This is a genomic window from Hydrogenophaga sp. GW101-3F08 (assembly GCF_059424585.1).
The window spans coordinates 167724-219962 of sequence record NZ_JBWKZP010000009.1; the positions used below are offsets into that span (position 1 = coordinate 167724).

The 52239-nt window shown below is 69.5% G+C and carries 52 protein-coding genes (1 of these 52 cut by a window edge); 34 read left to right on the forward strand and 18 right to left on the reverse strand.

What is annotated here, in order from left to right; genetic code table 11:
• The 5 genes from AC07YZ_RS20630 to AC07YZ_RS20650 all read left to right on the forward strand — a co-directional run.
• Positions 1 to 2480: the 3' portion of an indolepyruvate ferredoxin oxidoreductase family protein gene (locus AC07YZ_RS20630; RefSeq protein WP_494796136.1), read on the forward strand. 1117 nt of this gene lie to the left of the window's left edge; the window shows 2480 of its 3597 coding nt (coding positions 1118-3597); the start codon falls outside the window, past its left edge; it ends in the stop codon at positions 2478 to 2480.
• Positions 2481 to 2593: 113 nt separating this feature from the next.
• On the forward strand, positions 2594 to 2914 hold the full coding sequence (gene yajC, locus AC07YZ_RS20635) for a preprotein translocase subunit YajC (protein ID WP_494796137.1): 321 nt from the start codon (positions 2594 to 2596) through the stop codon (positions 2912 to 2914).
• Positions 2915 to 3049: 135 nt separating this feature from the next.
• On the forward strand, positions 3050 to 4933 hold the full coding sequence (gene secD, locus AC07YZ_RS20640) for a protein translocase subunit SecD (protein ID WP_494796138.1): 1884 nt from the start codon (positions 3050 to 3052) through the stop codon (positions 4931 to 4933).
• Positions 4934 to 4956: 23 nt separating this feature from the next.
• Positions 4957 to 5913 (forward strand): protein translocase subunit SecF, encoded by a 957-nt coding sequence (gene secF / locus AC07YZ_RS20645; protein ID WP_226490413.1) that lies wholly within the window; start codon positions 4957 to 4959, stop codon positions 5911 to 5913.
• A gap of 84 nt (positions 5914 to 5997) precedes the next feature.
• Positions 5998 to 8370, forward strand: a complete 2373-nt coding sequence (locus AC07YZ_RS20650; protein ID WP_494796139.1) for a DUF1631 family protein — start codon at positions 5998 to 6000, stop codon at positions 8368 to 8370.
• A 140-nt stretch (positions 8371 to 8510) separates the two neighbouring features.
• On the opposite strand, the gene dprA is transcribed toward AC07YZ_RS20650, so the two are convergent.
• Together dprA and AC07YZ_RS20660 are read right to left on the reverse strand one after the other, a co-directional pair.
• The gene (gene dprA, locus AC07YZ_RS20655) at positions 8511 to 9602 is read right to left on the reverse strand and encodes a DNA-processing protein DprA (protein WP_226490411.1); all 1092 of its coding nucleotides are present in this window, start codon (positions 9600 to 9602) and stop codon (positions 8511 to 8513) included.
• 7 nt (positions 9603 to 9609) lie between these two features.
• A complete protein-coding gene (locus AC07YZ_RS20660) occupies positions 9610 to 10971 on the reverse strand; it encodes a LysM peptidoglycan-binding domain-containing protein (RefSeq protein WP_494796140.1) in 1362 nt (453 codons plus the stop codon).
• Positions 10972 to 11236: 265 nt separating this feature from the next.
• Here AC07YZ_RS20660 and def point away from each other — a divergent pair, with 265 nt between their 5' ends.
• The 8 genes from def to AC07YZ_RS20700 all read left to right on the forward strand — a co-directional run bounded on the left by def (position 11237) and on the right by AC07YZ_RS20700 (position 18314).
• The gene (gene def, locus AC07YZ_RS20665) at positions 11237 to 11758 is read left to right on the forward strand and encodes a peptide deformylase (RefSeq protein ID WP_494796141.1); all 522 of its coding nucleotides are present in this window, start codon (positions 11237 to 11239) and stop codon (positions 11756 to 11758) included.
• 13 nt (positions 11759 to 11771) lie between these two features.
• Complete coding sequence (gene fmt, locus AC07YZ_RS20670) at positions 11772 to 12782, forward strand: methionyl-tRNA formyltransferase (RefSeq protein ID WP_494796142.1); 1011 nt, start codon at positions 11772 to 11774, stop codon at positions 12780 to 12782.
• Positions 12783 to 12788: 6 nt separating this feature from the next.
• On the forward strand, positions 12789 to 13532 hold the full coding sequence (locus tag AC07YZ_RS20675; RefSeq protein WP_226490407.1) for an AzlC family ABC transporter permease: 744 nt from the start codon (positions 12789 to 12791) through the stop codon (positions 13530 to 13532).
• Positions 13525 to 13860 (forward strand): AzlD domain-containing protein, encoded by a 336-nt coding sequence (locus tag AC07YZ_RS20680; RefSeq protein WP_226490406.1) that lies wholly within the window; start codon positions 13525 to 13527, stop codon positions 13858 to 13860. Before AC07YZ_RS20675 ends, AC07YZ_RS20680 begins: the two co-directional genes overlap by 8 nt.
• A gap of 175 nt (positions 13861 to 14035) precedes the next feature.
• A complete protein-coding gene (locus AC07YZ_RS20685) occupies positions 14036 to 14827 on the forward strand; it encodes a glycosyltransferase family 2 protein (protein WP_494796143.1) in 792 nt (263 codons plus the stop codon).
• Entirely contained in the window at positions 14817 to 15557 is a 741-nt protein-coding gene (locus tag AC07YZ_RS20690; RefSeq protein ID WP_494796144.1) for a TVP38/TMEM64 family protein, read from the forward strand. The genes AC07YZ_RS20685 and AC07YZ_RS20690 overlap by 11 nt, the downstream gene beginning before the upstream one ends.
• Positions 15547 to 17304 (forward strand): ArnT family glycosyltransferase, encoded by a 1758-nt coding sequence (locus tag AC07YZ_RS20695; RefSeq protein WP_494796145.1) that lies wholly within the window; start codon positions 15547 to 15549, stop codon positions 17302 to 17304. The genes AC07YZ_RS20690 and AC07YZ_RS20695 overlap by 11 nt, the downstream gene beginning before the upstream one ends.
• Entirely contained in the window at positions 17301 to 18314 is a 1014-nt protein-coding gene (locus AC07YZ_RS20700; RefSeq protein WP_226490402.1) for an NAD-dependent epimerase/dehydratase family protein, read from the forward strand. The genes AC07YZ_RS20695 and AC07YZ_RS20700 overlap by 4 nt, the downstream gene beginning before the upstream one ends.
• Here AC07YZ_RS20700 and AC07YZ_RS20705 read toward each other — a convergent pair.
• A complete protein-coding gene (locus tag AC07YZ_RS20705) occupies positions 18290 to 19048 on the reverse strand; it encodes a phosphatase PAP2 family protein (RefSeq protein WP_494796146.1) in 759 nt (252 codons plus the stop codon). The genes AC07YZ_RS20700 and AC07YZ_RS20705 overlap by 25 nt on opposite strands.
• A 94-nt stretch (positions 19049 to 19142) precedes the next feature.
• On the opposite strand from AC07YZ_RS20705, the gene AC07YZ_RS20710 reads away from it, so the two are divergent.
• The 3 genes from AC07YZ_RS20710 to AC07YZ_RS20720 all read left to right on the forward strand — a co-directional run bounded on the left by AC07YZ_RS20710 (position 19143) and on the right by AC07YZ_RS20720 (position 23121).
• Positions 19143 to 19871, forward strand: a complete 729-nt coding sequence (locus AC07YZ_RS20710) for a response regulator (protein ID WP_226490400.1) — start codon at positions 19143 to 19145, stop codon at positions 19869 to 19871.
• Positions 19868 to 21253: a sensor histidine kinase gene (locus tag AC07YZ_RS20715; protein ID WP_494796147.1), complete on the forward strand. Its 1386-nt coding sequence runs from the start codon at positions 19868 to 19870 to the stop codon at positions 21251 to 21253. The genes AC07YZ_RS20710 and AC07YZ_RS20715 overlap by 4 nt, the downstream gene beginning before the upstream one ends.
• 170 nt (positions 21254 to 21423) lie before the next feature.
• Complete coding sequence (locus AC07YZ_RS20720) at positions 21424 to 23121, forward strand: phosphoethanolamine transferase (protein WP_494796148.1); 1698 nt, start codon at positions 21424 to 21426, stop codon at positions 23119 to 23121.
• Here AC07YZ_RS20720 and AC07YZ_RS20725 read toward each other — a convergent pair.
• From AC07YZ_RS20725 to AC07YZ_RS20735, 3 genes are read right to left on the reverse strand one after another with little or no spacing between them, the layout of a single operon-like run.
• Positions 23099 to 24496 (reverse strand): sensor histidine kinase, encoded by a 1398-nt coding sequence (locus AC07YZ_RS20725; RefSeq protein ID WP_494796149.1) that lies wholly within the window; start codon positions 24494 to 24496, stop codon positions 23099 to 23101. The two genes, AC07YZ_RS20720 and AC07YZ_RS20725, sit on opposite strands and share 23 nt — an antisense overlap.
• Positions 24493 to 25167, reverse strand: a complete 675-nt coding sequence (locus tag AC07YZ_RS20730; protein ID WP_226490396.1) for a response regulator transcription factor — start codon at positions 25165 to 25167, stop codon at positions 24493 to 24495. The genes AC07YZ_RS20725 and AC07YZ_RS20730 overlap by 4 nt, the downstream gene beginning before the upstream one ends.
• Positions 25168 to 25187: 20 nt before the next feature.
• Entirely contained in the window at positions 25188 to 25559 is a 372-nt protein-coding gene (locus tag AC07YZ_RS20735) for a PepSY domain-containing protein (protein ID WP_226490395.1), read from the reverse strand.
• 131 nt (positions 25560 to 25690) lie between these two features.
• Between AC07YZ_RS20735 and AC07YZ_RS20740 the strand changes: the two genes are divergently transcribed.
• From AC07YZ_RS20740 to AC07YZ_RS20755, 4 genes are all read left to right on the forward strand, one after another.
• On the forward strand, positions 25691 to 26110 hold the full coding sequence (locus AC07YZ_RS20740; RefSeq protein ID WP_494796150.1) for a DUF1924 domain-containing protein: 420 nt from the start codon (positions 25691 to 25693) through the stop codon (positions 26108 to 26110).
• A 32-nt stretch (positions 26111 to 26142) separates the two neighbouring features.
• On the forward strand, positions 26143 to 26658 hold the full coding sequence (locus AC07YZ_RS20745) for a diheme cytochrome c (protein ID WP_494796151.1): 516 nt from the start codon (positions 26143 to 26145) through the stop codon (positions 26656 to 26658).
• Between the two features lie 105 nt (positions 26659 to 26763).
• Positions 26764 to 27546, forward strand: a complete 783-nt coding sequence (locus AC07YZ_RS20750) for a cytochrome b/b6 domain-containing protein (RefSeq protein ID WP_494796152.1) — start codon at positions 26764 to 26766, stop codon at positions 27544 to 27546.
• A gap of 83 nt (positions 27547 to 27629) precedes the next feature.
• Entirely contained in the window at positions 27630 to 27794 is a 165-nt protein-coding gene (locus tag AC07YZ_RS20755) for a rubredoxin (protein WP_494796153.1), read from the forward strand.
• A gap of 1145 nt (positions 27795 to 28939) precedes the next feature.
• Here AC07YZ_RS20755 and AC07YZ_RS20760 read toward each other — a convergent pair.
• Entirely contained in the window at positions 28940 to 29317 is a 378-nt protein-coding gene (locus tag AC07YZ_RS20760) for a PepSY domain-containing protein (protein WP_494796154.1), read from the reverse strand.
• A 348-nt stretch (positions 29318 to 29665) separates the two neighbouring features.
• Here AC07YZ_RS20760 and AC07YZ_RS20765 point away from each other — a divergent pair, with 348 nt between their 5' ends.
• Together AC07YZ_RS20765 and AC07YZ_RS20770 are read left to right on the forward strand one after the other, a co-directional pair.
• Positions 29666 to 30241, forward strand: a complete 576-nt coding sequence (locus AC07YZ_RS20765) for a phosphatase PAP2 family protein (RefSeq protein ID WP_494796155.1) — start codon at positions 29666 to 29668, stop codon at positions 30239 to 30241.
• A gap of 114 nt (positions 30242 to 30355) precedes the next feature.
• Positions 30356 to 31549 carry a phosphoglycerate kinase gene (locus AC07YZ_RS20770; protein ID WP_494796156.1) on the forward strand — a complete coding sequence of 398 codons (1194 nt, stop codon included), beginning with the start codon at positions 30356 to 30358 and terminating at the stop codon, positions 31547 to 31549.
• A 33-nt stretch (positions 31550 to 31582) separates the two neighbouring features.
• Here AC07YZ_RS20770 and AC07YZ_RS20775 read toward each other — a convergent pair whose 3' ends face one another.
• The 8 genes from AC07YZ_RS20775 to AC07YZ_RS20810 form a co-directional block, all read right to left on the reverse strand.
• Entirely contained in the window at positions 31583 to 32266 is a 684-nt protein-coding gene (locus AC07YZ_RS20775; protein ID WP_226490384.1) for a hypothetical protein, read from the reverse strand.
• Positions 32267 to 32295: 29 nt separating this feature from the next.
• Positions 32296 to 33117: an SDR family oxidoreductase gene (locus AC07YZ_RS20780; RefSeq protein WP_226490383.1), complete on the reverse strand. Its 822-nt coding sequence runs from the start codon at positions 33115 to 33117 to the stop codon at positions 32296 to 32298.
• Positions 33114 to 33809: an iron-containing redox enzyme family protein gene (locus tag AC07YZ_RS20785; RefSeq protein WP_494796157.1), complete on the reverse strand. Its 696-nt coding sequence runs from the start codon at positions 33807 to 33809 to the stop codon at positions 33114 to 33116. The genes AC07YZ_RS20780 and AC07YZ_RS20785 overlap by 4 nt, the downstream gene beginning before the upstream one ends.
• An 18-nt stretch (positions 33810 to 33827) precedes the next feature.
• On the reverse strand, positions 33828 to 35333 hold the full coding sequence (locus AC07YZ_RS20790) for an AMP-binding protein (protein ID WP_494796158.1): 1506 nt from the start codon (positions 35331 to 35333) through the stop codon (positions 33828 to 33830).
• A complete protein-coding gene (locus AC07YZ_RS20795; protein ID WP_494796159.1) occupies positions 35330 to 36004 on the reverse strand; it encodes a thermostable hemolysin in 675 nt (224 codons plus the stop codon). Before AC07YZ_RS20795 ends, AC07YZ_RS20790 begins: the two co-directional genes overlap by 4 nt.
• Positions 36005 to 36085: 81 nt before the next feature.
• Positions 36086 to 36538 (reverse strand): YbaN family protein, encoded by a 453-nt coding sequence (locus AC07YZ_RS20800; RefSeq protein WP_494796160.1) that lies wholly within the window; start codon positions 36536 to 36538, stop codon positions 36086 to 36088.
• Positions 36535 to 36945 (reverse strand): SirB2 family protein, encoded by a 411-nt coding sequence (locus AC07YZ_RS20805; protein ID WP_494796161.1) that lies wholly within the window; start codon positions 36943 to 36945, stop codon positions 36535 to 36537. The genes AC07YZ_RS20800 and AC07YZ_RS20805 overlap by 4 nt, the downstream gene beginning before the upstream one ends.
• Before the next feature lie 84 nt (positions 36946 to 37029).
• Positions 37030 to 38133, reverse strand: coding sequence for an alkene reductase (locus tag AC07YZ_RS20810; RefSeq protein WP_494796162.1), 1104 nt, complete (start codon positions 38131 to 38133; stop codon positions 37030 to 37032).
• Positions 38134 to 38344: 211 nt separating this feature from the next.
• Here AC07YZ_RS20810 and AC07YZ_RS20815 point away from each other — a divergent pair, with 211 nt between their 5' ends.
• A complete protein-coding gene (locus tag AC07YZ_RS20815; protein ID WP_494796163.1) occupies positions 38345 to 38731 on the forward strand; it encodes a PaaI family thioesterase in 387 nt (128 codons plus the stop codon).
• 79 nt (positions 38732 to 38810) lie between these two features.
• Positions 38811 to 39857: an LLM class flavin-dependent oxidoreductase gene (locus AC07YZ_RS20820; protein WP_494796164.1), complete on the forward strand. Its 1047-nt coding sequence runs from the start codon at positions 38811 to 38813 to the stop codon at positions 39855 to 39857.
• Here the strand turns inward: AC07YZ_RS20820 and AC07YZ_RS20825 are convergent.
• Together AC07YZ_RS20825 and AC07YZ_RS20830 are read right to left on the reverse strand one after the other, a co-directional pair.
• On the reverse strand, positions 39820 to 40704 hold the full coding sequence (locus AC07YZ_RS20825; RefSeq protein WP_226490374.1) for an AraC family transcriptional regulator: 885 nt from the start codon (positions 40702 to 40704) through the stop codon (positions 39820 to 39822). The two genes, AC07YZ_RS20820 and AC07YZ_RS20825, sit on opposite strands and share 38 nt — an antisense overlap.
• Before the next feature lie 144 nt (positions 40705 to 40848).
• The gene (locus AC07YZ_RS20830) at positions 40849 to 42144 is read right to left on the reverse strand and encodes an acyl-CoA dehydrogenase family protein (RefSeq protein WP_494796165.1); all 1296 of its coding nucleotides are present in this window, start codon (positions 42142 to 42144) and stop codon (positions 40849 to 40851) included.
• 141 nt (positions 42145 to 42285) lie between these two features.
• On the opposite strand from AC07YZ_RS20830, the gene queE reads away from it, so the two are divergent.
• From queE to AC07YZ_RS20880, 10 genes are all read left to right on the forward strand, one after another.
• Entirely contained in the window at positions 42286 to 42918 is a 633-nt protein-coding gene (gene queE / locus AC07YZ_RS20835) for a 7-carboxy-7-deazaguanine synthase (protein ID WP_494796166.1), read from the forward strand.
• A gap of 222 nt (positions 42919 to 43140) precedes the next feature.
• The gene (locus AC07YZ_RS20840) at positions 43141 to 43506 is read left to right on the forward strand and encodes a 6-pyruvoyl trahydropterin synthase family protein (RefSeq protein ID WP_494796167.1); all 366 of its coding nucleotides are present in this window, start codon (positions 43141 to 43143) and stop codon (positions 43504 to 43506) included.
• Between the two features lie 187 nt (positions 43507 to 43693).
• A complete protein-coding gene (locus AC07YZ_RS20845) occupies positions 43694 to 45715 on the forward strand; it encodes a ribonucleoside triphosphate reductase (protein ID WP_494796168.1) in 2022 nt (673 codons plus the stop codon).
• Positions 45716 to 45751: 36 nt separating this feature from the next.
• A complete protein-coding gene (gene nrdD, locus AC07YZ_RS20850) occupies positions 45752 to 45937 on the forward strand; it encodes an anaerobic ribonucleoside-triphosphate reductase (protein WP_494796169.1) in 186 nt (61 codons plus the stop codon).
• Positions 45938 to 45944: 7 nt separating this feature from the next.
• Positions 45945 to 46637, forward strand: coding sequence for an anaerobic ribonucleoside-triphosphate reductase activating protein (locus tag AC07YZ_RS20855; RefSeq protein ID WP_494796170.1), 693 nt, complete (start codon positions 45945 to 45947; stop codon positions 46635 to 46637).
• 151 nt (positions 46638 to 46788) lie between these two features.
• Positions 46789 to 47376 (forward strand): PepSY domain-containing protein, encoded by a 588-nt coding sequence (locus tag AC07YZ_RS20860; protein ID WP_494796171.1) that lies wholly within the window; start codon positions 46789 to 46791, stop codon positions 47374 to 47376.
• A 162-nt stretch (positions 47377 to 47538) separates the two neighbouring features.
• The gene (locus AC07YZ_RS20865) at positions 47539 to 48078 is read left to right on the forward strand and encodes an iron transporter (protein WP_494796172.1); all 540 of its coding nucleotides are present in this window, start codon (positions 47539 to 47541) and stop codon (positions 48076 to 48078) included.
• Between the two features lie 164 nt (positions 48079 to 48242).
• Positions 48243 to 48542, forward strand: coding sequence for a cupredoxin domain-containing protein (locus tag AC07YZ_RS20870; protein ID WP_494796173.1), 300 nt, complete (start codon positions 48243 to 48245; stop codon positions 48540 to 48542).
• A 13-nt stretch (positions 48543 to 48555) separates the two neighbouring features.
• A complete protein-coding gene (locus tag AC07YZ_RS20875) occupies positions 48556 to 49395 on the forward strand; it encodes an FTR1 family iron permease (protein ID WP_494796174.1) in 840 nt (279 codons plus the stop codon).
• A gap of 81 nt (positions 49396 to 49476) precedes the next feature.
• Positions 49477 to 50862 carry a 4Fe-4S binding protein gene (locus AC07YZ_RS20880; RefSeq protein WP_494796178.1) on the forward strand — a complete coding sequence of 462 codons (1386 nt, stop codon included), beginning with the start codon at positions 49477 to 49479 and terminating at the stop codon, positions 50860 to 50862.
• A 153-nt stretch (positions 50863 to 51015) separates the two neighbouring features.
• On the opposite strand, the gene AC07YZ_RS20885 is transcribed toward AC07YZ_RS20880, so the two are convergent.
• Positions 51016 to 52239: nitric oxide reductase activation protein NorD (locus tag AC07YZ_RS20885; protein WP_494796175.1), on the reverse strand; the 1224-nt coding region annotated here is incomplete at its 5' end.

The following is a 52239-nucleotide window of genomic DNA, read 5'->3' on the forward strand; positions in this document are numbered from 1 at the left end:
CCAACGTGCTGGGCAAGTTCGACGAGGTCGAAGGCGACTTCAGCGGCGGCGAATGGAGCATGCCCAACCCGAGCGCCCACACCCTGCTGCGCGCCAACGCCGACCTGTCACCGGCCATCATCGCGCGCGCCGTGGCGCGCCGCCTGCGCAAGCTGGGCCTGCCCGAGGACGTGCAGGCGCGCATCGACGCGCAGCTCGCCATTTACACCGCGCAGGAGCAGTCCCTGCAGACCCTGCTGACCAAGGGTGTGGAAGGCGCCGAGCGCCAGCCCTGGTTCTGCTCGGGCTGCCCGCACAACACCAGCACCCGCGTGCCCGAAGGCTCGCGCGCGATGGCCGGCATCGGCTGCCATTTCATGACGATCTGGATGGACCGCGCCACCGTGGGCTTCACCCAGATGGGCGGTGAGGGTGTGCCCTGGGTCGGCCAGCAGCCGTTCGTGAACGAGCAGCACATGTTCGCCAACCTGGGCGACGGCACCTACTTCCACAGCGGCATCCTGGCGATCCGCCAGAGCATCGCCTCGGGCGTGAACATCACCTACAAGATTTTGTACAACGACGCCGTGGCCATGACCGGTGGCCAGCAGGTGGGCGAACGCCCCGAGGGCCACAGCGTGGTGCAGATCGCGCAGAGCATGCGCGCCGAGGGCGCGGCCAAGATCACCATCGTGACCGACGAGCCCGAGAAGTACGCCAGCGTGAGCGGCCTGCCCAGCGGCATCGCCATCCAGCACCGCGACTCGCTGGACGCGGTGCAGCGCGAGTTCCGCGAGATCAAGGGCACCACGGTCATCATCTACGACCAGACCTGCGCCACCGAGAAGCGCCGCCGCCGCAAGCGCGGCACCCTGGTGGACCCGGCCGAGCGCGTGGTGATCAACGAGCTGGTGTGCGAGGGCTGTGGCGACTGCAGCGTGCAGAGCAACTGCCTGTCGGTCGAGCCGCTGGAGACCGAGTTCGGTCGCAAGCGCACCATCAACCAGAGCAGCTGCAACAAGGACTTCTCCTGCGTCAAGGGCTTCTGCCCGAGCTTCATCACCGTGGAAGGCGGCCAGCTGCGCAAGAAGGACAAGAAAACCGGCGGCCTGGAGTGGACCGGCGGCGTGGTGCCGCAACCGGCCCTGCCCGCGCTCGACGCCGAGGCCTGGGGCATCATCGTCGCGGGCGTGGGCGGCACCGGGGTCATCACCATCGGCCAGTTGCTGGGCATGGCGGCGCACATCGAAGGCAAGGGCATCGTCACGCAGGACGCGGCGGGCCTGGCGCAAAAAGGCGGCGCCACCTGGAGCCACGTGCTGATCGGTGCGCACCAGGACGCGATCCGCACCACGCGCGTGTCGGCCGCCTCGGCCGACCTCGTGATCGGCTGCGACCCCATCGTCGCGGCGCACAAGGAAACCTGGCAGCGCCTGCGCGCGGGCCGCAGCCACGTGGCGCTCAACGCCCACGCCACGCCCACGGCCGCCTTTGTGACCCACCCGGACTGGCAGAACCCGGCGCAGGCCTGCGTGGACGCGCTGACCCACAGCCTGGGCGCGGACCAGGTGGGTGTGTTCGACGCCGAGACCGCGTCCACGACGCTGATGGGCGACAGCATCTACACCAACCCCATGATGCTGGGCTACGCCTGGCAGCGTGGCTGGGTGCCGCTGGGTCATGACGCGCTGATGCGCGCCATCGAGCTCAACGCGGTGCAGGTGGAGAAGAACAAGACCGCCTTCGAATGGGGCCGCCGCGCCGCGCACGATCCGAAGGCGCTGGCCGCGCTGCTGGTGCCGGCGGGCGCGGGCTCGCAGGTGATCCAGTTCAAGAAGCGCGAGACGGTGGACAGCCTGGTCGCGCGACGCGTGGCGTTCCTCACCGGCTACCAGAACGCCGCCTACGCCGCCGACTACCAGCGGTTCGTGGAGAAGGTGCGGGCGGCTGAGGCGTCGCTGGGCAACAAGACCGCGCTCACCGAGGCCGTGGCACGCCAGCTCTTCAAGCTCATGGCCTACAAGGACGAGTACGAGGTGGCCCGCCTGCACAGCGATCCGGCGTTCCACGCCCGGCTCGCCAGCCAGTTCGAGGGCGATTTCAAGCTGAAGGTGCACCTGGCGCCGCCGCTGATCGCGAAGAAGAACGACAAGGGCGAGCTGATCAAGCAGAAGTTCGGCCCGGCCATGTTCACCGTGTTCCGTGTGCTGGCGAAGTTCAAGGGCCTGCGCGGCACGGCGCTGGACATCTTCGGCCGCACCGAGGAGCGGCGCACCGAGCGGGCCCTGATCGGCGAGTACCGGGCTTGTGTGGACGAACTGCTGCAGGGCCTGACCGCCGACAACCACGCGCTGGCGCTGGAGATCGCGAACCTGCCGGAGCAGATCAAGGGCTTCGGCCATGTGAAGGAGCGCCATCTGGCGGCCGCACGCAGCCGCTGGAGCGGCCTGATGGCGCAATGGCGCCAGCCGCGCACGGCCTCTGTGGCCAAGGCCGCCTGATCGCGACCCCCGCAACATACAATCGCCGGTTGAGTTCAAAGCGCCTGGCGCCGCCCCACGGGGCCGCCGGGCCTTTGGCGCTGTTGTGCTCTTGAACCTGTTGGAGACCGTCCGTGTTCATTTCTTCCGCTTACGCCCAGGCCGCCACCGGCGGCGACACCCAATCCACCATCATGGGCATGCTGCCGCTGGTGTTGATGTTCGTGGTGCTGTATTTCGTGATGATCCGCCCCCAGATGAAGCGGCAGAAAGAGCACAAGGCCATGGTTGAGGCCCTGGCCAAGGGCGACGAGATCGTGACCGCCGGGGGCTTCCTGGGCAAGGTGTCCAAGATCGGCGAAATCTACGTGAGCGTGGAACTCGCCACTGGCGTTGAAGTCCAGATGCAACGCTCGGCCGTGACGCAGGTGCTGCCCAAGGGCACTATTAAGTAAGAAGTAAGGACCACCCCCGCGCCGCGCCGCACTCGCGGCGCGTCACCCCCTCAAGGGGGCAATGCGAGCGGCCCGGCGGAGCCGGTTCCGCCGCATTCTGGATAGAAGCCACCTCTGCCCTCAGGGCCTGTCGCCATGAACCGTTATCCGCTCTGGAAGTACCTGATCATCGCTTTTGCGTTGGTGATCGGCTTGCTGTATGCCCTGCCCAACGTCTTCGGTGAATCGCCGGCCGTCCAGGTGTCGGCGGGGCGGGCCACGGTGCGTGTGGACGCGGCCACGGTCACCCAGGTCGAGCAGGCGCTGGCTGCCCAGGGACTCACGCCGTCGCTGATCCAGCTGGATGGCAACTCGGTCAAGGCCCGCTTCGAGTCCACCGACGACCAGATCAAGGCGCGCGATGCGCTGGAGCGTGCGCTCAACCCCGATCCGACCAGCCCGAGCCACGTGGTCGCGCTCAACCTGCTGCCGCGCACCCCCGCCTGGCTGGCTGGCCTGAACGCTGTACCCATGTACCTGGGCCTGGATCTGCGCGGCGGTGTGCATTTCATGCTGCAGGTGGACATGCCCGCGGCCCTGCAGCGGCGCGCCGACGTGCTGGCCGCCGACCTGCGCTCCGCGCTGCGCGAAAAGGGCGTGCGCCACGGTGGCGTCAACCGCAATGGCCAGACCATCGAGCTGCGCGCACGCGATGAAGCCACGGCGCAGGCGGTGCAGAACGTGATCCAGGACCAGTTTCCCGACCTGCAGCTGGTGCAGCTGCCTGAGGGCGGTGAGCTCCGTCTGGTGGCGACCCTCAAGCCGGCGACGGCGCTGCTGGTGCAGGATCAGGCGCTCAAGCAGAACATCACCACCCTGCACAACCGCATCAACGAACTGGCCGTGTCCGAGCCGGTGATCCAGCAGCAAGGGGCCGACCGCATCGTGGTGCAACTGCCCGGCGTGCAGGACACCGCCAAGGCCAAGGACATCCTGGGCCGCACCGCCACCCTGGAGGTGCGTCTGGTCGACGAAAGCGCCGAAGGCCTGGCCGCCGAGCGTGGCACAGGCGCGGTGCCGTTCGGCTCCGAGCGTTACCCCGAGCGCAGCGGCCGGGCCGTGATCGTGAAACGCGAGGTGCTGCTCAGCGGCGAAAACCTCACCGACGCGCAGGCCGGCTTCGACAGCCAGACCCAGGAGGCCGCGGTGCACCTGACGCTCGACGCCAAGGGTTCGCGCATCTTCCGCGACGTCACGCGCGACAACGTGGGCAAGCGCATGGCCATCATCCTGTTCGAAAAGGGCAAGGGCGAGGTGGTGACGGCGCCGGTGATCCGCACCGAAATCGGCGGCGGCCGGGTGCAGATTTCGGGCGCGATGACCACGGTGGAGGCCAGCGACACCGCGCTGCTGCTGCGCGCCGGCTCACTGGCCGCCCCCATGGAGATCATCGAGGAGCGCACCATCGGCCCGAGCCTGGGCGCCGAAAACATCGCCAAGGGCTTCAACAGCGTGATGTGGGGCTTCGCGGTGATCGTGGTCTTCATGTGCGTCTACTACATGCTGTTCGGCGTCTTCTCCAGCTTGGCGCTGGCGTTCAACCTGGTGCTGCTGGTGGCGGTGTTGTCCATGCTGCAGGCCACACTGACGCTGCCGGGCATCGCGGCCATGGCGCTCGCGCTGGGCATGGCGATCGACTCCAACGTGCTGATCAACGAGCGGGTGCGCGAAGAGCTGCGCAACGGCTCATCGCCGCAGTCGGCCATCAACGCCGGCTACGAACACGCCTGGGGCACGATCCTGGACTCCAACGTCACCACCTTGATCGCGGGCGTGGCCCTGCTGATCTTCGGCTCCGGCCCGGTGCGCGGCTTTGCGGTGGTGCACTGCATCGGCATTCTCACCAGCATGTTCTCGTCGGTGTTCTTCTCGCGCGGCCTGGTCAACCTCTGGTATGGCCGCCAGAAAAAGCTCAAGACCGTGTCCATCGGCACCGTCTGGCGCCCCGATGGCGCCAACGCCGTCGCCAAGGCCGATTGAAGACTTGTTGAAGGTAAAGCACCATGGAACTCTTCCGCATCCGCCGCGACATTCCGTTCATGAAGCACGCCATCGTGCTCAACGCGATCTCGGCCATCACCTTCGTCGCTGCCGTCATCTTCCTGGTGACCCGGGGCCTGAACCTGTCGGTGGAATTCACCGGGGGTACCGTCATGGAAGTGGCCTACGAGCAGCCCGCCGACCTCGCCGCCGTGCGCCAGGTGGTGGAGTCGCTCGGTTATGCCGAGGTGCCGGTGCAGAACTTCGGCTCCGCCCGTGACGTGCTGCTGCGCCTGCCGGTGCAGGCGGGCAAGAGCTCAGGGCAGCAGAGCGAGGCCGTGCTGGCCGCCCTGAAGGCGCAGAACCCGGCGGTGGCGTTGCGTCGCTCCGAGTTCGTGGGGCCACAGGTGGGGCAGGAACTGGTGGAGGACGGGCTCAAGGCGCTCGGCATGGTGATCGTCGGGATCATGATCTACCTGGCGTTCCGCTTCGAGTGGAAATACGCCGTGTCGGCCATCATCGCCAACCTGCACGACGTGGTCATCATCCTGGGCTTCTTTGCCTTTTTCCAGTGGGAGTTCTCGCTGGCGGTGCTGGCGGCGGTGCTGGCGGTGCTGGGTTATTCCGTCAACGAATCCGTGGTGATCTTCGACCGCATCCGCGAGAGCTTTCGCCGCCACCGCAAGAAGACGACGCCCCAGATCATCGACCACGCCATCACCTCCACCATCAGCCGCACGATCATCACGCACGGTTCCACCCAGATCATGGTGCTGTCGATGTTGCTGTTCGGTGGCCCGACGCTGCACTACTTTGCGATGGCGCTGACCATCGGCATTCTCTTTGGTATCTACTCCTCGGTGTTCGTGGCGGCCGCCATCGCGATGTGGCTGGGCATCAAGCGCGAGGACCTGATCAAGGGCGGTGGCACCCGCAAGGAAGGCGATCCCGATGATCCCAACGCCGGTGCTGTCGTATAAGCGCGAACAGGCCCCGGGGTTGCGGGTATGTGCTGGCCCGCAGGGCTGAGCGGCAGAGTGCTTTCGTGTCATACTGAAACCATTGTGTCGTCACCCGATCAGAACGTCTCGTCCCTAGCCAAACAGGCGCGTGAACTCTTCGTGGTTCAGGTGGGCCGCGCCCTTCCCGAACTGGTCAAGGCCTGCGACACCCGACTCACCACCATCCTCGATCAGGCCGGTCCCGCGCGCGAAATGCAGGAGCGCCGCGACGCCTGGACCGCTTTCCAGAAGAACCAGACCGCCTGGCTCAACCAGAGCCGCAAGGCGTTGCAGCGCACCCTGCTGCCCCGCTTCAGCCAGTCGGGCCACGAGGTCAGCACACCGGGCCGGCTCGAGTTGATGGCCGAAGGGGTCATGGACGACCAGATCATGGCTTCGCGGCTGGCCATGCGGGTGCTGGACCTCGCTTCCACCGAACTCAACGAATTGCGCCTGCGGATCCAGCATCTGGAAAAGCGCCAGGAGTTGCCGCGTGGCGACGTGCTGCTGCCCGACGTCACGGCCCGCATCTTGGTGGACCAATGGCTCGACGTGCACATGACCCGGGAAAGCTGGGCCCTGGTGCAGGACGCGCTGGCGCCGCTGATGGCCAAGAAGCTGCTCGAAGCCTACAAGGCCACCAACGAGTTCCTGGTCTCCAGCGGGGTCATGAAAGAGATTGACCTGCAGGCGCTGGTCAAACGCACGCCGGGCAGCCGAACGGCTGCCCCGTCCCAAACCAGGAGCGCCGCAAGTGCCGGTACCCCAGACACGCAGGGGCGTGCCACAGGCCAGGGGCCGGGTTCGGCGTCGGCCTCGCGCTCCGATTCAGGCCGCAGTGGCCCATCGAGCTCCTCACACGGAAGCATGTCGTCGTCCAGCATGGGGGTTCACGACGAAACCCGCATGATGACCGGTGCGTCGCCACTGGCCCGAGCCCGCATGCGGGCCCAAGGGGTGATGGGCCGGCTCAAGCGCATGCTGATGGACAAGGTGGGGGGCGACTTCGAAGCCACGCAGCTGGTGCCTCCGTCACCGGCGCTGCAGCAGGCCATGCAGCAGCCCCTGCCGATGATCAGTGTCAATGCCGGGTTGCCCAACATGGGGGACGGCGGCGGGGGTGTGGCCTATATGGACGCCACCCACGTGGAACAGGCCGCCCGGGTGCTGCGCCAGCGCACGACCGAGCTCAAGGAGGCGGCTTCCACACCGACCGAAAAGGCCACCATCGAGGTGGTGGCGCTGATGTTCCAGAGCATCCTGGCCGAGGAACGCATTCCGCCGAGCGTGCGGGTCTGGTTTGCGCGGCTGCAGATCCCGGTGTTGCGCGTGGCGCTGGCCGAACCCGAGTTCTTCAGCGCCCTGCAGCACCCCGCGCGGCGCCTGATCGACCGCATGGGTTCCTGTGTGCTGGGTTTTGAGTCCAACGTCGGCTCGGCCGCCCTGGAGGCCGAGATCAAACGTGTGGTGCAGGTGATCGAGCAGTACCCCGAAACCGGTCGGCGGGTGTTCCAGCTGGTGCTCGACGAATTCCAGAAGTTCCTTTCCACCTACCTCAGCGAAAACGGCAGCGCCAGCCGTTTTGTCAGCGTCGCGCAGCAGGTGGAGCAGAAGGAAACCCTGTCGGTCCAGTACACCATCGAGCTGCGCAAGCTGCTCGATGAGGTGCCGGTGCGCGACGAGGTGCGGGACTTCCTGTTCAAGGTCTGGGTGGACGTGCTGGCGGTGGCCAGCGTCAAGTACGGCCTCAAGCACGAGGAAACCACCTCGCTCAAGCAGGTCGCGACCGATCTGCTGTGGGCGGCCAGCGCCAAGCCCAACCGCAACGACCGCGCCCGCGTGATCCAGCAGCTGCCGGGCCTGCTGCAGCGCCTGCGCCAGGGCATGGGGCTGCTCGGGTACCCGCCCGGGCTGCAGGACCAGCACATCAAGTCCGTCAGCGACACCCTGGCCGATGCGTTCATGTCGCGCACCGAACCGATCTCCCAGGAAAGCCTGGACCACCTGTCCGACCGGTTGGCGAACCTGGAAGACTACATCCCCGAGAACGGCATGGGGGATCTGGATCTGGACAACGAGAGCATCGAGATGATCACCGGCGTGGACGCCAGCAACATCGAGGTGATCAGCCAGGGCGGCAGCCAGCCCACCGAAGCCATGCGCGCCTGGGCGGTGGAGCTGCAGATCGGTTCCTGGTTCGCGCTGGACCACAACGGCAAGCTCCACAATGTGCAGCTGGCCTGGCGCAGCGAGCGCGGTCAGCTGTTCATGTTCGTCACCAACGGCGGACGCTGTTTCCTGATCCAGTCCAACCGGGTCGCGGCCTATCTGCAGGCCGGCCTGCTGGTGCCCAGCGAGGAAGAAGCGCTCACGGTGCGGGCCACGCGCGACGCGCTGGCCAAGCTCGACGCGAATCCCGAGCGGCTGCTCGGGTGATCCCCCCCCCCCCCCCCCGCGCCGCACCTGCGGTGCGTCACCCCCCAGGGGGCAACGCTGGCGGCCCGGCAAAGCCGGTTCCGCGGCGTTCTGGCTTGAAGACACCTCGCCCCGGAGGCGGTTGGGTGCTCCGGCAGGCTTTAGCTCTGGCCTGTTCGCTGCAGCAGGCCGCCGGGCATCCGGCTCACATCGCCATCCAGTTCCAGCTCCAGCAAACGGGCCTGCAAGGTGGCGGTGTCCAGTCCGGTGCGGGCCTGCAAGGCGTCGAAGCTCACCGGGTCGTACCCCATGGCATCGAGCAGGCTGTCTGGTCGCGTCGGGGTGTCGGGCGCCGTGGCCGCCGGTGCTTCGGCCATGCGCAGATCTTCCAGAATGTCCTGCGCCGACTCCACCAGCTTGGCGCCCTGGCGGATCAGCGCATGGCAGCCGCGCGACTGCGGCGCATGGATGGACCCGGGAATGGCGAACACCTCGCGCCCCTGCTCGGCCGCCAGCCGCGCGGTGATCAGGGAGCCCGACTGCACCGCCGCTTCCACCACCAGCGTGCCTTGTGAGAGGCCGGCGATGATGCGGTTGCGCATCGGGAAGTGGGCCGGCAACGGCGGTGTGCCCAGGGGAAACTCGCTGACGATGGCGCCCTGCGCGGCGATGCGGTGGGCCAATGCGAGGTGGCGTTTGGGGTAGACCCGGTCCAGGCCGGTGCCGACCACGGCCACCGTGGGCGCTCCGGCGTCCAGGGCGCCGGTGTGCGCGGCCCCGTCCACCCCCAGCGCCAGGCCGGACACCACGCACACGCCGGCCTGGCCCAGCGCAAACGCGAACTGGCGCGCGTTGGTTTCGCCCTGCGGCGTCGGATTGCGGCTGCCCACGATGGCCAGCCGACGCGGGTGGCTCAGCGCCTCGGGGAGGCCCTGCACGTACAGCAACAAGGGCGGGTCCGCCATTTGCAGCAGGTCGGGTGGAAAGCGCGGATCGGCCAGCGTGAGCACGTGGCGATCCGGCGATGCGGCCAGCCAGGCCATGAGGCGCTCCAGCTGGGGCTCCAGGTCGTCGGGCGGCGTCTGCAGGGATTGCGCGATCCGGCCCGACACCACCGCCGACAGCGCGTCAATGGATTGCTCGAACACCGCCTCGGGCAGGCCGAAGGCGCTCAGCAGTCTGCGCGCATGTTCCGGGCCCACGCCGGGCGTGAGCAGCAGCCGCAACCAAGCGGCCAGCTCGTCCCTGCTCATGGAGGGATCAGGGGTTGGTGAAGCGGTCGCCCACCTTCACGCCATCGGCGATCTGCAGCACCAGCGCGTAGGACACCTTGTCGAAGGTGCGGAACACCATCATCAGGCCGTTGCGCTCGCCGGGCAGGCGCAGCGTCGGCCGGCTGTCGTCCGTCTTGTCGGTCAGGGTGTTGCTGTCGCTCAGCAAGGCCAGCACATGGCCGCGTTCGATGCCGTGCTCACGGCCCCGGTTGATGGCCACCACCTGGTTCTGTCCCGCGAACGTCACCGCGTTGCCATAGACCGAAACGATCTGGCCGGTCTGGGCGCTGCTCGGTGCGGTCGGCACATAGTGCGGGAACTCGCGCGGCGGCTCGGGCAGCATGCGGTCGCCCACGCGCATTTCTTCCTTGGCCGAGATGATGTCGATCGTCGCCGGAATGATTTCGCCCGCAGGGGCCTTGGCTGGGGCGGCGGCGCTGGCGGGCTTGTCCCGCTCGACGTTGGCCGCGGTGCGCTCGAACTGCGGGGTGTAGACATCCTGGGTCGCGGGCTGGGTGGGCTGGGCTTTGGCCGGTGCCACCACAGCCGCCTTGCGCGATTCGTCCCGGACGATGAGGGCCTTGCCGACGTACTGCGCCTCGTAGGCGAGAACCTCACCCGTGCTGGGGTCCTTGAGCGGCACCGCGTTGCGGAAGACCCGGTAGTCCCTCGGTTTGCCCGCTGCGGTGCTCAAGGGCTCGACCTCGGTCTGGGCGTTGTCGCCGTAGAACGAGCGCGCATAGGCGCGGTCTCCACGGCTGAGCAGCACGCGGCTGTCTCTGGTGGCCACGATCCGGGGCGCCTTGGCGAACGTGGCCTCGTCCACGATCAGGGGTTCGGTGAGGAAGGCCTCAATGGCCTGCAGCGAGATCGGGGGAATGGCCGAGTCGGACAGACTTTCGTAACGCGTGCGCGGCGACACGCGCACGGTCTGCGGCGCGCCGTTGTCGCCGGGGCGGCGCGTGCTCAGGCGGGCACGGCCACCCGACTTGTCGAGGTACAGCACCTGGCCCGGGTAGATCAGGTGCGGGTTGCGGATGTCCTGCAGGTTCATGCCCCAAAGCTCGGGCCAGCGCCAGGGGCTCTGGAGGAAGATGCTGGAAATGCCCCACAGGGTGTCGCCGCGTTTGACGGTGTGGCTGTCGGGCGCATTGGGCGCCAGCTCGTGCAGTGGCACGCCGGACTCGGCCACCAGGGTGGCGGTGGCGCGCTGGTCTTGCGTGATCGGGTAGTTCTGGGCCCAGGCCGTTGCGCTGGCCAGCGTGGCGAGCACGGCGACGGCGCAGGCCAGCGGGCGCAGGGTTTGGATCGGACGGAAATCGGCGGACGCGCAGGTTTTCAATGGCATGTGTGGGCCCTGTGGCAGTCGCCACCGCGGCCCGAACCTTGCCCGCAAAGGGGGTGGCGGCACCAGCGCGGTCGCGCTTTTGACTTGACAATTCGCATTTGATTTTGCGCCCAAGCCCTTGATTAGGCAATGTTTATGGCGTTCGGGCCCCACGCCCCGGTTCAAAAGTGGCGAAAATAGCGACAAACCACAACCCGCTCACTGCGCCGCACCGGCGGCCCGCCGGGTTGGCCCCATTTCCGATCCTCAGTGGCCGCGACCGACCATGACTTCGCCGACTTTGCTCAACATCCTGCGCTACCCCGATCCGCGACTGCACACCGTGGCCAAACCCGTCCAGGCGGTGGACGACCGCATCCGGGGGCTGATCAGCCTGATGTTCGCCACCATGTACGAAGCCAGTGGCATCGGCCTGGCCGCCACCCAGGTGGACGTGCATGAGCGCCTGGTCGTGATCGACGTCAGCGAAACGCGCGACCAGCCACTGGTGCTGATCAACCCCGAGATCGAATGGGCCAGCCCGGAAACCCGCAAGGGCGAAGAAGGCTGCCTCTCGGTGCCCGGCATCTACGACGGTGTGGAGCGTTCGGTGGCGGTGCGGGTGCGCGCCCTGAACGGCGAGGGCGTGGCGCGCACCATCGAGGCCGAAGGCATGCTGGCCGTGTGCATCCAGCACGAAATGGACCATCTGATGGGCAAGGTGTTCGTGGAATACCTGTCGCCGCTCAAGCGCAACCGCATCAAGAGCAAGCTGGTCAAGGCGCAGCGTGACATGGAGCGGTCGTGACGACCGTGAACCCATGAGGATCATTTTCGCGGGCACACCGGATTTCGCCCGGGTGGCGCTGGAGCGCCTGCACGCGGCGGGTTTCGAGATCGCCCTGGTGATGACCCAGCCCGACCGGCCGGCCGGTCGCGGCATGAAGCTGCAGGCCTCGGCGGTGAAGCAGTTCGCCCTGGCACACGGCATGCCCGTGGCCCAGCCGCGCAGCCTGCGGCTGGACGGCAAGTACCCCGAGGATGCGGCCGCGGCGCGCGAAGCCATCGCCGCCGCCCGGGCCGACGCCATGGTGGTGGCCGCCTACGGCCTGATCCTGCCGCAGTGGGTGCTGGATGCCATGGGGGCTGCCAGCGCCTCAGGTCTGGGGCTGGGCTGCCTCAACATCCATGCCTCGCTGCTGCCGCGCTGGCGCGGCGCCGCGCCGATCCACCGGGCCATCGAAGCGGGTGACGCGGCCACCGGCGTGACCATCATGCAGATGGACGCCGGGCTGGACACCGGCGACATGCTGCTGGTGGAGCGCTTGCCCATCGGCGAAGCCGAAACCACGGGCGACCTGCACGACCGCCTGGCCGAACTGGGCGGGCGGCTGATCGTCGAGGCGCTGGAACTGGCCGCCTGCGGTGGCCTGCGCCCGGTGCCCCAGCCGGCCGAGGGCGTGAGCTACGCGCACAAGATCGAAAAAACCGAGGCCAGCATCGACTGGTCGCTCCCTGCGGCGGCCATCGCGCGGCGGGTACGGGCCTTCAACCCGTTCCCGGGGGCCTCCTTCGCCCTGGCGGGCGAGCCGGTGAAGCTGTGGGCGGCCCATGCCGAAGCGGCCCCGGTGCCGACCGCGGGCGTGCCCGGGCAGGTGCTGGCCGTGGGGCCCGAAGGCATCCGGGTCATGACCGGCGAGGGTGTGCTGGTGCTCACCGAGCTGCAGCGCGCGGGCGGCAAGCGCCTGGGCGTGGCCGACTTCCTGCGCGGCTTTTCCCTCGAAGCCGGGCAGGTCCTGGACGGTGTGGCCCCGCAGGTCGTGGCGGGCTGATCCGGCGTGTTCTACCTGCGCGAGCACCGCCAGCGCGCGGAATTCCGGGAGGGTGTGCGCGATCAGGCCACGGTGGCCATGGGCATCGCCGCCTGGGGCCTGATGACCGGCGTGGCCATGGTCAAGTCCGGGCTGTCGGCGCTGGAGGCGCTGCTCATGACGCTCATCGTCTACGCCGGCAGCGCCCAGCTCGCGGCCGTGCCCATGATCGCCGCGGGCGCGCCGCTGTGGGTGATCCTGGCCGCGGCGTTCTGCGTCAACCTGCGCTTCATGGTGTTCTCGGCGCATCTGCGGCCCTACCTGATGCACCTGCCGCGCTGGCAGCGGCTGGTGTCGGGCTACGTCACCGGCGATCTGAGCTACGTGTTTTTTGCCCGCCGTTTCCCCAAGCCGGGCCAGACACCGCAAGAGCTGGCGCGCCAGCAGGCCTATCTGATGGGCAATTGCGCGGTGAACTACGTGGCCTGGATGCTCTCCAGCGTGGTGGGGGTGCTGTTGGCCAACGCCATCCCGACCGCGTGGGGCCTGGGCTTCGCCGGCATCCTGGCTTTGCTGGGGGTGCTGAGTTCGCTGGCGAGCTCACCGCTGCGCATCGTCTCGGCCGGCGTGGCCGGCGCTGCGGCGGTGGCGGCCTGGGCCCTGCCGCTCAAGCTCAACATCCTGGTGGCGATCGCCAGCGCGGTGGCCATCTGCCTGGTCATCGAAAGCCGGGCATCGGGGGGCGCCGCGCCAGGGGGGCGGCATGTTTGACCTCAACCCCTGGACCCTGCTCACCATCGTGGCGATGGGCGTCGTCACGGTGATCACCCGTGGCTTCTTCCTCATCTCCAGCAAGCCCTGGACCTTGCCGCACTGGGCGCAGCGCGGCCTGCAATACGCGCCTATCGCCGCCCTGTCGGCGGTGGTGATCCCGGAGATCGTGATGACGCAGGGCCAGCTCATCCACACCTGGCAGGATGCGCGCCTGTTCGCCGCCGCGGCCGGCGTGGCCTGGTTCGTCTGGCAGCGCGGCGTGCTGGGCACCATCGTGGCCGGCATGCTGGTGTACCTGCCGCTGAAGATCGGGCTAGGCTGGTAGGTCGCGCGCTGCCGGAAACCGGACCCGGTGAGCGAGAATGGGCGAGTGGCGGACTTTTCTTAAGAGAGGCTTAAGAAAGCTTGCCGATAATCGGGAGGCGTCAGGGTTTTCCCTTGGGCGCCGTTGTTGCTGACCGGCAGCAGACCCAGATGATTCGTGAATGGTGACCCAGAACATGTCAGCTCCCAGCCCGGCGGCGAGCCTTGCGGTGCCCCCCAGCGCCACCCCCCTGATCTCCGTGTTGATCCCGGCCAAGGACGAGGCCGGCAACATCGGCCAGCTCGTGACCGAGGTGGTGGACGCCCTGCGGCCCGTGTGCGGGTTCGAGATCGTGCTGGTGGACGATGGCAGTGGCGATGCCACGGCGGCCGAGTTCGCGCAGCGCTGCACCGCGCTGGGCGCCGCCGCCCAGCTGATCCGGCACCAGGCCAGCGTGGGGCAGAGCACGGCGCTGTCCACCGCCGCCCAGCATGCCCGGGGGCGCTACCTGGTCACCATCGACGGCGACGGCCAGAACGATCCGGCCGACATCCCGGCCCTGCTGCGCCAGGCGCAGGCGATGGAGGCGGGGGGCGCGCATTTCTGCATCGCGGGCTTTCGCCACCAACGCAAGGACACCGAGTGGAAGAAGATCCAGTCGAAGATCGCCAACGCCGTGCGTCGCCAGATCCTGGACGACGGCGTGCCCGACACGGGCTGCGGCCTCAAGCTGATCCCGCGCGCGACCTGGCTGCGGCTGCCCTACTTTGACCACATGCACCGCTACATTCCCGCGCTGGTGCGCCGCCTGGGCGGCCGCATCGCGGTGGTGCCGGTGAACCACCGCCACCGCACGGCCGGTGTGTCCAAGTACACCGCCTGGAACCGCGTGTGGGTGGGCATCGTCGACATGTTCGGCGTGCGCTGGCTGACCCGGCGCAGCAAGCAACCGGTGGTCGCACAGGTGGAAACCATCGGTGAAATCTAGCGCCAAACTGCTCGTCAAGCCGCTGGGGCTGACGGCTGTGCTGACGCTGGCCTTTGCCTCCCTGCACTACGGCTGGTGGGGATCGTTCACCGAAGAAGACCTGTTGCGCCAGCTGTTCCAGCAGCACTGGGCCGTGGCCTGGCCGGTGTTCGCCCTCGGCGGCATCCTCTACACCGCGGCGGGTGGCCCGCGCCAGGTGCTGGCCTTCAGCTGCGGGTATCTGCTCGGGGGTTTTGCGGGCGGGCTGGTGAGCGCTGCGCTCACCGGGTTCGGCGCGCTGCTGACCATGGCGGTGGTGCGCCAGATGGGCCTGGACTGGATGCGCCAGCGCCATCGCGAGCGCATCGAACTCTTGCGCCGGGTGTTGGCCGAAGACACCTGGCTCTGGATCTGCATCATCCGGCTCATGCCGGTGGGCAGCAATCTGCTGACCAACGTCGCCGCCGCCTTGGCGGGCCTGAGCCGGCGCGGGGTGTTCCTGGGCAGCCTGCCGGGTTATCTGCCGCAGTCCCTGCTGTTCAGCTACGCCGGCCGTGGCGTGGCCCTTCAGGACAGCTCCAAGATCTGGATGAGTTTTGCCCTGCTGGTGGGCTCCAGCGTGCTGGCCTGGTACCTGTACCACCACGGTTTCAAGCAGCGGCTGGAAGCATTCAAGGCCACCCCCGCGCCGCAGCTGCCTCGGGCCGTTGGCGCTGCGGACCTGATGGAGCGCAAACCCCATGACCTCTGACGCCACCGTGCGCCGCCAGACGCTGTTCTGGCTGGCGGCCACGGCCCTCGTGTTGCTGGCCGGCATCGGCCTGCGCTACCCCTGGCCGGCCGACGAGCCCCGCTTCGCCCAGATCGCCCGCGAGATGGTCGAGGGCGGCCAGTGGCTGTTTCCCACCCGGGGCGGCGAGTACTACCCGGACAAACCGCCGGTGTTCATCTGGTTCAGCGCCTTGTGCTACGGGCTGCTGGGCGACCTCAAGCTGTCGTTCCTGCTGCCCAGCGCGCTGGCCTCGATCGGTACCCTGTGGCTGGTGCACGACCTGGGCCGGCGCCTGTGGAATGCGCCAACCGCCCTGTTCGCCGTGCTGGTGCTGGTCTTCACGCCGCAGTTCCTGCTGCAGGGCAAGGCCGCGCAGATGGACGCGCTGGTCACGTTCTGGATCACGCTGGGCTGTTATGGCCTGCTGCGCCATTTCCTGACCGGGCCGCACTGGCGCTGGTACTTCCTGAGCTGGGTGGCCATGGGCCTGGGCATCATGACCAAGGGTGTCGGCTTCCTGCCGCTGCTGATGCTGCTGCCGCTGGCGCTGTGGAGCCATGCCCCTCCCTGCGCCCCCCCCGGGGGGACCGCACCTGCGGCCCGGCAAAGCCGGTTCCGTGGTGCGTGCTGGAGCTGGCGCCTGCTGCTGGGTTTTCCGGTGATGCTGGCGGTGATCGCGCTCTGGCTGGGGCCGATGCTCTGGCAGGTGCACAGCGTCGGCACCGACACCATGGTGGCCTACCGCAACGACCTGCTGTTCCGCCAGACCGGTGAACGTTTCGTGAACGCCTGGCACCACGTCAAGCCCTGGCACTATTTCTTCTCCCAGGCGATTCCGACCGTGTGGTTCCCGCTGCCGCTGCTGATGCTGGTGTTCTGGCGGCCGCTGGCGGGCCTGCTGCGGGAGGACCCGAAGCTGCGCGTGCTGCTGGCCTGGGTCGGGCTGGTGCTGCTGTTCTTCTCGCTCAGCTCGGGCAAACGCGAGGTCTACATCTTGCCGGCGCTGCCCATGTTGTCGCTGGTGGTGGCGGTGCTGTGGGGGCGGGTGCGCGAACGCGCGCTGGCCTTGAAGATCGGCACCGTCCTGCAGGGGCTGCTGATGGCGCTGGCCGTGCTGCTCGCCGGCCTGGGCCTGGCCCTGCTGCTGGCGCCGCACCGCCTGCCGGCGCGGCTGCAGGACTACAGCGAGCTGCTCGGCGCGGTGGCCTACCCGCTGATCGGGCTCGGGCTGGCGTGGCTGGCCCTGCTGCTGTGGCTGCGCCGCGCCGACCTGTTCGTGCGGCTGGCGGCCAGCAGCCTGGCGGTCTGGCTGTTCGTCTCGCTGCTGGTCTGGCCGCTGGTGGACCCGTACCGCACCCCGCAGCGCCTGATGCAGCAGGTCGAGCAGCGGCTGCCCGCCAATGCCGAGCTGGGCCTGCTCTATTTCAAGGAGCAGTTCCTGCTCTTCGCCGAGCGTCCGCTGACCCACTTCAGCTACCTGGCGCCGCTGGCGGAGCAGGAGAAAAACGCCTGGATCTGGATGCGCGAGGCGCCCCAGCGCCACCTGCTCGTGCCCACCGACGCCGAGCTGGGCTGTTTCGACGTGACCCGTGCCGTCTCGCTGGGCGAGGCGCACCGCCGAGAATGGGTGCTGCTCGGGCCCGACACCCTGGCGAGCGCCTGTGGCAGCCCGCGCAAGGCCCAACGTTTCGTCTACCGCCCCGTGACGCGCGGGGTCCTGCCATGACCGCTTTGACCTCCCACGCCGTTGGCCCCGTGCTCGTCACCGGTGCCGCCGGTTTCATCGGCTTTCACCTGAGCCAGCGCCTGCTGGGCCTGGGGCTGCAGGTGCACGGTCTGGACAACCTGAACGCCTACTACGAACCCAGCCTGAAGCAGGCCCGCCTGCGGCAGCTGCAGGCCCGGCCGGGCTTTGTGTTCCACGCGCTGGACCTGGCCGACCGCGACGCCATGGCCCGGCTGTTTGCCACGCACCGCTTCGAGCGCGTGGTGCACCTGGCGGCCCAGGCCGGCGTGCGCTACTCGGTGGACCACCCCATGGCCTACCTGGACAGCAACCTGGCCGGCATGCTCACCGTGCTCGAAGGCTGCCGCCACAGCGCCGTGCCGCACCTGGTCTACGCCTCGTCGAGCTCGATCTACGGCGCCTCGCGCCAGATGCCGCTGCGCGAAGACCAGGTCACCGACCAGCCGATCTCGCTCTACGCCGCGAGCAAGAAGGCCAACGAGCTGATGGCCTACAGCTACAGCCACCTCTACCAGATCCCGGCCACGGCGCTGCGGCTGTTCACGGTGTACGGCCCCTGGGGCCGGCCCGACATGGCGATCTTCAAGTTCGTGCGCGCCATCCTGGCGCACCAGCCGATCGACGTCTACAACAACGGCCAGATGCGCCGCGACTTCACCTATGTGGACGACGTGATCGACGCGGTGGTCCAGGTGATGGCCGTGCCCCCGGTGGCCAGCGCGGGCGCGGCGGCGCACCGCGTGCTCAACGTGGGCAACAGCGCGCCGGTGAGCCTGCTGGACTTCATCGGCTGCATCGAAAAGGCCACCGGCATCGAGGCCATCAAGCGTTTCCTGCCCATGCAGCAGGGCGACGTGCCCGAAACCTGGGCCGACACCACCGCGCTCGAACAGGGTTTCGGCGTGCGGCCCCACACCGAACTGCAGCTGGGCGTGCAGCGTTTCGTGGACTGGTACCGCGGCTACTACGGCGACGGCCCCACCGTCTGACGCCGGCCCGCCGCCATCCAGGGCCGTGCCGCGTGCCAGCCCGCCAGGCTGACGCCAGCGCAGATCAGCAGCGTCCACAGCGTGTGGCTGGGGTGGTGGGCCCCGCGCAGGGTTTGTGTGGCGCCCGCCACCAGCCCCACCAGCAGCACGGCGGCCAGCACGCCCCAGCCCCGCCGTGCCGAGCGGGCCGTGGTGTGCGGCGGTGCCAGCCAGGGCAGGCACAGCGCCAGGAAGGCGAAGGCGCTGGAGGCGTGGCCACCCGGGAAGCAGCGGCCACCGCCGCCGTCCCCGGCCCAGAGGTTCCAGTGAGACACATAGCTGGCCTGGCCGCCGAACAGCTGCAGCTCCCAGGGGCAACTGGTGCGGCTGCTGGATTTCACCAGGTTCACCGCCAGCAGCGACAGCAGCACCAGCAGCACCACCACCCCCCGCTCGCGCCGCGCCACTCCTGGCCAGATGCCCCCTGGCCCGGCGGGCCAGAGCGCCCAGAGCCCGAGCAGCGCCAAAAAACCGAACGCCACGCGGCGCAGGCCGTCGTGCAACACCGCCTCCAGCAGCCAGTGGTGGCGCCAGGCAAACCCGCCGGGGTGGCCGATGGCCTGCATGATGGCGAGGTCGGCGCCCGAGAAATCCCACCACAGGGTCAGCACCAGCAAGGTGGCCCAGGCCTGGAGCAGGCGGGTGTGGGTCGGCGGAACCGCCGCCAGGGTGGGGTTGTGGGTCGGGGCGTGCATGGGGCACCATCATCGGTGGGCCGCTTTAAGGGGTGCTTAAGCGCGCTTCGGATAATGGTTTCTTTTTCACCGGGGCCCAGAGCCCTCTCATGACATGCGCGCACTTGTGGTGGAAGACGATACCGGCATCGCCAGCGGCCTGACCGTGTCGCTGCGTCAGGCCGGTTACGCGGTGGACGTGTGCCAGACCCTGGACGCGGCCTGGGCGGCGCTTTCGGTGGAGCCGTTCGACGTCATGCTGCTCGACCTGGGCCTGCCCGATGGCGACGGGCTGGACCTGCTCGCGCGCCTGCGCCGCCAGCGCGAACCCGCCGCCGGACACGACGCCCTGCCCCACAGCGACATGCCGGTGCTGATCATGACCGCGCGCGACGGCGTGAGCGACCGCATCAGCGGGCTGGACAGCGGCGCCGACGACTACATCGTCAAACCCTTCGACGCCAACGAGCTGCTGGCCCGGCTGCGCGCCATGCTGCGCCGCGCCAGCGGGCGCAGCAAGCCGGTGATCGAGCACGGCGACCTGGTGCTCGACCCGGCCAACCGCACCGTCGAACGCGCGGGCCAGCCGGTGGCCCTGGGCGGACGCGAGTTCGCGCTGCTGCTCACCCTGCTGCAGGCGCGCCCGCAGGTCCTTTCAAAATCGCGGCTGGAGTCGGCGCTGTACGGCTTTGGCGAATCGCTGGAGAGCAACGCGATCGAGGTGCACGTGCACCACCTGCGCCGCAAGCTGGGCGACGCGCTGATCAAGACCGTGCGCGGCGTGGGCTACTTCATCCCGCGCGAGGACGCCCCCCCGGCGCCGGGCAAGGCGGACGCGGCGTGAACCTCGCCTCGACGCCGCGGCCCGCGCGCCAGCCCGTGCTGCGCCGCTACATCCTGAGCTGGACGCTGGGCGCCCTGCTGGTGGTGTGGCTCACGCTGATCGCCGTGGCCGCGGCCACCGGGTTTCGCGAAACCCGCAAGTTCTCGGACGGGCAACTGGTGGCGATGGCCCGCTTGTGGCTCGAAGCGGCGCCCACCGGGACCACCCGCAACAGCATCCCCGAATCGGCCGGGGTGGATCACGAGTACATGCAGGACGTGGCCGTGCTGGCCTGGGAGAACGGCCGCCTGGTGGCCGACACCCACCGCATGGCGCCGGGCCTGAACCTGAGCCGTTTGCCCTTGCACGGGTTTTCCACCGTGACGCTCCAGACCGAACACGGCGTGGGGGAATGGCGCTCCTACGGTGTGCAGCTCAACGTGGGCGGGCGCCAGCGCCGCGTGCTGGCGCTGATGGACATGGACAAGCGCTTCGAGCTCGGCAAGGACATCGCCAAACACGTGGCGCAGCCCGCGATCCTGGTGCTGCCGCTGGTGGCCCTGGTGCTGTGGTGGACCATCCGGCGCGGCCTGCGCCCGCTCGACCGCCTCTCCAGCGAGGTCGAGGCGCTGGACGGTTTTGCCGGCCAGCGGCTGGACACGCAGCACCGCTTCCGCGAGTTCTTCAGCACCGTGGCGGCGATCAACACCCTGGTGGACACGCTGCAGACCCGGGCCCAGCGCGAGCGCGAGTTCGCCTCCGACGTGGCCCACGAGCTGCGCACCCCGCTGTCGGCCATCGCGCTGCAGGCCAGCGCGGCCCAGCACGGCGCCTCGCGCGAGCAACTGGCCCAGCTGGAGCAGGAGGCCCTGCGCGCCGGGCGCATCCTGTCCCAGCTGCTGGACCTGGCCCGGGCGCAACGCACCGGCGCCGACGGCCCGGGCGGCGTCGTGGCGCAAAGCGTGGCCCTGGGCGCCGTCGCCAGCGACCTGATCTCCCGCCACGCGCAACTGGGCTACGAGACCGACCACGAGTTGTCGCTGGTGCAGCCCGCGACCGCGGTGGAAGTCGTGGTGCCGCCCATGCTGCTGGAGCTGGCCTTGCGCAACCTGATCGAGAACGCCTTGCGCCACACCCCGCGCGGCACCCAGGTGTGTGTCGAGGTCTGGCAAACGCCGCAGGCGGTGGGGGTTTCGGTCAGCGACGACGGCCAGCGCGGCGGCCCGCCACCGCTGGACACCAGCCCGCCCGGTGGTGCCCGACTGGCGCCCGCCGACACCTCCGGCCTGGGGCTGGGCCTGCGCCTGGTCGAGCGCATCGCCGAACAGATGGGCGCGGGTTTCGAGCGCGATGCGGGCCAGCCACCCATGACCACGCGCTTTACCCTGCGCTGGAAAAGGTAGGGAAACACCCCCGCCGCGCTGCGGTGAAAGGGCGGCGCCGCGCTCGATAAGGTGGGCTTAATTTCGCCCCTCCAACATGGCAAGGCCAGCATGTGCTGGTGCTTTCGGTCTTGTCCATGCAGGTCACACGGCCCCTTCTTTTTGTCAGCTTCCGCCCGAGCGCGCGCGGCGTGGACACGTCCGTCCCGCCGGCGGACCGGTGGCCGGCGGCTGTGGTCTGGCCGCTGGCGCTCTGGCTTGCCGTGCCGGGCAACCTGCCCTTGTGGCAGCGCATCGCCGGCATGGATGGCAGCCCGGCGCATCGCGTGTGGCTGTTCGCCGGCTTTGCGCTGTTGTTGACCGGCGCCATCGCCGCGCTGCTGTCGCTGCTGGCCTGGCCGCGCCTGTTCCGGCCCGCGGCCAGCGGGTTGCTGCTGGTGGCGGCCTTCAACACCCACTTCATGTGGCAGTACGGCGTCGTGATCGACCCGACCATGTTCGCCAACGTGGTGCAGACCGACGTGCGCGAGGTGCGCGACCTGCTCTCGCTGTCGCTGCTCGCCACCGTGCTGCTGGTGGCGGCGCCGCCGCTGTGGTGGTTGTGGCAGCGCCCGCTGCGCGCGTGCGGCCCGTGGCAACAGACCGCGCGCAACACCGCCGGCGCGCTGGCGGGCCTGGGGCTGGCGCTGCTGATGGCGCTGCTGAGCTACCAGGACCTGGCCTCGCTCATGCGCAACCAGAAGGCGCTGCGCTATATGGCCAACCCGCTCAACACTGTGTACGCCGCCACCCGGCTCGCGGCCGACCAGTGGCCGCGGCAGGCGCACGCGCTGCAGCCCGTGGGCGAAGACGCGCGCCTGGGCGCGAGCTACGCGCAACAGCCGCGCCCGCCCCTGCTGGTGCTGGTGGTCGGCGAGACCGCGCGCGCCGACAACTTCATGCTCGACGGCTACGCGCGCCCCACCACCCCGGCGCTGGCGCGCTGGCAGGCCCAGGGTGATCTGGTGAACTTCAGCCAGGTGCATTCCTGCGGCACCAACACCCAGGTCTCCGTGCCCTGCCTGTTTTCACCGCTCACGCGCCAGCAGGGTGGCGACCGGACCGCCGAGCACGAAAACCTGCTCGACGTGCTGCAGCGCGCGGGCCTGGCCGTGCTCTGGCTGGACAACCAGTCGGGCTGCAAGGGGGTGTGTGACCGCGTGCCACACGCCAGCACCCTGGCGCTCCAGGTGCCCGGGCTGTGCGAAGACGGCGAGTGTTTCGACGACGTGATGCTGCAGGGGCTGGACGAACGCATCGCCGCGCTCGACCCGCAGCGCCGCGCGCGCGGCGTGGTGGTGGTGCTGCACCAGATGGGCAGCCACGGCCCCGCGTATTTCAAGCGCACGCCCGCCAGCCACAAACCGTTCCAGCCCGAGTGCCGCAGCAACACGCTCTCGGACTGCCCGGCGGAGCAACTGATCAACGCCTACGACAACACCGTGGCCTACACCGACCACTTTCTGGACCAGACCCTGCAATGGCTGCAGACCCAGGCCCAGAGCGGGCGCCACGACACCGGCCTGATCTACCTGTCGGACCACGGCGAGTCGCTGGGCGAAAACGGGCTGTACCTGCACGGCGTGCCCTACAGCTTCGCGCCCGAACAGCAGACCCATGTGCCCATGGTGGCCTGGCTCTCGCCGGGGCTGCGCGAGCGCTCAGGTCTTTCGCTGGACTGCCTGCGCGGCCACGCTGCCGACCCGATCTCGCACGACCACTTCTTCCATTCGGTGCTGGGCCTGATGGACGTGCACACCCAGGCCTACCGGCCGACGCTCGACGCCCTGGCGCCCTGCGTGGCGCCGCACGTGCAGGCCGTCGAGGTCAAGCCGCCATCGGCAGGCTGAGCGTCACCCGCAGCCCGCCCAGCGTGGAGCGCTGCAGCCGCAGCTGGCCGCCGTAGAGCTGCGCCAGCTCGTCCACGATGGCCAGACCCAGGCCGGAGCCGGGCACGGTTTCGTCCATGCGCACCCCGCGCGCGAGCACCGCGGCGCGGGCGGCTTCGGCGATGCCCGGCCCGTCGTCTTCCACCGCCACGCACAGCCCGTCGACCGTGGCCGTGGCGCTGATCCGCACCGTGGCGCGCGCCCACTTGCAGGCGTTGTCGAGCAGGTTGCCCAGCATCTCCTGCAGGTCCTGCTCTTCGCCCGCGAAGGCCAGCGCGTCGGGCACGCCCGTGGTGTCGATCCGCAGCCCGCGCGTGGCGTGCACCCGCCGCATCACGCGCACCAGCCCGGCGGCCACCGGCGCCAGCGGCGTGCGCAGGCCGGGCAGGCGCTGCGCGGCCGCGGCGCGCGAGCGCGCGAGGTGCCAGTCGATGTGGCGGCGCGCGGTGGCCACCTGTTCCTGCACCAGCCGCGCCAGCGCCGCGTCGCCCGGGCTGGCCTGCAGCGACTGCGCGGCCGCTTGCCCCAGCACCGCCAGCGGGGTCTTGATGGCGTGCGCCAGATTGCCGGCGTGGGTGCGCGCGCGCGCCACCACCTCGGCGTTGCGCTCCAGCACGCCGTTGAAATCGTCGATCAGCGGCTGCACCTCGGCCGGAAAGCGGCCCTGCAACCGCGCCGCCTGCCCCTCGCGCACCTGGGCCAGCGCGCGCTGCAGGGCGCGCAGCGGCGACAGCCCCACCGCCACCTGCGCCAGCGCGGCCAGCACCAGCAGCAGGCCCAGCACCAGCAAGGACGTGGCGAGCACGCCGTTGAAACGCGCCACGGCCTGCAGGCTGTCCTGCGTGTTGGCCGCCACCACCAGCCGCCAGCGCGCCTCGGGCCGCTCGTCCGGGCGCACCGTGCGCTCCAGCATCAGCACCGCCGCGCCTTGGGGCCCAGTGCCTTCGTGCGCGTGCAGCGCGCCGTCGGCCAGATCGTCGGGGTGCAGTTCCAGCCGGGTGTCCCACAGCGAGCGCGAGCGCAGCACGCTGCTGCGCGCCTGGCCGTTGGTGCTCATCTGGTCGATCTGCCAGTACAGCCCCGAATACGGCTTGTGCCAGCGCGGGTCCGACAGCGTCCGCGGGTCGATCAGCGGTTGCCCGGCGGCGTCGAACTCCAGCCGCGCGGTGAGCTGGTCGAGCTGCTGGGTCAGGCTGGCCTCGAACTGGCGCATCACGTGCTGGCGGAACAGGCCCGCGAGCCCCCAGCCGGCGAGCAGCAGGGCCAGCGCCAGCGCCACCAGCGTGGCCGCGAGCAGGCGGAAACGCAGGGAGCGGGTCCAGCGCACGCGGTTCATGGTGGCGGGGGTGGGGGCGGGACCAGCCGGTAGCCCAGCCCGCGCACGGTCTCGATGCAGGCCTGGGGCAGCTTCTTGCGCAGCCGGCCCACGAACACCTCGATGGTGTTGGAGTCGCGGTCGAAGTCCTGGGCGTAGATGTGTTCGACCAGTTCGCTGCGCGAGACCACCGTGCCCGGGCGGTGCATCAGGTAGGCCAGCACCTTGTACTCATGGCTGGTCAGGGTCACGGGCTGGCCGTCCAGCGTGACGCGGCCGCTGCGCGTGTCCAGCGCCAGCGCGCCGCACTGCAGCACCGGCGAGGCCTGCCCGCTGGCGCGGCGGATCAGCGCGCGCAGGCGCGCCAGCAGCTCTTCCAGGTGGAAGGGCTTGGTCAGGTAGTCGTCGGCGCCGGCGTCGATGCCGGCCACCTTCTCGTGCCAGTTGTCGCGCGCGGTCAGGATCAGCACCGGCATCGTGCGTCCCGCGTCGCGCCAGCGCTTGAGCACCGACAGCCCGTCGAGCACCGGCAGGCCCAGGTCGAGCACCACCGCGTCAAACGCCTGCGTGTCGCCCAGGTAGTGGGCCTCGCGCCCGTTGTCGGCCTCGTCCACCGCGTAGCCCGCGTCCACCAGGCCCGTGCGCAGCTGCGCACGCAGGGTGGGTTCGTCTTCGACCAGCAGGATGCGCATGGGGTGGGGCAGGGTGGTTCTCAGCGGGGCGGGCGATGTCCGTCAATGCCATTGTGATCGCGGCGCTTGCTGCGCAGCACGTCGGCGGTCCGCGCGTCGAGCAGCAGCTTGAGCAGCCGCCCGTCCGCTTGCAGCAGTTTGATTTCGTAGAGCCAGCGCTCGCCGTCGTGCTCCAGCTCCACTTCCAGCACCTGGCCCGGGTGTTCGCGCTCCAGCCGCTCCAGCACCGTGCGCAGGGGCAGCACCTGCCCGGCCTGCACCGCCTGCCGCGCGCGCTCGTGGTCGTCCTCGCCGCGCGCCCAGGCGGCGGTGCCGCCCGCCCACAGCGCGGCCACGGCCACGGCGCAGGCCACGAAGCGGCGGGTGCGGGGAGCGGTGGGGTTCGAGGGCATGGCGCGATTGTCGGGCCGGCATTCTGAACGGCAAATGAACACGCTCTTCAGACAGGGTTCAAGCGGCCTTTCCAACAATGCCACCCATCGCGATCCCGTTCCCCAACCCCTCTTCGGAAAGCCCCCCAACCATGACCCCGATCCGTCCCTCCTTCATCCGCACCGGCCTCACGGCCATCGCCCTGGGCAGCGCCTTGTTGTCCCCCGTTGCCCAGGCCGCCGACACCTCGGCCGCCGAGCAGCTGCAGCGCTGGAGCGCGCAGGCCGGCAGCCCCGGCAACGCCGGCAAGGGCCAGGTCTTTTTCAACAACCGCCAGGGCGGCGAGTGGTCCTGCGCGTCCTGCCACGGCACGCCGCCCACCACCCAGGGCAAACACGCCAACACCGGCAAGGTGATCGCGCCGCTCGCGCCGGCCTTCAACCCCAAGGCGTTCACCGACATGGCGAAAGTCGACAAGTGGTTCAAGCGCAACTGCAACGACGTGCTCAGCCGCGAATGCAGCGCCGGCGAAAAGGCCGACGTGCTGGCCTACCTGAACAGCCTGAAATGACCGCCGGTCCACCCCGGCCTCTGGAGAACCCCATGAACACCCATCGCAACCTCCGATCCCTGCTCCTGACCGCTGGCCTGGGTCTGGTCGCGCTGTCGGCCGCGCACGCCGACAGCGGCCGCCTGCTGCCGCGCAACGTGCCGCAGGCCTACACACAGGAATGCGCCGCCTGCCACACCGGCTACGCCCCGGGCATGCTGCCCGCCCGTTCGTGGCAACGCATCATGAGCGGGCTCGACCGGCACTACGGCACCGACGCCTCGCTCGACGCCGCCACCGTGCAGCAGCTGACCACCTGGCTGGTGGTCAACGCCGGCACCTACAAGCGCGTGGCCGAGGCACCGCCCGAAGACCGCATCACCCGCTCGGCCTGGTTCGAGCGCAAGCACGACGACATCGCCCCGTCCGTCTGGAAGCTCGCCAGCGTGAAGAGCGCGGCCAACTGCGCGGCCTGCCACACCGGCGCGGACAAGGGCGACTACGACGACGACAACCTGCAGTTCCCGGCCGGGCTCGACGCCCGTTCGCGCCGGGCCTGGAACGACTGAGCCACGGAGCAACACCATGTCCCCCCACGTTCGACACCTCATGTCATCACCGCCCCCCAAGGGGGCACAAGCCGCCTTGGAGGCGGCTCGCCAGGAGGCCTGATCATGCAAGTCAACCCCCCTTTCCATGCCGCTTCCAGCCCGCCACGCGCCACCACCGCGTCGCGCCGCCTGGTCACCGATGCGCCCACGCGCATGTTCCACGGGCTGTTCGCCCTGAGCTTTCTGGGCGCCTACCTCACCGCCGACGGTGAACACTGGCGGTTGCTGCACGTCACCCTGGGCTACACCATGGCCGGCCTGCTGGTGTTTCGCGTGCTCTACGGCCTGTTCGGCCCGCGCCAGGCGGGGCTGGGCCTGCTGTGGCGCAAGCTCGGCGCCGCGCCGGCCTGGCTGCGCTCGATCCGCGCGGCCGTGCCCCGGCGCTCGTTGGCCGGCGTCAACGGGCGCCAGGGCCAGAACCTGCTGATGGCGCTGGCCGTGGTGGCCCTGCTGGCGCTGGTGGTGCCAATCACCCTCAGCGGCTACGGCACCTACAACGACTGGGGCGACGTGCTCGGCGGCGACTGGCTCGAAGAGCTGCACGAATTCTTCGGCGAAGCCATGCTGTTCGTGGTGCTGGCCCACCTGGCGCTGATCGGGGTCCTGAGCCTGCTGCGCCGCAAGAACCAGGCCCTGCCCATGCTGAGCGGCCGCGTCGAAGGCCCGGGGCCCAGCCTCGTGCAACACAACCGCCGCTGGCTCGCAGCCCTGCTGCTGATCGCGGTGCTGGCCTACGGCGCCTGGGAATGGCAGCAGTCGCCCAAGGGGCTGGTGTCCGCCCAGGCCATGAGCAGCCTCACAGCGGGCGACAACCGGGGAGGCGGCGGCCATGACGACGACGATTGACCTTGAGGTCCGTTCGATTCCGCGCCATCCGATCCCCCTCTTTCCACCCCCTGTTTGAAGAAATCTGAAGAAAGGCATCCCCCATGAACTGCTATCTCTGCGTGGTCTGCGGCTTTTTCTACGACGAGGCCGCCGGCCGGCCCGAGGACGGCATCCCGCCCGGCACCCGCTGGGTCGACGTGCCGGAAGACTGGCGCTGCCCCGAGTGCTCGGTGGGCAAGGCCGATTTCGTGGTCAGTGCGGTTTGACGTTCGAAGGGTGGCCAGGAGCGATAGCTCTTGGACGTCTCCCTCGAGGGGGGTTACGCCTCGCCTCGGGGGTGCTTGAAGCCAAGTGCGGCCGCGATAGCGCTAAAGACTGGGGATAGGACGCAGGCCAGTCCGAACGCGGCCATGTCCGGCAGATCGCAAGCCGGACGATCTGCGGGGCAGGTGAATAGATGAGACAAAAGCGAGAAGACAGCTACACCAAATACTGGCAGGCCGAGAACAAAGATGAAGGCTGAAGTAAGAGTGCGACGGAGATTCGACGTTTTCGGCGTCGCTTTCCGCGCGGAACCACTTCTTTGAGCTTGATCTTGCTTCATATCGCAGTGACAACCTCTATTTCTTCCGGTCTAAGACAGAACCACTTGCCTTGACGATTTGCGCCAAACCACAGATATCCAAACTGATCGATTTCGAGGCGGCGAAACACGGGGGTGAAGCCGATTGGCCAAACACGACGGCTACTTCCCTGTGACGGAACGCGCACCGCATTTGATTCGACAGGCGCTGGACCTACCTCAGGCATTGGTGTTTCGGCGCCGTAGAAGCCAAGTCGCTGCGGCAGAGTAGGAGACACACGCAAGCAAGAAGCTTGCGCAGAACGCGACGAAGTTGAGCGGTGTTCCTTCGTAGATGGGGGCCTCACTGGTTCCGATGTTGTGCTTTGGAACCATTCCCTGAAGCAGGGTGTTTGGCCAGTAGATGACTGCGGCTGCGGATTCGTACCCTGCATTCGCCAAGACTGCGGCCAATACAGACGTCGCGAGCGTCAAGACCGCGCCGGTAGAAGCGGCTATCCATAAGGTACTTCGGGGGTGAGTCATGATGCCCAATTTTGATGTCGTTCGTGTTTTAACGAATACCCACACTCACGCAAAACAACATGGTGAGGCACCTTTCCAAACATGTCTGCATTCATACAGTTGCCCCAGCATGCTGCATGTCTGATCAGGCATAACGGATCGGGCAAAGTTCGTGCCTGTGTTGCTGCGCCTTTGGTGTCCAAACGCTTATTGGACCAAGTGCGAGAGCGCATCCGCGATGGGCACTATAGCCCTTAGACCGTCAAGAGCGGCCTGAATGGGCGCGGGGTTTGCACTGTGCCCGACCCAGCCAGCCCAACAAGGCTACCGGCCCGTGGGCAGTGTCCCCGACGCCTCGGGCTGTCCCGTCGGCTGCGGGCCCACCGGCGTGGGCGGGGGCACGCGGGTCAGGCGCACGGTTTCTCCGGTGACGGGGTGCCGGTAGGCCTCCACCACGGTGCCGTCTTTTTCCACCGCGTAGAACTCGTGGCAGTTGCCGCGGGAGATCTTGAAGCGCACCAGCAGGTACCGGGGCGCGTCGAACGCGGCCCGGGCCTGCTGCTCCGACATCCATTGCGAGCGCGGCAGCTGGGTGCAGACCACCTTTTCGGCGGGGGTGCTGGCCATGGCGTGGCCGCCCCAGGCGGCCGCGAGGGCGATGAGCCAGGCCGTTGTGGCGCGAAGGGGTGTTGTGTTGATCATGTCCAGGGTCTCCTGTCCGTAGAGCAAAAAAAGGGATGAATCCGGCGTGGCTGCTCAGCCGCGCGAGGGGTTTCGCGCGGATCGCGGCCCTTGGGGAACCTCCTGAAAAGGATGAAAAACAAAGACAAATTCACAAAGTCCGATGGGCCGGGGCCGATGGTGAGTTGTTAAAATTTGTGCCTGCTTAAGTCCAGGGGATTTCCTGGGGTGTGGCCCGCGATAAGCGCCGCATAAGCTGGACCGCATAAGGTCCTGATGGCGCATCAACCCGGTTGGAGACCTTCACCCCATGCAGCGAACCCCCCAGCAAGCTCCCTGCGAGCGCACCGGCCACCGGGAAGCGCGACCATGAGCGAGCTTCACCAATCGCTTTTTCTCTGGTTGAACCTGTCGCCGCTGACGAGCCCTTGGGCCCTGTCGCTGGCGCGTTTCGCCTCGGTCCAACTGCCCGCTTTTGCGCTCGTGTTCGCGCTCAGCGTGGCCGTGGTGGGCGAGTCCCGCTGGCGCACCACGGCGCGCCAGATGCTGCTGGCCATGGCCCTGGCCTGGCTGGTGGCGCGCTGCATCCAGTGGGCGCTGCCGATGCCGCGGCCCTTCGTTCTGGGCCTGGGGCACCGCTGGCTGGAGCACTCCCCCACCCCGAGCTTCCCGAGCAGCCACGCCAGCGTGGCCATGGCCCTGGGCGTGGTGGGCTGGTTGTCGGCGCCGCACGGCATCGGGCGCGTGCTGTTGCTGACGACGGGCGTGCTGGTCGCCTGGAGCCGGGTCGCGCTGGGCCTGCATTTCCCGGTCGATGTGCTGGCCGGGGGCCTGCTGGCCTCGGTGCTGGCCTGGATCGTGGTGCACCGCTGGAGCCAGGGCCGGGCGTGGCTCGCCGGCGTCAGGGCCGAGGCCCCCGAAGCCCTGCCCCAGCGCCTGGACTGAGGGCGCGCCTCCGCCGCGGCCACCGGCGGCGGCAGTGCCTACAATTTGCGCTGCGCGTTTCGCACCCGCGCTCCCGCATCCCCGCAGCACCGCTGCCCGCTCAAGGCACCACCCATGCAATTCATCCGCTTTTCCGACCTCTGTTCCAGCGGCCAGGCCGCTGGCCGACGCGTCTTCATCCGCGCCGACCTCAACGTGCCCCAGGACGACGACGGCAAGATCACCGAAGACACCCGCATCCGCGCCAGCATCCCCGCCATCCAGATGGCGCTGGACGCCGGTGCCGCCGTCATGGTGACCAGCCACCTGGGCCGCCCCACCGAAGGCGAGTTCAAACCCGAAGACTCCCTGGCCCCCGTGGCCGCGCGCATGGGTGAACTCATGGGCCGCAGCATCCGCGTGGTGAGCGACTGGGTCGATGGCGACTTCTCCGTCGCCCCGGGCGAGCTCGTGATGCTGGAGAACTGCCGCCTCAACGTCGGCGAGAAAAAGAACAAACCCGAACTCGCGGCCAAGCTCGGCAAACTCTGCGACATCTTCGTGCACGACGCCTTCGGCACCGCGCACCGCGCCGAAGGCACGACCTACGGCATCGCCGAGACCGCCCCCATCGCCTGCGCCGGCCCGCTGCTGGCGGCCGAGATGGACGCCATCGGCAAGGCCCTGGCCAACCCGAAGCGCCCGCTGATCGCCATCGTCGCCGGCAGCAAGGTCAGCACCAAGCTCACCATCCTGCAGGCCCTGGCCAAGAACGTGGACGGCCTGATCGTCGGCGGCGGCATCGCCAACACCTTCATGCTCGCCGCCGGCCTGAAGATCGGCAAGAGCCTGGCCGAGCCGGACCTGCTGGGCGAAGCCACGGCGGTGATCAACGCCATGAAGGCGCGCGGCGCCGCGGTACCGATCCCGACCGACGTGGTCTGCGCCAAGAGCTTCAGCCCCGACGCCGTGGCCACCGTGAAAGCCGCCACCGACGTGGCCGACGACGACCTGATCCTGGACATCGGCCCGCAGACCGCGCAGCTGCTGGCCGAACAGCTCAAGCAGGCCGGCACCATCGTCTGGAACGGCCCGGTGGGTGTGTTCGAGTTCGCGGCGTTCGAGAACGGCACCAAGACCATCGCGCACGCGATTGCCGAATCCAGCGCCTTCAGCATCGCGGGCGGTGGCGACACCCTGGCCGCGATCGCCAAGTACGGCATCGAGAAGGACGTGGGCTACATCTCCACCGGGGGTGGGGCCTTCCTGGAAGTGCTGGAGGGCAAGACCTTGCCGGCGTTCGAGGTGCTGGCGCGGCGCGCGGCCTGACGCCTGGGCCGGCGGGCGGCCCCCACCCCGGCCTCAGTGCCCCTTCACCTTCTCCAGCAACTGGCGCACCTCTTCGCGGCGGCCACTGTCGGCGATCTGGCGGCCGGCGCGGGCGGGGGCTTGCAGCGCACGCTCCAGGTAGGGCGTGGCTTCTTCCGGGTGGCCGGTTTCCACCAGGTATTCCGCGAAGAAGTAGTTGGGGTCGATGCCCTGGGCGTTGATGCTCAGGGCCTTTTGCAGCAGCTCGCGCGCCTTGTCCTTGTCGCCAAAACCGATGGGCCAGCCCGGCACCTTGTAATACAGCACGCCCAGGCTGTTGTAGGCCGAGCCGTCGAGCACGTTGCCGTCGATGTGGATGGCGGCCTCGTACAGGCGCTTGGCCTGTTTCACCAGCGGCAGTGCGCCCAGCCCGCCTTTTTCGCCGGCCCATGAGCTGACGATGATGCCTTCCCACACCAGCGGTTCGGCGCGGCCGACGAAGCCTTCGCTGATCTTGCGGGCCTTGGCCGCCAGCGCCTCGAAGCGCTTCTCGCGTTCGCTGGGTACGGTCTGGTAGCGCGTCACTTCCCAGTCGTGCTGCAGTTCTTTGACGGCGTCTTCCACGCCCGCGGCGTGGCCGGCGAAGGGCAGGGCCAGGGCGGCGCTGGCCAGCAGGGCGGTGATCCAGTGGCGGCGCGTGGCGGGCACGGCGGTGCCCAGGGGGGTGTGGTGGTTCATGGGGACAAGCTCCAGGGAGACAACGGGGTTCACGAAGGAAGGGCGCCAGCGGTCAACGCGGGCGCGGGCGGCAGGCTGTGGCGGTGCTTGCGGAAGCTGCCGTCGAGCCAGGTGGGCAGCACGCCGTTGAGGCGCACCGCGATTTTTTCGGGGAAGCCCAGAAAGCGTTCGGCGCTGCCGTCTTCCAGCAGGCGCAGGATTTCGCGGGCCACGTCCGCGGGCGGGTCCATGGCGGTGCCGGTGGCCTGGTTGTAGGCCGCCACGTCGGCGTTGTTGAAGCCGGTTTCGGTGCTGCGCGGCCCGATGTACTGCACGCGCACCGGGGTTTCGGCCAGCTCGCGGCGCAGGGCCTCGGCGAAGCCGTGCAGCCCGAACTTGCTGGCGCTGTACACGCTGAAACCGGGCAGGCCGATGCGGCCCAGCGCGGAGCCCACGCAGATCACCTGCGCGGCGGGTTGCTGGAGCAGGTGCCCGAGCAGCGCGCGGGTGAGCAGCATGGGCGCGAGCAGGTTGGTCTGCAGCACCGCCTGCATGTCGGCGGCGCTTTGCGACTGCAGGCGGCCGAAGGCGGGCAGGCCGGCGCCGTGCAGCACCACGTTGCAGCCCCAGATGGCGGCCTCGGCGGCGAGCCGGTCGATGTCGGCGGCGCTGGTCAGGTCGCAGGCGCGCCAGCCGATGTGCGCGGTGGGGGCGCCCGCGGCCACCAGTTCGCGCGCCTGGCTCTCCAGGCGCTCGGGCGAGCGGCCCACCAGCAGCAGCGATGCGCCTGCGCAGGCCAGGGTGCTGGCCGTGGCGCGGCCAATGCCGCCGCCAGCACCGGTGAGCACGATGCGGGCCTGGGCGGCCCTCATGCCAGGGCTCCGGCCCGCTCGGGCATGGCTTCTGCAGGCGCCTGCGGCAGCGGCAGGCCACGGAACACGTCGCCATAGAGGCGGAAGAAGGCGCGCGCGCCGTGCACGATGGCGACCTGGTCCTGCGGGTCGTCGATGCGGTCCATCAGCAGGGCGAAGTGGGCCGTGTGCTCTTGGTCCAGCGTGCCGTGCGAGCGCAGGTAGCTGAAGGCGGCGTCGGGCAGGTTCAGCGGTTTCTGGATCTGGTCGGCGGCCAGCAGGGCGAGCGAGACGCTGGTGCCTTCGAGCACGTGCACCATGCCGAAGAAGCCCAGCGGGTTGCGCCGCGCGATGGTGTCATAGGCGTAGGCCACCATCACCTCGGTGGCGTGGGCGGGCTGGCCGTGGCGCACCGCTTCGGCGTCGCCGCCGCAGGCGCGGATGTCGTCCAGGATCCACTCGTCGTGGCCGCGCTCTTCTTCCACGTATTCGTCCATGGCGTCGTTCAGCCAGGCGTGGTGCGGCGGCAGCGCGGCCTTGCAGGCCTGCAGCAGCGGCACCGTGTGGCTCACGTGGTGGTAGGCCTCGCGCAGAAAGGCCTGGTAACTCGGCAGCGAGACCACGCCTTGCAGGCAGCCCTGGATGATGGGCGCGCTCAGCAGGCCCATGCGGGCCAGTTCGGTTTGTTGCTGCAGTTGGGCGAAGAAACTCATGGTTCGGGTCCTTGGAATTCAGGGGGTTTCACACGCCGCGGCGGCCAGCGCGTCGGCGTGTTGGGCCAGGATGGCCGGGCGTTGCGGGCGGCCGTTGGCGGTGGCCAGACCGGTCTCGACCGTGAAGGCCGCGCCAGCGCGCACCCAGTGCCCCACGCGGGCGTAGTCGGGCAGGGTCTGGTTGGCCGCGTCCACGGCGGCCTGCAGCTCGGCGTCGCTCGTGGCGGGGTGCATGGGCCAGAGCACGGCGCTGAGCGCGGCCTGCGCTTCGCCGAACACCACCGCCTGTGCGATGGCGCTTTCGCTGCGCAGGGCGGTCTCCACCCATTCGGGCGAGACGTTGCGGCCGTAGGCCGTGATCAGCACGTGTTTCTTGCGGCCGCGCACGTGGACAAAACCCTCGGCGTCGATCTCGCCCAGGTCGCCGCTGGGCCACCACGCGGGCACCGGGGATGGGTCGCCGAGGTAGCCCGCGAACAGGCTGCCGCGGATCTCGATTTCGCCGTCCGCCGCCAGGCGCAGCTGCGCGTGGGGCAGCGCCCGGCCGACGCTGCCGGGGCGGTCGGCGCCGGGCAGGTTCAGCGTCTGCACCGAGGCGCCTTCGGACAGGCCGTAGCCTTCGTGCGCGGGGATGCCCACCGCGCGCGCCGCCTGGATCAGCGCCGCGCCCACCGACGCGCCGCCCACCGCGACCATCCGCAGCGAAGCGGGGGCGCGCTGCTGGTGGTGCCGCAGCCAGCCGGCCCAGGCGCGCAGCATCTGCGGCAGCAGGATCAGGCTGTGTGGCTGGTGCCGCTCCACCGCGGCCTGCAGGCAGGCCGCGTCGAAACGGGACGAGCCTTGCAGGCCCACCTCGGCCAGCGGCAACACGATGCATTCGGCACCCTGCGACAGCGGCGCCATCAGGCCGGCGATGTTTTCCAGCAGCACCGCGAAGGGCAGCGCGCACAGGTGGCGCGTGATGCCTAGCGGCTGCAGCGCCTGCGCCAGGCCGTCGGCCACGCGGCGCATCGCCGGGCCGCTCAGGCACACGCCCTTGGGGGTGCCGGTGGTGCCGGAGGTGAAGGTGATCTTGGCCGTGCCGGCGGGCAGGGGCACCGCCGTGGCGGGCAGCCGCAGCAGCGTCAGCGGCTGGCCCGCCACCTCGCAGGGCAGGGGCGTCGCCCGCGGCCAGAGCGCCGCCAGGGGGGCGCCGGTGAGCACGCCGTTCACGCCGGCGGCGCGGGTGGCGTGCGCCATCTGCGCCGGGGTGAAGAACACTGGCAGTGGCACGTGCACCAGGCCGGCCTGCGCGGCGGCCAGATCGGCCACCACCCAGGCGGGGCTGTTGTCCATGACGGTGGCCAGCACCCGGGTGCCCTGGTCGCGCAGGGTCCGGGCCAGCGCGGCCACCTGGGCCTGGAGCGCGGCGTGGTCGATGCGGCGTTGCCCGTCGTTGAGCGAGGCGCCTGCGGCCAGTGCGTTCATCGGGGAAGCGTCGTCTTGTGGGGAGGGGTGGGGGCTGCTCACAGGATCACCCTTCATGCCAGCTTCTCTTGCGCGTTGCGCAGCCCTTCAGCGGGCCGGGCGTTCTCGCGGCGCTGCAGCAGGCGCAGCGCCTGCTGCATCTGCCCGGCCAGCACCACGGGGTGGTGGTCGTAGTAGCTGCCCCACTGCCGCGCGTCGTCGCCAAGCGCGGCCGGGTCGGCGCGGCCCAGGGCCTGCGGCGTGATGCCCAGCCGCACGAACAGATGGCGCAGCTCTTCGGTGAGCGTGCCCACCACCCACTGCGCGCCTTCGGCCGCCAGGTGATGGCCCAGCAGGAAGATCAGGCGCCGGCCCTCGCCCGCGCGCTGCGCGGCCAGGTGGCCGACTTCAACGATGCCCGCGCGCTCGGGCGGGGTGTGGCCCGGCGTGGCCAGCAGCGACTCGATCGGAGCCTGCAGGTAACGCTCCAGAAACAGGGTGGCATGCCGCGCTGGCCGGTAGCCCGCGGCGGCCACGATGCCGCCGTCCAGCGGGTCGCGCAGGCTCACCAGCGTGGGCGCGAAGTGGGTGACCTGGGCGCCGAAGCGGCGCGCATACACCTGCGCGATGAAAGCCTCCACCTGCGGGCGCAGCGGGTCGCCCAGGCCGTGCGCCGTCAGGCGGGGCGCGCGCGCGGGCGGGTTGGCGGGGCTTGGCAACCCGAGGTTGCGCACGGACGAAAACAACACGGGACACACTCCTTGAGACCAGCCCGCGTGGATTCGCGGGCTGTCTGGGGGGCATGGTGGTGGCGCTGGATTAAGTCCAGCTTATCGGGGTGTTTTCCCGACGGACGGCGCCATGGTGGGGGGCCGGCGGGTGGGGATGCGCAGCACCACCCAGGCGCCCACGGCCGCGGTGGCCGCCAGCACCAGCTGCAGCGCCAGCCGGCCGCGAAAGCTCCAGATCGAGACGCTCACCATCACCGCCATGGACACCAGGGCCACGGTCTTGCTGCGCCGGGTCAGGCTGCGGTCGCGCTCCCAGTCGCGCAGCATGGGCCCCATCCAGCGGTGGTTGAGCAGCCAGCGGTGCAGGCGCGGCGAGGCCTTGGCGTAACAGGCCGCGGCCAGCAGCACGAAGGGCGTGGTGGGCAGGCCGGGCAGCAGCACCCCGAGCAGGCCCAGCGCCAGCGAGACCGAGCCCGCCAGCCAGAGCAGCCAGCGCACCGCGCGCGAGGCGTGCGGCGTGGGTGGCGGGTTGGTGTCGGGGCTGGCGTTCATGGTGCCCACCAGCCCAGCGGGTGGTGGTTCAGGGCGATCGAGGCCATGAACGACACGCACAGCAGCGCGGCCGCGAAACACAGGGCCCGCGCGCCGCGTGTGGGCGCGCGCTGGAGCGCCAGCGTGCCCAGCACGATGTACACCACGAGCAGCATCAGCTTGACGAGCAGCCAGTGGTTTTGCAGGGGGTTCAACTGCAGCAGCCACCACAGTGTGCCGCCCGCGAGCAGCAGCAACGAGTCGACGACCGGGGCCAGGCCGCGCGCCCAGTCCGCCATGGGCCAGCCCCGGCCCGCCAGCACACCCAGGCCGCGCGCCGTGAACAGCGCCACGCTGGTGCTCACCAGGCCGATGTGGACCGGCAGCAGCCAGGGGTAGATCGCGGCGGTGAGTTCGGGCGAAGGCATGGGTCAGGCAGGGGCGCAAAAGCCCGGCCATCATAGGCGCCCGAACGGCTGGCGCGGGATGGAACCCCCAACGGTGTCAGGCCCTCAGCCGGCGAGCGGGGGGTAGTCGGTGTAGCCTTCTTCGCCACCGCCGTAGAAGGTGCTGCGGTCCGGTTCGTTGAACGGGCCGCCCGCGCGCAGGCGCGCCACCAGGTCCGGGTTGGCGATGAAGGCCTTGCCAAAGGCCACCAGGTCGGCGCCGTCGGCCAGCGCCTGCTGGGCCAGCGGCAGGTCGTAGCCGTTGTTCACCATCCAGGCGCCCTGGCCGCCGGCCGCGCGGTAGACGGCCTTGAGCTCGGCGTAGTCGAACGGGCGCTCGGGCAGATCGCGTGGGCCGCCGGTGGCGCCCTCGATCAGGTGCAGGTAGGCCAGGTTCAGCGGCGCGAGCTTGCGCGCCACGTGGTCGAACAGCGACTGCGGATCGGCGTCGGTCACATCGTTCGCCGGCGTCACTGGCGAGAGCCGGATGCCGGTGCGCCCGCCCCCGATGGCCTCGGTCACGGCGCGGGCCACTTCGAGCAGGAAGCGCGCGCGGTTGGCGATGCTGCCGCCGTAGTCGTCCCGGCGGTGGTTGCTGCCGGTTTTCAGGAACTGGTCGATCAGGTAGCCGTTGGCGGCGTGGATCTCCACCCCGTCGAAACCGGCGGCGATGGCGTTGAGCGCCGCGTGGCGGTAGTCCATCACGATGCCGGGAATCTCCTCGGGGTCGAGCGCGCGCGGATCGGAGGTTTCCACGAAGGTCGGCACACCGTCCTTGATCAGCACGGTTTTGGTGTGGGCGCGGATGGCCGAGGGCGCGACGGGCTTGGCAAAGTGCGGTTGCAGATCGGTGTGCGAGACGCGGCCCACGTGCCAGAGCTGCACCACGATCTTGCCCCCGGCGTCGTGCACCGCCTGCGTCACGCGCTTCCAGCCGTCGAGCTGCTCGATGCCGTACAGACCGGGCACGTCGGCATAGCCCTGGCCCTGCTGGGTGATGGCGGTGGCCTCGGTGATCAGCAGGCCCGCGCTGGCGCGCTGGGCGTAGTACTCGGCCATCAGCGGCGTGGGGATGGCGTCGGGCGCGCGGTTGCGCGTGAGCGGCGCCATGACGATGCGGTTGGCGAGCCGGAGATCGCCAACGGTGGTGGGGTCGAAGAGGGTGGTCATGGCGGGGGGAGGCAGGAATGGAGGTGCGGCCCAGTCTACGCCTCACAGCCCGTGCGGGCGGTCGCCGACGGACGGTGACCCCACGGAGGGTGTTTCATAAAGTGATGTCAACGTTGGCGCTGTGCAAAATGACGATCACGTTGCCCCGCCAGTTCCGGTCGGATCTTGGGGTTTTGCACGGCGTCGTTGGTTTGCCAGAAAGGTGCGGGTGATGGAGCTTCCCTTTGTCAATCACGTTGGCGTTCGCATCGAGCAGCAGGATGGCGGGCGCAGCCGATGCACGCTGCTGGTCGAGGGCCATCACTTCAACTCGGCAGGCATCGTCCATGGCGGTGCGCTCTTCACCCTCGCCGACACAGCGATGGGCGCCGCGCTCTACCCGACGCTCGCTCTTGGCGAGGGCTGCGCGACGATCGAGATCAAGATCAGCTACTTCAAGCCCGTGCTGGCCGGCGCCCTGGTCTGTACCGGCGAGATCGTCAACCGGAGCAGGACGGTCGCCAGTCTTGAGGCCTGCATACAGGCCGGCGAGGTGCTGGTCGCCAAGGCGAGCGGTACCTTTGCCGTCTTCCTGCGCAAGGGCGAACCCGCAAGTTGACACCCCATCAGGGAAGCGGTGAAGTGGTCTTTCGCCGAGCCGCAGGCCGGCTGGGTGCAAAGCTCTGACAATCCAGCCCATGAACCCATTGCCCAAGCCCCTGCACCAGATCCACCTGTCCCTGCTCGACCTCGTGGCGGTGCGCGAAGGGGGCACGGTGGCCGATGCGTTGGCGATTGCGCGGCGCACCGCGCAGCATGCCGAAGCGCTGGGTTTCACGCGTTACTGGCTGGCCGAACACCACAACATGAGCGGCATCGCCAGCTCGGCCACGGCGGTGCTGGTGGGCCACATCGCCGGCGCGACCGAGCGCATGCGTGTGGGCTCGGGCGGCGTGATGCTGCCCAACCACGCGCCGCTGGTGGTGGCCGAGGCCTTTGGCACGCTGGCCGAGCTCTACCCCGGGCGCATCGACCTTGGCCTGGGCCGCGCGCCCGGCACCGACCCGCTGACCATGCGCGCGCTGCGCCGCGACCGCCGCGAGACCGAAGACGATTTCCCGCGCGACGTGGCCGAGCTGCAGCGCCTGCTGGGCGATCCGCAGCCGGGCCAGCGGCTCATCGCCATGCCCGGCGCGGGCACCCATGTGCCGATCTGGCTGCTGGGATCGAGCCTGTTTTCGGCCCAGCTCGCGGCCGAGCGCGGCCTGCCGTATGCGTTCGCCTCGCACTTCGCGCCGCGCTACCTGCTGCAGGCGCTGGACATGTACCGCCACAACTTCAAACCGTCGGCCGTGCTCGACAAGCCCTACGCCATCGTGGGCGTGCCGCTGGTGGCTGCGCCCACCGACGAGGAGGCGCAGTACCTGGCCAGCAGCACCTACCAGCGCGTGCTGGGCATCCTCACCGGCCAGCGCGGCCAACTGCCCGCGCCGGTGGCCGGTTTCATGGAGCACCTGGACGCGCAGGCCCGCGCGGCGATCGCCGACTTCCTGGCCTGCGCGGTGGTCGGTGGGCCGGAGACGGTGCGCGCCGGTTTGCAGCAACTCGCCAACGCCACCCAGGCCGACGAGTTCATGCTGGTCAGCGACCTGTTCGACCCGGCGCTGCGGCTGCGCTCGCTGGACATCGCGGCGCAGGCGATGGGGCTCAGCGCGCCGGTGGTGCCGGCGGCAACGATCCCTTGAGCCATTCGCGCGGTGAACGCCCGGTCTTGGCGGCGAAGGCGCGGCTCAGGGCCGAGGGGTTGGCGTAGCCCAGTTCGCTGGCCAGCAGCTTGATGGAGCTGCCCCGCGCCAGGCCCGTCTGGGCCAGCCCGATGCGCCAGTCGCTCAGGTAGTCCGCCGGCGTCTGGCCCACCAGTTGCCGGAACAGGCTGGTGAAGCTGGTGCGCGACATGCCGGCCGCAGCCGCCAGCTGCTCGACGCTCCAGGGCTCGCCGGGTGCATCGTGCATCGCCCCGATGGCCCGCGCCAGCCGAAGGTCCGACAGGCCCGTGACCAGTCCGGGCGGCACACCGGCCTCGTGCGGGTGGTCGAGCAGCCAGCGCAGGGTCTGGATCAGCACCACCTCGAACAGCCGGTCGGCCAGCAGGCGGTGGCCGCAGCGCACGCGGCCGGTCTCGGCGAACAGCAGGTCCAGAGAAGCCCCCAACCCCTCGACCTCGTTCAGCGACAGCACGATGGCGCCGGGCAGGGTGCGCACCAGCGGGTGCGCCTGGCCACCCTCGAACCACAGCTGCGCACAGGTGAAGTCCGAGCCCTCGATCGGCGGGTTGTGGAAGTGGTGGGCGATGGCGCGCGGGTAGAACAGCAGTGCGGGCGCGCTGAGGTGCAGGCGCAGCGGCACGGCCTGCCGCGGCGGGTGCGTGACATCGAGCGTGCCCCGGCGCAGCAGGTGGAGGTAACCCATGCCCGGCGGCGGCGTGAAGCTTTGCACGCCACAGAGCGTGCCGGTGAAGGACAGCTCGGCGCGCACGGGAAAACGCTCCAGCAGGCCGGACAGGCGGTCGATGGGCGGGGGCGGAGAGGTCATGCCGATGGTTGGACGAAAGGATATGAATTTTGTACGAAATGATCCTATTCGAACAGTCCGCGACCAGACACTGGGTGCCACGGATCGCTGCCAGGATCGCTCGACCGATGAAGAGCGACCCGCGCAGCGGCGGAGCGTGGGGGCTCAGTGCAATCGCGGTGGCGCCCGCATCTGCTCCGGTGTCGTGAAGTAAGCGGAAGAAGACCCCATGCGCCCCCGCGCCCGGTCCAACTCGTGGCGCGCCACGCTGCGCAGGTGCACCTCGTCGGGCCCGTCGAGCAGGTGCAGGGCGCGGCCCCAGGTCCAGAACTGCGCCAGCGGGGTGTCGGGCGACAGGCCCATGGCGCCGAAGATCTGCATGGCGCGGTCCACCACGCGGGTCTGCAGGCCCGCGGCCACCACCTTGATCGCGGCCACCTGCGCGCGCAGGGCCGCGGGTTCGACGCGCTCCGGGTGGTCGAGCAGCCAGGCGCAGCGCAACACCAGCAGGCGCGCCTGGTCGATCTCGATGCGCGACATCGCGATCCACTCCTGCACGTTGGCGTAGTCGGCCAGCGTCTTGCCAAAGCTGCGGCGCTCCAGCGCGCGTTCGGTGGCGAGTTCCAGCGCCAGTTCGCACTGGCCGATGGTGCGCATGCAGTGGTGCACCCGGCCCGGCCCCAGGCGCGCCTGCGCCATCGCAAAGCCCTCGCCCCAGCCGCCGAGCAGCTGGTTGGCCGGCACGCGCACCTGGCGAAAGACGATCTCGCAATGCCCCTCGGGCGCGTGGTGGTGCACCACGCTGATGTTGCGCACCACCTCCACACCCGGCGTGTCCAGCGGCACCAGCACCATGCTGTGCTGGTGGTGTTTCGTCTCGGGCGTGGCGGTGTCGTCGGGCGCGTTGCGCGCCATCACGATCAGCAGCCTGCAGTTCGGATGCGCCGCGCCGGTGATGAACCACTTGCGGCCGTTCAACACCAGCTCGTCGCCCTCGCGCCGCACCGTGGTCTGCAGGTTGGTCGGGTCGGACGAGGCCACGTCGGGCTCGGACATGGCGAAGGCCGAGCGGATCGTGCCGTCCAGCAGCGGCGTGAGCCAGCGCGTGCGCTGCGCGGGTGTGGCGAAGCGGTGCAACAACTCCATGTTGCCGGTGTCGGGCGCACTGCAGTTGAACACCTCGGGCGCCCAGTGCAGCCGGCCCATGGTTTCGGCCAGCGGCGCGTAGTCCAGGTTGTCCAGGCGGGTGCCGGGCTCGCCGTCGCGCAGGCTGGGCAGGAACAGGTTCCACAGGCCTTCTTCGCGCGCCAGGGTCTTCAGGTCGTCCAGGAACGGCGGCGGGTATTGCCCCAGTTGCACCGCCTGGTGCCAGGCCGCGTTGTGGGGCAGCAGGTAACGCTGCATGAAGTTCTCCAGCTGCTGCTGGAGCGCCTGCGCCCGGGGGCTGTGCTCAAAGTCCATGCGGGCATTGTGTGGAGCGCCGGGCCGCTTGTCAGCGCCCACGCGACAGCGGCCCGGCCGTGGGCCCCGGTGGCGGACAATATCGGCCTCTTCGATACAACCCCGGGCGCCGCCTGTTTCGCGGCCAACCCGGCTCTCACCATGACCTACAGCGTCAAGGAAATCTTCTACACCCTGCAGGGCGAGGGTGCCAACGCCGGCCGCGCGGCGGTGTTCTGCCGCTTTGCCGGCTGCAACCTCTGGAGCGGGCGCGAGGCCGATCGCGCCAGCGCGGTCTGCACCTTCTGCGACACCGACTTCGTGGGCACCGACGGCACGCTGGGCGGCAAGTTCACCACCGCCGAGGCCCTGGCCGACACCATCGCCGGGCAGTGGCCCGCCGGCGCGGCCCCCGGCCTGGTGGTGCTGACCGGGGGCGAGCCGCTGCTGCAGGTGGACGAGGCCCTGACCGGCGCGCTGCACGCGCGCGGCTTCACCATCGCGGTGGAAACCAATGGCACGCTCGCGCCACCCGCCGGGCTGGACTGGGTGTGCGTGAGCCCCAAGGCCGGCGCTCCGCTGCTGCTCACCCGCGGGCAGGAGTTGAAGGTGGTGGTGCCGCAGGACGGGTTGGACCTGGCGGCGCTGGCCGAGCTGCCGTTCGACCACCATTTCCTGCAGGCCATGGACGGCCCGCTGGCGCGCCGCAACACCGAGCTGGCCACCGCGCTGTGCCTGGCCGACCCGCGCTGGCGGCTCTCGGTGCAGACGCACAAGGTGTTGGGGATCCGATGACCCCCCTGCGCCGCTTCGCGGCGTCCCCCCGGAGGGGGCGCACCCTGTGGCCTGGCAAAGCCAGTTCCACGGGTGCCCTGGGCGAGGCACGCCCTCCGGCCGCGGGTTTGGCTCCCTCTCCCCGCTGGGGAGAGGGTTGGGGTGAGGGGCCGGCGCGCCCAGGTTTCATGCGGTGTGGGAACTGCCGTGGCATGTGAATTGAGTTGATAGAGATGGATTGAGATGAGATACGAACTGAGTCAGAGCTTTTATTTCGAGGCCGCCCACACCTTGCGCCGCAAGATCGATGTCGAGCCCAGCCTGCGCATCCACGGCCACACCTACATCGCCGAGGTCACGCTGGCGGGCGAGCCCGACCCGGAGAGCGGCATGCTGGTCGATCTGGCCCACCTGCGCGGCCACATCGAGACCCTGCGCCAGGCGCTGGACCACCGCTTCCTCGACGAGGTGGCCGACCTCGGCCCGGCCACGCTGGAAAACCTCTGCACCTTCATCTGGCGCGCGATGGAAGCGCGCTACGCGCAGCAGCTGGACTGCGTGGAGGTGCGCCGCCAGGCCAGCGGCGACGCCTGCCGGCTGCGCCGCTAGGCGCTTTCCCTCCCCCGGCGGCAGGGCCGGGGCCAGGGCGCCGGCTTGATGCGCATCAAGCCGGTCTTTGGGCGTTTTCGGGCCTCCGGGGCGTGCGATTTCTTGTCGCACATCAAACTACATATAGCGTGTCATGGGTATCGTGCACACCATAGGTAGTGTTTTAACCCCGAATGAGGAGAACCCGATGGAGGACGCCATGGTGGTCAGTTTGCCCCGCGAGGTGGTCAAGCGAGGTGGTCAGCGCGAGCCGTTCAATGCCCACAAGATCGGTGCGGCGCTGGCCCGCGCCGGGGCCGCCAGCGGCGAGTTCGACGAGCCGGAGGCCGCGCTGCTGTGCGCGCAGGTGGTCAAGGTGCTGATCCACCGGTTCCGCGGCGAGGCGCCGCACATCGAACAGGTGCAGGACGTGGTCGAGCAGACGCTGATCGCGGCCAACCACTTCAAGACGGCGCGCGCCTACATCGTCTACCGCGAGCAGCACGCCACGCTGCGCGCTGACAAACAAACGCTGGTGGATGTGGAAAGTTCCATCAACGAGTACCTCACGCGCGCCGACTGGCGCGTCAACGCCAACGCCAACCAGGGCTACTCGCTGGGCGGCCTGATCCTCAACGTGGCCGGCAAGGTCACGGCCAACTACTGGCTCTCGCACGTCTACACGCCCGAGATCGGCGCAGCCCACCGCGAGGGCGACATCCACATCCACGACCTCGACATGCTCAGCGGCTACTGCGCGGGCTGGTCGCTGCGCACCCTGCTCAACGAGGGCCTCAACGGCGTGCCGGGCAAGGTGGAGTCGGGGCCGCCGAAACACATGTCTTCGGCCGTGGGGCAGATCGTCAACTTCCTGGGCACGCTGCAGAACGAGTGGGCCGGCGCGCAGGCCTTCTCGTCCTTTGACACCTACATGGCGCCCTATGTGCGCCAGGACGGCATGGATTACGCCGCCGTGCGCCAGTGCATCCAGGAGCTGATCTACAACCTCAACGTGCCCTCGCGCTGGGGCACGCAGACGCCCTTCACCAACCTCACCTTTGACTGGGTCTGCCCCGAAGACCTGCGTGAGCAGGTGCCGGTGATCGCGGGCCGCGAGATGCCGTTCTGCTACGGCGATCTGCAGGCCGAGATGGACCTGATCAACCGCGCCTACATCGAGGTGATGACCGAAGGCGACGCCAAGGGCCGGGTCTTCACCTTCCCCATCCCCACCTACAACATCACGCCCGACTTCCCCTGGGAGAGCGAGAACGCGCGGCGCCTGTTCGACATGACGGCCAAGTACGGCCTGCCGTACTTCCAGAACTTCATCAACTCGGAGCTGCAGCCGAACATGGTGCGCTCCATGTGCTGCCGCCTGCAGCTCGATCTGCGCGAGCTGCTCAAGCGCGGCAACGGCTTGTTCGGCAGCGCCGAGCAGACCGGCAGCCTGGGCGTGGTCACGGTCAACTGCGCCCGCCTGGGCCACCTGCACGCGGGCGACGAAGCCGGCCTGCTGGCCGCGCTGGACCGCCTGCTGGAGTTGGGCAAGCAGAGCCTGGAGACCAAACGCAAGCTGATCCAGCGGCTCATGGACCAGGGCCTGTTCCCCTACACCAAGCGTTACCTGGGCACGCTGCGCAACCACTTCAGCACCCTGGGCGTGAACGGCATCAACGAGATGGTGCGCAACTTCAGCGGCGACGCGCACGACATCGGCACCGACGAGGGCCACGCCTTCGCGCTGCGCTTCCTCGACCACGTGCGCGAGCGCATCGTGGCCTTTCAGGAGGAGACCGGGCACCTGTACAACTTGGAGGCCACGCCGGCCGAAGGCACCACCTACCGCTTCGCGCGCGAAGACCGCAAGCGCTGGCCCACGATCCTGCAGGCCGGCACACCCGAGCAGCCCTATTACACCAACTCCTCGCAGCTGCCCGTGGGTTTCACCGACGATCCGTTCGAGGCGCTGGAGCGCCAGGCCCCGCTGCAGCGCAAGTACACCGGCGGCACCGTGCTGCACCTGTACATGGGCGAGCGCCTGACCAGCGGCGAGGCCTGCCGCGCGCTGGTGCAGCGCGCGCTGACCAACTACCGCCTGCCCTACATCACCGTCACGCCCACCTTCTCCATCTGCCCGACCCACGGCTACCTCGCTGGCGAGCACCCGTTCTGCCCCGTGTGCGATGCGGAAAAACTGGCCGCCAAACGCCAGTTGCAAGCCGCTTGATACCCCGTCTTTCAACCACCCCAAAAGGAAACACCCATGAACGCATCGACCCCATCTGCCGTCAAGTCAACGGCTGCCGATATCAACCTGCGCGACGACGAGCGCCAACCCTGCGAGGTCTGGACCCGCGTCATGGGCTACCACCGCCCCGTGAGCAGCTTCAACCGGGGCAAGCAGGGCGAACACGCCGAACGGCGCTTCTTTGCCGAACCGAGGAAGTGAAGGACCTGTGCCTGCCACGCGACCGGCCGTGACGGCTGAGGGCCTGCGCATCGGCGGCCTGACCCGGCTCACCGGCATCGACTTCCCCGGCCGGCTGGCGGCCGTGGTGTTCTGCCAGGGCTGCCCCTGGCGCTGCGGCTATTGCCACAACCCGGCCCTGCTGGACGCGGCGGCCCCCGGCGCGCTGGCCTGGTCGGACGTGCGGGCGTTTCTGCAGCAGCGCCGCGGGCTGCTCGACGGCGTGGTGTTCTCGGGCGGCGAGCCCACGCTGCAGGCCGCGCTGGTGCCGGCCTTGACCGAGGTGCGGGCGCTGGGCTTTGTCACCGGCCTGCACACCGGTGGCATGTACCCGGAACGCCTGGCGCAGGCCCTGCCCTGGCTGGACTGGGTGGGCCTGGACGTCAAGGCGCCGGCGCACCGTTACGACGCCATCACCCGCACGCCGGGCAGCGGCGCGCGGGCCGCGCAGAGCCTGGGCCTGCTGCTGGACCGGGGCCTGGCCCTGGAATGCCGCACCACCTGGCACGCCGGGCTGTTCAGCCGCGACGATCTGTTCCGGCTGGCCGACGCGCTGGCGGCGCAGCTGGTGCCGCACTGGGTGCTGCAGACCTGCAGCGAGCCGGGCGCGCCGCTGGACGGCCTGTCGGCGAGCGATCTGGCGGAGCTGGGCGCTCGGTTTCAGCGCTTTGAATGCCGGTAGGTCGGTGCCGGCGCCAACAACAACGGCGCCTGGGGGGAGGCGGGTGTTTTTTTGGGCATAATTTGTAATGCGAATGAATTGCATTTGCATCAAAAAACACAATTGCACCATGAAAAACACCTCCGCCGCAGGGAAGCGTCACCCGGATTCGATGGCCCGCTTCGCCAAGTTCTCCCGCTTCACGCACAAATGGATGTCCCTGTTTCTGGGATTGGTCTTCCTGGTCATTGTGTTGTCGGGCCTGTTTCTCGCCTTCAAGAAAGACCTCGAATACCTGCAGCCGTCCTCGCGCAAAGGTGAGAAGGGCGAGTTCAGCCAGTTCCTGCCGGTGCAGCGCATCGCGGAGATCGTGCTGGAGATGGACCTGCCGGGGGCCAAGTCCCTGGACGACATCAACCGGATCGAGCTGCGCCCGGGCAAACGCATGTGGAAGGTTCGTCTGGAAGCGAGCTCCGGTTTCAGCTCACCCCGGGAAATCCAGATCGACGCGATCAGCGGAAAGGTGCTCAACGTTGGGCTGCGCGGCGATCAGCTGTGGATGGATGTGCACTCCTTCCTGGTGTTCGGCGATGTCGCCAAGTACGCCGCCATGATCTTGAGCGGCATCACCCTGTTCTGGCTGATCCTGACCGGCTACTACCTGTTCTTCTATCCCTATTGGGTCAAGGGCAGGAAGGCGCGGCGGGCACTGGAGAGCGCCGCTGCCGAGCCAGGGCTGGCCGTGGATCAGGCTGGCTGAGTGTCTTTCGGTCCCGCCTGGATGCGGCCGAAAAAACGTTCAACCTCAGATCCATCCGGCGTGCCCGAAGCTTGATCTTCGTCAAGTAAACAAGAGTGATTCTTGTTTAGTATCCGATTCGGACCGTGCAACCTGCCCGTCCCGAGATACCAAGGATCACTCATGAAATACACGTCTTTCATCGCCACGCTCGCGGCCAGCGCCGCCTTGTCCTTTGCCGCGCACGCCAAGGAATTCCCGATCGGCACGCCGCACAAGCTGGCCGGCATGGAGATCGCCGCGGTGTACCTGGCACCGATCAAGATGGAGCCCGAGGGCATGATGCGCAAGGCCGAGGAATCGGACATCCACCTGGAAGCCGACATCCACGCGCTCAAGGACCACCCGAACGGCTTCGAGGAAGGGGCCTGGATGCCCCACCTCAGCATCGACTTCGAACTGGTCAAGCTGGGCACGACCGAGAAGGTCAGCGGCCACTTCATGCCCATGGTGGCCTCCGACGGCCCGCACTACGGCGACAACGTCAAGCTGATGGGCCCCGGCAAATACAAGCTGACCCTGCGCATCAGCCCGCCCAGCGGCCACGCAGCGCATTTTGGCCGCCACACCGACAAGGAAACCGGCGTCGGCCCGTGGTTCAAGCCCTTCGACGTGAGCTACGAATTCACCTTTGCGGGCACGGGCAAGAAGGGTGGGTATTGATGGCCCACCCCTGCCGCGCTGCGCGCGACCCCCTCAAGGGGGCGACACCTACCGTCCGGCAAAGCCGGCCCGGCGGTGTCCTGGGCTGGGGTGCCTTGCGCTCCGGGAATACCCGTCGTGCCCGGCTGCTGGCCTGGTGCGTTTGGCCGGTGGCGGTGTTGCTGATGGGGTCGGCCCTGGGCTTGGCTCAGGCGGATGACATGCCGACCTACCGGCTCACGGCGCGTGAGGGGCGGTTCGAGCCGGTGGAGCTGGTGGTGCCGCAGGGGGTGAAGTTCCGGCTGGAGATCACCAACGCGGGGCGCGATCCGGTGGAGTTCGAGAGCCTGGAGCTGCGCAAGGAAAAGGTGCTGGCGCCGGGCGTGACTTCGTCGCTGGTGTTCCGGCCGCTGGATGCCGGGCGCTACCGGTTCTTTGACGATTTTCACCAGACCACGGGGCAAGGCGCCATCGTGGCGCGTTGAGCGGGAGCACGGCATGGGCGAAGTGGTCTTCATCACCTGGCGCGAAAGCGTGGAGGCGCTGCTGGTGGTCGGCATCCTGCGCGCCTGGCTCAGTGAGCGCCCCGACCGGGCCTGGGGCCTGCGCTGGCTCTGGGGTGGCGTGGCGCTGGGCCTGGCCGCCGCGCTCGGGCTGGCGCTGCTCATGCTGGGCGCGGCCAGCGTGCTCGACGGCGAGGCCGGCGAGTGGTTCCAGGCCGCGATGGTGCTGAGCGCCGCGGCGCTGATCTTGCAGATGGTGTGGTGGATGCGCCGCCATGGCCGCGCCCTGCGGCAGGACCTCGAACACCAGGCCGCCGGCCAGCTCGCCCGCGCCAGCGGCTGGGGCATCGCGCTGCTGGTGGCGTTGGCCATCGCGCGCGAGGGCAGCGAAACCGTGATCTTTCTCTACGGCGTGGCCGGCCGCCACGCGGGCGCCGGCCAACTGGGCTTCGCGGCCTCGGCGCTGCTGGGCCTGGGGCTGGCGCTGGCGAGCTTCTGGCTGCTGCAGTCGGGCCGGCGCTGGCTGTCGTGGCGCAGCTTCTTCCGCATCAGCGAGGCCCTGCTGCTGCTGCTCGCCGCGTCCCTGTGGGTCAACGCGGTGGACCGGCTGATCTCGCTGGACGTGTTGCCCACGCTGGTGGACCCGCTCTGGAACAGCGCCGACTGGCTGGACGACAGCGGCGCCGTGGGCGGCCTGCTCGCGGCGCTGACCGGCTACCGGGCGCAGCCCGCGCTGATCACCGTGCTGGCCTACGCGGGCTTCTGGCTCGGCGTGGCGGGCCTGTTGCGCGCCGGTGCGCCGGCGCGAGTGGTCCCCGTGCGCGCTGATCGCTGATTGGTGAGACTGCCCATGCCCACCTCCTGCGCCGTGGACCCCGCGATGGGCGCGACCACGACCGCGCCGCACGTGGCGGCCATGCCACTGCGCTTCGTGCCGCGCCGCCCGGTGGGGGTGCTGCCGGCGCTGGGCGACGCCATGCGCCGCCACGGCCGCCTGATCCGGGGCGTGCAGTGGGTCATCGTGCTGGCCTACGCCGTGCTGGTGGTGCTGCCGGCGTTTCTGCCGCTGCCCGACGATGAGGCGCGCATCCTGGACCACCTGGGCCTGTTCGCGCAGTTCCTGTTCTGGGGCATCTGGTGGCCCTTCGTGCTGCTGAGCATGGTCCTGCTGGGCCGCGTCTGGTGCGGGGTGTTCTGCCCCGAGGGGGCGCTGAGCGAGGCGGTGAGCCGGCACGGGCGCGGGCGCGGCATCCCGCGCTGGATGCGCTGGGGCGGCTGGCCGGCCGTGGCCTTCGTCATCACCACCATCTATGGCCAGCTGGTGAGCGTGTACCAGTACCCGCAGGCCGCCTTGTTGGTGCTGGGCGGCTCCACCGTGGCGGCCGTGCTGGTGGGCGTGTTGTACGGGCGTGGCAAGCGGGTGTGGTGCCGCCACCTGTGCCCGGTGGGCGGCGTGTTCGGCCTGCTGGCGCGGCTCGCGCCGCTGCACTTCCAGGTGGACCGGGCGCGCTGGGAGGCGCGCACCGGCGGCATCACCCGCCTGCCCAACTGCGCGCCCTTGATCGACATCCGCCGCATGGACAGCGCCTCGGCCTGCCACATGTGCGGCCGCTGCAGCGGCCAGCGCGACGCGGTGACGCTGGTCGCGCGGGTGCCCGGCTCGGAGATCGTGCGCCACGGCGCGCACACGGCCAGCGGCTGGGACACGGCCCTGCTGCTGTTCGGGCTCATCGGCGTGGCGATGGGCGCGTTTCACTGGGGCGCCAGCCCGGTCTTCGTGGCGTGGCGCGTGGCGCTGGTGGACGGGGCGGCCGAGCGGGGCTGGTGGTGGCTGCTGTCGGACAACGCGCCCTGGTGGCTGCTCACGCACTACCCGCAGAACCAGGACGTGTTCGTCTGGCTCGACGGCCTGCTGATCGTGGCCTACATCCTGGCCACCGGGCTGGCGGTGGGGGCCGCGCTGTACGGGTTGTGCCTGGCCGCCGCGCGCGCGCTGACGAGCCCGGGCGCGCAGCACCACCTGGCCCTGGCCTATGTGCCGCTGGGCGGCTGCGGGGCGTTCCTGGGGCTGTCCATGACCACCGTGACCATGCTGCGCCACGAAGGCCTCGCCGTGCCCTGGGTGGACGGCACCCGCGCCCTGCTGCTCGCAGGCGCGGCCCTGTGGGGCCTGTGGCTGGCCTGGCGCTCCAGCGCCGCCCACAGCCAGGACACGGGGCGCCGTGCGCTTGCCACCGGCCTGATCGCCGTCGGCGCCGGCTTGGTGGTGGCCGGCTGGTCGGCGCTGTTTTTCTGGTGGTGAGAGCCTGCGCGTGTCACGGGTATCGCTTTCACGACGCCGGAGCACGACCCGCAACGCCAGAAGCGACGCAAAGCCAAGGGCACCGCCGGGCCGGCTTTGCCGGACGGCCAGTGCCGCCCCCTGGGGGGGAGCGCGAAGCGCTGTGGGGGGCTCCTATCTCACCAGGGTTGTCCAGGCCTGCGTCAGGCGGTGCGCCAGGTCTTCTGGGCGGTGCACCAGGGCGTAACCCTGGCGGCCGAACAGCATCGGCAGGTAGTCGTGGCCCGCGCTGTCGATGGTGACGCAGAACGGAATCAGCCCGGCCGCGCGGGCCTCGCGGATCGCATGGCGCGTGTCTTCCAGGCCGTAGCGGCCTTCGTACTGGTCGAGGTCGTTGGGCTTGCCGTCGGTCAGCAGCATCAGCAGCCGGCAGCGCTGCGGGCACTGGCGCAGGTGTTCGGTGGCGTGGCGGATCGCCGCGCCCATGCGGGTGTAGTAGCCGGGCCGGATCGCGCCCACGCGGGCTCGGGCGGCGTCGTTCCACGCTTCGTCCAGCCCCTTGATGCACTGCATGCGCACGTGTTGCCGGCGCACCGAGCTGAAGCCCCAGACGGCGAACGGGTCGCCCACCGCGTTCAGGGCCTCGCCGAACACGTACAAGGCGTCGCGGATCACGTCGATCACACGCGCGTGGTCGTTCGCGTGGGCGTCGGTGGACTGCGAGAGATCGGCCAGCAGCCAGGTGGCCAGGCTGCGCTCGCCGCGGGTTTGCCGGGTGTAGACCGCGGGCGTGTCGCTGCGCCGGGCGCTGGCGCCGAGGCTGTCGGCCTGCAGGCGGATCCAGGCGTCCAGGTCGATGTCGTCGCCCTGTTCCTGGCCGCGCTGCAGGCGCGGCGCGTGGCGCAGCACCTCCATGCGCCGGCGCACCTGGCGGGCCGTGGCGCGCAGGCCGGCGCCGGGCACGAAGGGCGCGCCCTGGCGGGCCCGCAGGTCCTGCACCAGGCAGTGGTCGGGCACCAGCACGCCGCGCCGGTGGTCCCACTCGGGGAACTTGCGGCCCGGGCCGAGCGGGGTGTCGTCGGCGCTGCTGCTGGGCAGGTCCAGGTCGAACTTCACGCGCGCGGCCAGGGTCTGGCCCTGCTGCGCCACCGACAAGACCTCCATGTCGTTGGCGGCCTTGAGCGCGTTGCCGTCGTCTTCGTCGTCGCTGCTGCGGTTCACGCGCACCAGCTCGCTCCACGACATCAGCGCCTCGGCGCGGAACGGCAGCACCATGGCGTGGCGCTCCTGCGTGTGGGTCGTGGCCTGGGCGCGCCGGCGCTGGGCGTCGGCGGCGGCCGGTGCGCGGTTCGTGGGGGGCGGTGCGGCCGCCGCACCGGCGGCGGGCCAGGCGGGCGC

What these genes read in the sequence shown, in the direction of transcription:
- queE (WP_494796166.1), top strand. Translation starts at nt 42,286, where the DNA reads ATGACCTACAGCGTCAAGGAAATCTTCTACACCCTGCAGGGCGAGGGT.
- AC07YZ_RS20780 (WP_226490383.1), bottom strand. Translation starts at nt 33,117, where the DNA reads ATGAGGGCCGCCCAGGCCCGCATCGTGCTCACCGGTGCTGGCGGCGGC.
- AC07YZ_RS20685 (WP_494796143.1), top strand. Translation starts at nt 14,036, where the DNA reads ATGTCAGCTCCCAGCCCGGCGGCGAGCCTTGCGGTGCCCCCCAGCGCC.
- AC07YZ_RS20765 (WP_494796155.1), top strand. Translation starts at nt 29,666, where the DNA reads ATGAGCGAGCTTCACCAATCGCTTTTTCTCTGGTTGAACCTGTCGCCG.
- AC07YZ_RS20700 (WP_226490402.1), top strand. Translation starts at nt 17,301, where the DNA reads ATGACCGCTTTGACCTCCCACGCCGTTGGCCCCGTGCTCGTCACCGGT.
- AC07YZ_RS20865 (WP_494796172.1), top strand. Translation starts at nt 47,539, where the DNA reads ATGAAATACACGTCTTTCATCGCCACGCTCGCGGCCAGCGCCGCCTTG.
- AC07YZ_RS20710 (WP_226490400.1), top strand. Translation starts at nt 19,143, where the DNA reads ATGCGCGCACTTGTGGTGGAAGACGATACCGGCATCGCCAGCGGCCTG.
- AC07YZ_RS20770 (WP_494796156.1), top strand. Translation starts at nt 30,356, where the DNA reads ATGCAATTCATCCGCTTTTCCGACCTCTGTTCCAGCGGCCAGGCCGCT.
- AC07YZ_RS20755 (WP_494796153.1), top strand. Translation starts at nt 27,630, where the DNA reads ATGAACTGCTATCTCTGCGTGGTCTGCGGCTTTTTCTACGACGAGGCC.
- AC07YZ_RS20845 (WP_494796168.1), top strand. Translation starts at nt 43,694, where the DNA reads ATGGAGGACGCCATGGTGGTCAGTTTGCCCCGCGAGGTGGTCAAGCGA.
- AC07YZ_RS20695 (WP_494796145.1), top strand. Translation starts at nt 15,547, where the DNA reads ATGACCTCTGACGCCACCGTGCGCCGCCAGACGCTGTTCTGGCTGGCG.
- fmt (WP_494796142.1), top strand. Translation starts at nt 11,772, where the DNA reads ATGAGGATCATTTTCGCGGGCACACCGGATTTCGCCCGGGTGGCGCTG.
- AC07YZ_RS20810 (WP_494796162.1), bottom strand. Translation starts at nt 38,133, where the DNA reads ATGACCACCCTCTTCGACCCCACCACCGTTGGCGATCTCCGGCTCGCC.
- AC07YZ_RS20775 (WP_226490384.1), bottom strand. Translation starts at nt 32,266, where the DNA reads ATGAACCACCACACCCCCCTGGGCACCGCCGTGCCCGCCACGCGCCGC.
- def (WP_494796141.1), top strand. Translation starts at nt 11,237, where the DNA reads ATGACTTCGCCGACTTTGCTCAACATCCTGCGCTACCCCGATCCGCGA.
- secD (WP_494796138.1), top strand. Translation starts at nt 3,050, where the DNA reads ATGAACCGTTATCCGCTCTGGAAGTACCTGATCATCGCTTTTGCGTTG.
- AC07YZ_RS20805 (WP_494796161.1), bottom strand. Translation starts at nt 36,945, where the DNA reads ATGCCTTCGCCCGAACTCACCGCCGCGATCTACCCCTGGCTGCTGCCG.
- AC07YZ_RS20745 (WP_494796151.1), top strand. Translation starts at nt 26,143, where the DNA reads ATGAACACCCATCGCAACCTCCGATCCCTGCTCCTGACCGCTGGCCTG.
- AC07YZ_RS20825 (WP_226490374.1), bottom strand. Translation starts at nt 40,704, where the DNA reads ATGACCTCTCCGCCCCCGCCCATCGACCGCCTGTCCGGCCTGCTGGAG.
- AC07YZ_RS20875 (WP_494796174.1), top strand. Translation starts at nt 48,556, where the DNA reads ATGGGCGAAGTGGTCTTCATCACCTGGCGCGAAAGCGTGGAGGCGCTG.
- AC07YZ_RS20790 (WP_494796158.1), bottom strand. Translation starts at nt 35,333, where the DNA reads ATGAAGGGTGATCCTGTGAGCAGCCCCCACCCCTCCCCACAAGACGAC.
- AC07YZ_RS20800 (WP_494796160.1), bottom strand. Translation starts at nt 36,538, where the DNA reads ATGAACGCCAGCCCCGACACCAACCCGCCACCCACGCCGCACGCCTCG.
- AC07YZ_RS20830 (WP_494796165.1), bottom strand. Translation starts at nt 42,144, where the DNA reads ATGGACTTTGAGCACAGCCCCCGGGCGCAGGCGCTCCAGCAGCAGCTG.
- secF (WP_226490413.1), top strand. Translation starts at nt 4,957, where the DNA reads ATGGAACTCTTCCGCATCCGCCGCGACATTCCGTTCATGAAGCACGCC.
- AC07YZ_RS20735 (WP_226490395.1), bottom strand. Translation starts at nt 25,559, where the DNA reads ATGCCCTCGAACCCCACCGCTCCCCGCACCCGCCGCTTCGTGGCCTGC.
- AC07YZ_RS20815 (WP_494796163.1), top strand. Translation starts at nt 38,345, where the DNA reads ATGGAGCTTCCCTTTGTCAATCACGTTGGCGTTCGCATCGAGCAGCAG.
- nrdD (WP_494796169.1), top strand. Translation starts at nt 45,752, where the DNA reads ATGAACGCATCGACCCCATCTGCCGTCAAGTCAACGGCTGCCGATATC.
- AC07YZ_RS20725 (WP_494796149.1), bottom strand. Translation starts at nt 24,496, where the DNA reads ATGAACCGCGTGCGCTGGACCCGCTCCCTGCGTTTCCGCCTGCTCGCG.
- dprA (WP_226490411.1), bottom strand. Translation starts at nt 9,602, where the DNA reads ATGAGCAGGGACGAGCTGGCCGCTTGGTTGCGGCTGCTGCTCACGCCC.
- AC07YZ_RS20680 (WP_226490406.1), top strand. Translation starts at nt 13,525, where the DNA reads ATGTTTGACCTCAACCCCTGGACCCTGCTCACCATCGTGGCGATGGGC.
- AC07YZ_RS20730 (WP_226490396.1), bottom strand. Translation starts at nt 25,167, where the DNA reads ATGCGCATCCTGCTGGTCGAAGACGAACCCACCCTGCGTGCGCAGCTG.
- AC07YZ_RS20705 (WP_494796146.1), bottom strand. Translation starts at nt 19,048, where the DNA reads ATGCACGCCCCGACCCACAACCCCACCCTGGCGGCGGTTCCGCCGACC.
- AC07YZ_RS20860 (WP_494796171.1), top strand. Translation starts at nt 46,789, where the DNA reads ATGGCCCGCTTCGCCAAGTTCTCCCGCTTCACGCACAAATGGATGTCC.
- AC07YZ_RS20785 (WP_494796157.1), bottom strand. Translation starts at nt 33,809, where the DNA reads ATGAGTTTCTTCGCCCAACTGCAGCAACAAACCGAACTGGCCCGCATG.
- AC07YZ_RS20820 (WP_494796164.1), top strand. Translation starts at nt 38,811, where the DNA reads ATGAACCCATTGCCCAAGCCCCTGCACCAGATCCACCTGTCCCTGCTC.
- AC07YZ_RS20660 (WP_494796140.1), bottom strand. Translation starts at nt 10,971, where the DNA reads ATGCCATTGAAAACCTGCGCGTCCGCCGATTTCCGTCCGATCCAAACC.
- AC07YZ_RS20840 (WP_494796167.1), top strand. Translation starts at nt 43,141, where the DNA reads ATGAGATACGAACTGAGTCAGAGCTTTTATTTCGAGGCCGCCCACACC.
- AC07YZ_RS20870 (WP_494796173.1), top strand. Translation starts at nt 48,243, where the DNA reads ATGGGGTCGGCCCTGGGCTTGGCTCAGGCGGATGACATGCCGACCTAC.
- AC07YZ_RS20880 (WP_494796178.1), top strand. Translation starts at nt 49,477, where the DNA reads ATGCCACTGCGCTTCGTGCCGCGCCGCCCGGTGGGGGTGCTGCCGGCG.
- AC07YZ_RS20740 (WP_494796150.1), top strand. Translation starts at nt 25,691, where the DNA reads ATGACCCCGATCCGTCCCTCCTTCATCCGCACCGGCCTCACGGCCATC.
- AC07YZ_RS20750 (WP_494796152.1), top strand. Translation starts at nt 26,764, where the DNA reads ATGCAAGTCAACCCCCCTTTCCATGCCGCTTCCAGCCCGCCACGCGCC.
- AC07YZ_RS20760 (WP_494796154.1), bottom strand. Translation starts at nt 29,317, where the DNA reads ATGATCAACACAACACCCCTTCGCGCCACAACGGCCTGGCTCATCGCC.